The 57,255-nt window shown below is 70.8% G+C and carries 49 protein-coding genes (1 of these 49 only partly in view); 27 read left to right on the top strand and 22 right to left on the bottom strand.

Translation table 11 applies throughout. The features are described 5' to 3' along the window. The 3 genes in view from ACIQ7M_RS39125 to ACIQ7M_RS39115 are tightly spaced (at most 55 nt apart) and all read right to left on the bottom strand, a layout consistent with a single transcriptional unit that may run on beyond the window. Positions 1 to 416: the start of an ABC transporter transmembrane domain-containing protein gene (locus tag ACIQ7M_RS39125; RefSeq protein WP_403653379.1), read on the bottom strand. 1,357 nt of this gene lie to the left of the window's left edge; only the first 416 of its 1,773 coding nucleotides appear in the window; it begins with the start codon at positions 414 to 416; the stop codon falls past the left edge of the window. 55 nt (positions 417 to 471) lie between these two features. Further along, on the bottom strand, positions 472 to 2,337 hold the full coding sequence (locus tag ACIQ7M_RS39120) for an ABC transporter ATP-binding protein (protein WP_403653376.1): 1,866 nt from the start codon (positions 2,335 to 2,337) through the stop codon (positions 472 to 474). After that, on the bottom strand, positions 2,334 to 4,178 hold the full coding sequence (locus ACIQ7M_RS39115; RefSeq protein WP_403653373.1) for an ABC transporter ATP-binding protein: 1,845 nt from the start codon (positions 4,176 to 4,178) through the stop codon (positions 2,334 to 2,336). Before ACIQ7M_RS39115 ends, ACIQ7M_RS39120 begins: the two co-directional genes overlap by 4 nt. A 244-nt stretch (positions 4,179 to 4,422) precedes the next feature. Between ACIQ7M_RS39115 and ACIQ7M_RS39110 the strand changes: the two genes are divergently transcribed. The 4 genes from ACIQ7M_RS39110 to ACIQ7M_RS39095 are packed head-to-tail and all read left to right on the top strand — an operon-like array spanning position 4,423 to position 7,994. Continuing rightward, entirely contained in the window at positions 4,423 to 5,325 is a 903-nt protein-coding gene (locus tag ACIQ7M_RS39110) for an ABC transporter ATP-binding protein (RefSeq protein ID WP_403653370.1), read from the top strand. A 5-nt stretch (positions 5,326 to 5,330) separates the two neighbouring features. Beyond that, complete coding sequence (locus ACIQ7M_RS39105; RefSeq protein ID WP_403653399.1) at positions 5,331 to 6,065, top strand: ABC transporter permease; 735 nt, start codon at positions 5,331 to 5,333, stop codon at positions 6,063 to 6,065. A gap of 35 nt (positions 6,066 to 6,100) precedes the next feature. Beyond that, complete coding sequence (locus ACIQ7M_RS39100) at positions 6,101 to 7,366, top strand: ATP-binding protein (protein ID WP_403653367.1); 1,266 nt, start codon at positions 6,101 to 6,103, stop codon at positions 7,364 to 7,366. Continuing rightward, positions 7,356 to 7,994, top strand: coding sequence for a response regulator transcription factor (locus ACIQ7M_RS39095; protein ID WP_355762241.1), 639 nt, complete (start codon positions 7,356 to 7,358; stop codon positions 7,992 to 7,994). The genes ACIQ7M_RS39100 and ACIQ7M_RS39095 overlap by 11 nt, the downstream gene beginning before the upstream one ends. A 79-nt stretch (positions 7,995 to 8,073) precedes the next feature. Here the strand turns inward: ACIQ7M_RS39095 and glgX are convergent, their stop codons facing one another. Further along, entirely contained in the window at positions 8,074 to 10,407 is a 2,334-nt protein-coding gene (glgX, locus tag ACIQ7M_RS39090; RefSeq protein ID WP_403653363.1) for a glycogen debranching protein GlgX, read from the bottom strand. A 151-nt stretch (positions 10,408 to 10,558) separates the two neighbouring features. Here glgX and ACIQ7M_RS39085 point away from each other — a divergent pair, with 151 nt between their 5' ends. From ACIQ7M_RS39085 to ACIQ7M_RS39060, 6 genes are all read left to right on the top strand, one after another. Next, complete coding sequence (locus ACIQ7M_RS39085; protein ID WP_403653360.1) at positions 10,559 to 11,788, top strand: Ig-like domain-containing protein; 1,230 nt, start codon at positions 10,559 to 10,561, stop codon at positions 11,786 to 11,788. 168 nt (positions 11,789 to 11,956) lie between these two features. Then, entirely contained in the window at positions 11,957 to 13,204 is a 1,248-nt protein-coding gene (locus ACIQ7M_RS39080; protein WP_403653357.1) for an Ig-like domain-containing protein, read from the top strand. A gap of 168 nt (positions 13,205 to 13,372) precedes the next feature. Continuing rightward, positions 13,373 to 14,140: an enoyl-CoA hydratase-related protein gene (locus ACIQ7M_RS39075; RefSeq protein ID WP_355762236.1), complete on the top strand. Its 768-nt coding sequence runs from the start codon at positions 13,373 to 13,375 to the stop codon at positions 14,138 to 14,140. A 344-nt stretch (positions 14,141 to 14,484) separates the two neighbouring features. Next, positions 14,485 to 14,988, top strand: a complete 504-nt coding sequence (locus tag ACIQ7M_RS39070; RefSeq protein WP_355762233.1) for an ATP-binding protein — start codon at positions 14,485 to 14,487, stop codon at positions 14,986 to 14,988. Between the two features lie 372 nt (positions 14,989 to 15,360). Next, on the top strand, positions 15,361 to 16,200 hold the full coding sequence (locus tag ACIQ7M_RS39065) for a polysaccharide deacetylase family protein (protein WP_403653353.1): 840 nt from the start codon (positions 15,361 to 15,363) through the stop codon (positions 16,198 to 16,200). After that, a complete protein-coding gene (locus ACIQ7M_RS39060) occupies positions 16,200 to 17,399 on the top strand; it encodes a YncE family protein (RefSeq protein WP_386985402.1) in 1,200 nt (399 codons plus the stop codon). Before ACIQ7M_RS39065 ends, ACIQ7M_RS39060 begins: the two co-directional genes overlap by 1 nt. Before the next feature lie 22 nt (positions 17,400 to 17,421). Here ACIQ7M_RS39060 and ACIQ7M_RS39055 read toward each other — a convergent pair whose 3' ends face one another. Further along, positions 17,422 to 18,057: a GNAT family N-acetyltransferase gene (locus ACIQ7M_RS39055; protein WP_386985404.1), complete on the bottom strand. Its 636-nt coding sequence runs from the start codon at positions 18,055 to 18,057 to the stop codon at positions 17,422 to 17,424. 54 nt (positions 18,058 to 18,111) lie between these two features. Here ACIQ7M_RS39055 and ACIQ7M_RS39050 point away from each other — a divergent pair, with 54 nt between their 5' ends. The 3 genes from ACIQ7M_RS39050 (at position 18,112) to ACIQ7M_RS39040 (ending at position 20,160) form a co-directional block, all read left to right on the top strand. Further along, complete coding sequence (locus ACIQ7M_RS39050) at positions 18,112 to 19,026, top strand: MerR family transcriptional regulator (protein WP_403653349.1); 915 nt, start codon at positions 18,112 to 18,114, stop codon at positions 19,024 to 19,026. A gap of 59 nt (positions 19,027 to 19,085) precedes the next feature. Continuing rightward, complete coding sequence (locus ACIQ7M_RS39045) at positions 19,086 to 19,298, top strand: EF-hand domain-containing protein (RefSeq protein ID WP_351130755.1); 213 nt, start codon at positions 19,086 to 19,088, stop codon at positions 19,296 to 19,298. A 199-nt stretch (positions 19,299 to 19,497) separates the two neighbouring features. Further along, positions 19,498 to 20,160 carry an NAD(P)-binding domain-containing protein gene (locus ACIQ7M_RS39040; RefSeq protein WP_355762222.1) on the top strand — a complete coding sequence of 221 codons (663 nt, stop codon included), beginning with the start codon at positions 19,498 to 19,500 and terminating at the stop codon, positions 20,158 to 20,160. Positions 20,161 to 20,203: 43 nt separating this feature from the next. On the opposite strand, the gene ACIQ7M_RS39035 is transcribed toward ACIQ7M_RS39040, so the two are convergent. Together ACIQ7M_RS39035 and ACIQ7M_RS39030 are read right to left on the bottom strand one after the other, a co-directional pair. After that, positions 20,204 to 21,379: a N(5)-(carboxyethyl)ornithine synthase gene (locus tag ACIQ7M_RS39035; RefSeq protein ID WP_403653344.1), complete on the bottom strand. Its 1,176-nt coding sequence runs from the start codon at positions 21,377 to 21,379 to the stop codon at positions 20,204 to 20,206. A gap of 144 nt (positions 21,380 to 21,523) precedes the next feature. Continuing rightward, a complete protein-coding gene (locus ACIQ7M_RS39030; protein ID WP_355762216.1) occupies positions 21,524 to 22,081 on the bottom strand; it encodes a glycoside hydrolase family 25 protein in 558 nt (185 codons plus the stop codon). Between the two features lie 405 nt (positions 22,082 to 22,486). On the opposite strand from ACIQ7M_RS39030, the gene ACIQ7M_RS39025 reads away from it, so the two are divergent. From ACIQ7M_RS39025 to ACIQ7M_RS39005, 5 genes are all read left to right on the top strand, one after another. Further along, complete coding sequence (locus tag ACIQ7M_RS39025) at positions 22,487 to 23,572, top strand: hypothetical protein (protein WP_403653341.1); 1,086 nt, start codon at positions 22,487 to 22,489, stop codon at positions 23,570 to 23,572. A 215-nt stretch (positions 23,573 to 23,787) separates the two neighbouring features. Continuing rightward, complete coding sequence (locus ACIQ7M_RS39020; protein ID WP_403653339.1) at positions 23,788 to 24,876, top strand: hypothetical protein; 1,089 nt, start codon at positions 23,788 to 23,790, stop codon at positions 24,874 to 24,876. A 21-nt stretch (positions 24,877 to 24,897) separates the two neighbouring features. Next, positions 24,898 to 25,626 (top strand): hypothetical protein, encoded by a 729-nt coding sequence (locus ACIQ7M_RS39015; protein WP_355775742.1) that lies wholly within the window; start codon positions 24,898 to 24,900, stop codon positions 25,624 to 25,626. An 11-nt stretch (positions 25,627 to 25,637) separates the two neighbouring features. Beyond that, complete coding sequence (locus ACIQ7M_RS39010; protein ID WP_355775740.1) at positions 25,638 to 26,405, top strand: hypothetical protein; 768 nt, start codon at positions 25,638 to 25,640, stop codon at positions 26,403 to 26,405. Positions 26,406 to 26,455: 50 nt separating this feature from the next. Then, on the top strand, positions 26,456 to 27,574 hold the full coding sequence (locus tag ACIQ7M_RS39005; RefSeq protein WP_403653335.1) for a M14 family metallopeptidase: 1,119 nt from the start codon (positions 26,456 to 26,458) through the stop codon (positions 27,572 to 27,574). 247 nt (positions 27,575 to 27,821) lie between these two features. Here the strand turns inward: ACIQ7M_RS39005 and ACIQ7M_RS39000 are convergent, their stop codons facing one another. From ACIQ7M_RS39000 to ACIQ7M_RS38980, 5 genes are all read right to left on the bottom strand, one after another. Next, complete coding sequence (locus ACIQ7M_RS39000) at positions 27,822 to 28,844, bottom strand: methyltransferase domain-containing protein (protein ID WP_386980899.1); 1,023 nt, start codon at positions 28,842 to 28,844, stop codon at positions 27,822 to 27,824. Beyond that, positions 28,841 to 30,199 (bottom strand): dipeptidase, encoded by a 1,359-nt coding sequence (locus tag ACIQ7M_RS38995; RefSeq protein WP_403653331.1) that lies wholly within the window; start codon positions 30,197 to 30,199, stop codon positions 28,841 to 28,843. Before ACIQ7M_RS38995 ends, ACIQ7M_RS39000 begins: the two co-directional genes overlap by 4 nt. A gap of 145 nt (positions 30,200 to 30,344) precedes the next feature. Then, the gene (locus tag ACIQ7M_RS38990; RefSeq protein WP_403653328.1) at positions 30,345 to 31,667 is read right to left on the bottom strand and encodes an MFS transporter; all 1,323 of its coding nucleotides are present in this window, start codon (positions 31,665 to 31,667) and stop codon (positions 30,345 to 30,347) included. Continuing rightward, entirely contained in the window at positions 31,664 to 32,926 is a 1,263-nt protein-coding gene (locus tag ACIQ7M_RS38985) for an ATP-grasp domain-containing protein (protein WP_403653325.1), read from the bottom strand. The genes ACIQ7M_RS38990 and ACIQ7M_RS38985 overlap by 4 nt, the downstream gene beginning before the upstream one ends. 1 nt (position 32,927) lies before the next feature. Beyond that, positions 32,928 to 34,223 (bottom strand): ATP-grasp domain-containing protein, encoded by a 1,296-nt coding sequence (locus ACIQ7M_RS38980; RefSeq protein ID WP_386980906.1) that lies wholly within the window; start codon positions 34,221 to 34,223, stop codon positions 32,928 to 32,930. A gap of 392 nt (positions 34,224 to 34,615) precedes the next feature. Between ACIQ7M_RS38980 and ACIQ7M_RS38975 the strand changes: the two genes are divergently transcribed. The 7 genes from ACIQ7M_RS38975 (at position 34,616) to ACIQ7M_RS38945 (ending at position 43,110) form a co-directional block, all read left to right on the top strand. Next, positions 34,616 to 35,896, top strand: a complete 1,281-nt coding sequence (locus ACIQ7M_RS38975) for a hydroxyacid-oxoacid transhydrogenase (protein ID WP_386980908.1) — start codon at positions 34,616 to 34,618, stop codon at positions 35,894 to 35,896. 46 nt (positions 35,897 to 35,942) lie between these two features. Beyond that, positions 35,943 to 37,400: an aldehyde dehydrogenase family protein gene (locus ACIQ7M_RS38970; protein WP_403653321.1), complete on the top strand. Its 1,458-nt coding sequence runs from the start codon at positions 35,943 to 35,945 to the stop codon at positions 37,398 to 37,400. Between the two features lie 87 nt (positions 37,401 to 37,487). After that, on the top strand, positions 37,488 to 37,967 hold the full coding sequence (locus ACIQ7M_RS38965; protein WP_389846557.1) for a response regulator transcription factor: 480 nt from the start codon (positions 37,488 to 37,490) through the stop codon (positions 37,965 to 37,967). A 120-nt stretch (positions 37,968 to 38,087) separates the two neighbouring features. Then, the gene (locus tag ACIQ7M_RS38960) at positions 38,088 to 39,062 is read left to right on the top strand and encodes a helix-turn-helix domain-containing protein (RefSeq protein ID WP_355766159.1); all 975 of its coding nucleotides are present in this window, start codon (positions 38,088 to 38,090) and stop codon (positions 39,060 to 39,062) included. A 29-nt stretch (positions 39,063 to 39,091) separates the two neighbouring features. Then, complete coding sequence (locus tag ACIQ7M_RS38955) at positions 39,092 to 40,141, top strand: aspartate-semialdehyde dehydrogenase (protein WP_403653315.1); 1,050 nt, start codon at positions 39,092 to 39,094, stop codon at positions 40,139 to 40,141. Beyond that, positions 40,138 to 41,373, top strand: coding sequence for a hypothetical protein (locus ACIQ7M_RS38950; RefSeq protein WP_403653312.1), 1,236 nt, complete (start codon positions 40,138 to 40,140; stop codon positions 41,371 to 41,373). The genes ACIQ7M_RS38955 and ACIQ7M_RS38950 overlap by 4 nt, the downstream gene beginning before the upstream one ends. Before the next feature lie 714 nt (positions 41,374 to 42,087). After that, positions 42,088 to 43,110 carry an Lrp/AsnC family transcriptional regulator gene (locus ACIQ7M_RS38945; RefSeq protein ID WP_389846563.1) on the top strand — a complete coding sequence of 341 codons (1,023 nt, stop codon included), beginning with the start codon at positions 42,088 to 42,090 and terminating at the stop codon, positions 43,108 to 43,110. Positions 43,111 to 43,316: 206 nt separating this feature from the next. Here the strand turns inward: ACIQ7M_RS38945 and ACIQ7M_RS38940 are convergent, their stop codons facing one another. The 10 genes from ACIQ7M_RS38940 to ACIQ7M_RS38895 form a co-directional block, all read right to left on the bottom strand. Next, positions 43,317 to 44,831: a GMC family oxidoreductase gene (locus ACIQ7M_RS38940; RefSeq protein ID WP_403653307.1), complete on the bottom strand. Its 1,515-nt coding sequence runs from the start codon at positions 44,829 to 44,831 to the stop codon at positions 43,317 to 43,319. A gap of 53 nt (positions 44,832 to 44,884) precedes the next feature. After that, entirely contained in the window at positions 44,885 to 46,249 is a 1,365-nt protein-coding gene (locus ACIQ7M_RS38935) for an aldehyde dehydrogenase family protein (RefSeq protein ID WP_403653304.1), read from the bottom strand. Continuing rightward, positions 46,249 to 47,349 (bottom strand): phenazine antibiotic biosynthesis protein, encoded by a 1,101-nt coding sequence (locus ACIQ7M_RS38930; protein ID WP_403653301.1) that lies wholly within the window; start codon positions 47,347 to 47,349, stop codon positions 46,249 to 46,251. The genes ACIQ7M_RS38935 and ACIQ7M_RS38930 overlap by 1 nt, the downstream gene beginning before the upstream one ends. Positions 47,350 to 47,455: 106 nt before the next feature. Continuing rightward, positions 47,456 to 48,103 (bottom strand): phenazine biosynthesis FMN-dependent oxidase PhzG, encoded by a 648-nt coding sequence (gene phzG / locus ACIQ7M_RS38925; protein WP_403653298.1) that lies wholly within the window; start codon positions 48,101 to 48,103, stop codon positions 47,456 to 47,458. Positions 48,104 to 48,116: 13 nt separating this feature from the next. Next, positions 48,117 to 48,950, bottom strand: coding sequence for a PhzF family phenazine biosynthesis protein (locus ACIQ7M_RS38920; protein WP_403653295.1), 834 nt, complete (start codon positions 48,948 to 48,950; stop codon positions 48,117 to 48,119). Then, a complete protein-coding gene (locus ACIQ7M_RS38915) occupies positions 48,950 to 49,303 on the bottom strand; it encodes a hypothetical protein (RefSeq protein WP_403653292.1) in 354 nt (117 codons plus the stop codon). The genes ACIQ7M_RS38920 and ACIQ7M_RS38915 overlap by 1 nt, the downstream gene beginning before the upstream one ends. Next, positions 49,300 to 51,165 carry an anthranilate synthase family protein gene (locus ACIQ7M_RS38910; protein WP_403653289.1) on the bottom strand — a complete coding sequence of 622 codons (1,866 nt, stop codon included), beginning with the start codon at positions 51,163 to 51,165 and terminating at the stop codon, positions 49,300 to 49,302. Before ACIQ7M_RS38910 ends, ACIQ7M_RS38915 begins: the two co-directional genes overlap by 4 nt. Then, the gene (locus tag ACIQ7M_RS38905) at positions 51,162 to 51,785 is read right to left on the bottom strand and encodes an isochorismatase family protein (RefSeq protein ID WP_355766131.1); all 624 of its coding nucleotides are present in this window, start codon (positions 51,783 to 51,785) and stop codon (positions 51,162 to 51,164) included. Before ACIQ7M_RS38905 ends, ACIQ7M_RS38910 begins: the two co-directional genes overlap by 4 nt. A 24-nt stretch (positions 51,786 to 51,809) precedes the next feature. Further along, a complete protein-coding gene (locus ACIQ7M_RS38900) occupies positions 51,810 to 52,979 on the bottom strand; it encodes a 3-deoxy-7-phosphoheptulonate synthase (RefSeq protein WP_355766128.1) in 1,170 nt (389 codons plus the stop codon). Positions 52,980 to 53,026: 47 nt separating this feature from the next. Next, positions 53,027 to 53,536, bottom strand: coding sequence for a PhzA/PhzB family protein (locus ACIQ7M_RS38895; protein ID WP_389846583.1), 510 nt, complete (start codon positions 53,534 to 53,536; stop codon positions 53,027 to 53,029). 914 nt (positions 53,537 to 54,450) lie between these two features. On the opposite strand from ACIQ7M_RS38895, the gene ACIQ7M_RS38890 reads away from it, so the two are divergent. Next, on the top strand, positions 54,451 to 55,905 hold the full coding sequence (locus ACIQ7M_RS38890) for an FAD-dependent monooxygenase (RefSeq protein WP_355766122.1): 1,455 nt from the start codon (positions 54,451 to 54,453) through the stop codon (positions 55,903 to 55,905). Between the two features lie 13 nt (positions 55,906 to 55,918). Beyond that, positions 55,919 to 57,019, top strand: a complete 1,101-nt coding sequence (locus ACIQ7M_RS38885; protein ID WP_355766119.1) for a hypothetical protein — start codon at positions 55,919 to 55,921, stop codon at positions 57,017 to 57,019. The last annotated feature ends 236 nt before the right edge of the window (positions 57,020 to 57,255 follow it).

Raw genomic sequence — 57,255 nt, 5'->3', positions numbered from 1 at the left:
ATCGTGCTCACGTCGCGGACGCCGACCGTGACGATCTCCCCCGTGCCGGTCTGCCGCGAGAGCGCCGCGCCGAGCCGGGCCGCGTGTTCGACCACGAGCTTGACCGTGCGGAAGTTGGCGTCCATCCGGACCTTGGTCATCGTGCGGTGCCGCACGACACCCAGACCGGCGTTGAACGCCCCGGTGACGAGCACGGCGGCCGTCCAGCCCGCCAGCGCGGCCCCGTCACCCGGCTCCAGCCCGTCGTCGATCGCCCGGGACAGCAGATACGGCGTCAGTGCCGTGAGCCCCATCCACACGGTGGAGACCACCGCGCCGGTGACCGACCGGTGCGCCTGCCGGGTGACCAGCCACCACAGGAACCGCCAGCCGCCCCGGAGGTCCGGTGTCCCCGGATCCCCGTACGTGTCGATCATCAGCCTTCTTCCGCTCCCTCTTCCGCCCGTCGCCGACGATTCCGCCCGTCCGCCGCTAGACGAGGCTGTCCCGCCAGGCCTTGTGCAGGTCCGCGAAGCGGCCCGTGCCCGCGATGAGTTCGGCGGGCGGCCCGTCCTCGACGATCCGGCCGTGTTCCATCACCAGGACCCGGTCGGCGATCGCCACCGTCGACAGCCGGTGGGCGATGACCACCGCCGTACGACCCCGCAGGACCGTCGACATGGCGCGCTGCACGGCCCGTTCGCCCGGGATGTCCAGGGAGCTGGTCGCCTCGTCGAGGATCAGGACCGCCGGGTCGGCGAGCAGCGCCCGTGCGAAGGCGACGAGTTGACGCTGACCTGCGGAGATCCGGCCGCCGCGCTTGCGTACGTCCGTGTCGTAGCCGTCGGGCAGCGCGCTGATGAAGTCGTGCGCGCCGATCGCCTTCGCCGCCCGTTCGATCTCCTCGCGGGACGCCTCGGGGCGGCCGATCGCGATGTTCTCGGCGACCGTGCCCGAGAACAGGAACGCCTCCTGGGTGACCATCACGACCCCGCGCCGCAGTTCGGGCACCGCGAGCTCGCGCAGATCGACGCCGTCGAGCAGGACCCGGCCGTCGGAGGGGTCGTAGAACCGGGCCAGGAGCTTGGCCAGCGTCGACTTGCCGGCGCCGGTCGAGCCGACCACGGCCACCGTCTGCCCGGCGGGCAGGGTGAGCGAGAAGGAGGGCAGGACCTCCCCGCCGGTGCGGTACGCGAAGCGGACCCCGTCGAACACGACCTCGCGGCCGGGATGTTCGGAGGCGAGGGCCGGCAGCTCCCGCGGCGTGGCCGGCTCCGGCACGGACGGCGTCTGGGCCAGCAGGCCGGCGATCTTCTCCATGGAGGCCGCGGCGGACTGGTAGGAGTTCAGGAACATGCCGAGACGGTCGATGGGGTCGTAGAGCCGGCGCAGATAGAGGACCGCCGCGGCGAGCACACCGAGCGCCAGCGAATCCGACGCCACCCGGTAGGCGCCCCACAGCACGATGCCCGCGACCGCCGTGTTGGCGACCAGCCGGGAGCCGACGACGTAGCGCGCCATCTCCAGCAGGGCGTCCCCGTTCGTCCGCTCGTGCCGCCGGTTGAGCACCTTGAACTCGGCCTCGTTGGCGGCCTCCCGGCGGAACGCGCGCACCGGCCGGATGCCGTTCATCGTCTCCGCGAACTTCACGATCACCGCGGCGATCGTCGTCGAACGGACGGCGAAGATCCGCCCCGCGCGGCGCTGGTAGCGGCGGATGAGCAGATACAGCGGCACGAAGGAGGCCACCGCGACCGCGCCCAGACAGACGTCCAGCCAGAGCAGCATCGCCGAGATGTAGACGAAGGACAGGATGACGGTGACGAGTTCCTGGAGCCCCTCGCTGAGGAGTTCGCGCAGCGACTCGACGTCCGTCGTGGAGCGGGAGATCAGCCGGCCCGAGGTGTAGCGCTCGTGGAAGTCGACGCTGAGCGCCTGGGCGTGCCGGAAGATCCGGCCGCGCAGATCGAGCAACACGTCCTGGTTGACCTGGGCCGAGGCGATGATGAAGGCGTACTGGAGCCCACCGGAGGCCGCCGAGCACAGCAGGTAGACGGCGCCGACGGCGATCAGCGGCCCGTGGTCGTCCTGCCGGAACGCCGGTACGGCACGGTCGATGGCGTACGCCACGAGCAGCGGGCCCGCCTGCACGGCCGCCTGCTGGAGCAGCAGCAGAACGGTGGTCAGGGCCACCCGGGCACGGAGCGGGGCGAGCAGCGAGCGCAGCAGGGCCGCGGTCGCGCCCGGGGGAGCGGGCAGGGCGTCGTGGTCGAAGGGGTCCTGGTGCGGCTCGGGTGCCGAGGGCGCCCCGTCCTTGGGTTCCTTGTCCGGTGCGGTGGTCGTGGGCGCCGCCGTCATCGGCCGTCCTCCTCTGTCCCCGACATCAGGTGGGCGTATTCGGCATGGGTGCGCAGCAGTTCGTGGTGGGTGCCGACCGCCGCGATCCGGCCGTCGGAGATCAGGGCCACCCGGTCGGCCAACAGGACCGTGGAGGGACGGTGCGCCACGATCAGCGCGGTCGTCTCCGCCAGCACCCGGCGCAGGGCGGCCTCGACCGCCGCCTCGGTGTGCACGTCGAGCGCCGACAGCGGGTCGTCGAGCACCAGGAAGCGCGGGCGGCCGACCACCGCGCGGGCCAGCGCGAGCCGCTGCCGCTGCCCGCCGGACAGGCTGAGGCCCTGTTCGCCGACCTGTGTTCCCGTGCCCTGGGGCAGCGTGTGCGCGAAGTCGGCCTGCGCGACGGCGAGAGCGCGGTCCAGCTCCGCGCGACCGGCGGTCTCGGGGGCGCCCATCAGGACGTTCTCGCCGACGGTGGCCGAGAAGAGGGTGGGTTCCTCGAAGGCGACGGCGACGAGTTCGCGCAGCTCCTCCCGGGGCATCCGCGTGATGTCCCGGCCGTCCAGGGTGATCCGGCCGGACGTCACCTCGTGCAGGCGGGGGACGAGCGCGGTGAGGGTGGTCTTGCCGGTGCCGGTGGCGCCGACGAGCGCCATGCTCTCGCCGGAGCGGACGTGCAGGTCGATGCGGGCCAGCACCGGGGGCGTGTCCGGGGGAGCGTCGGGATAGCGGAACTCGACACCGTGGAAACACAGTCCGCTGTCGCTGTCGCTGTCGCTGTCGCTGTCGCTGTCGCCGACTCCGACTCCGGCCTCGGGCAGGGAGGGCAGGGTGGTGGCCGGGGCGGCCGTGCCGTCCGACTCCGGCGTCGCCCGCATGACCTCGAAGTACCGCTCGGTGGCCGTCGCGGCCTCCTGGCTCATCGCGAGGAGGAAGCCGATCGAGTCGACGGGCCAGCGCAGCGCGAGCGCGGTCGACAGGAACGCCACCAGCGTGCCGGCGGACAGCCGGCCGTCGGCGACCTGCACCGTACCGAGGACGAGGGCCGCGCCGATGGCGAACTCGGGCAGGGTGACGATGACACCCCAGATGGAGGCGAGCAGCCGGGCCTTGGCCAGTTCCGTGCCGCGCAGCGTCCGGGACAGCTCGCGGAACGCCCGGGCCTGGCTGCGGTGGCGGCCGAACCCCTTGATGATCCGGATGCCGAGCACACTCTCCTCGACCACCGTCGTCAGATCGCCGACCTGGTCCTGGGCCCGCCGGGCCACCTCCGCGTAACGCCGCTCGAAGAACCAGCAGACGATCATGACCGGGACGGCGGGGGCGAGGAGCACCAGCCCGAGGGTCCATTCCTGGGCCAGCATGATGGCGATGCCCGCGAGGATCGTCACGCTGTTGACCAGGAGGAAGGTCAGCGGGAAGGCCAGGAACATGCGGACCAGCATCAGGTCGGTGGTCGCCCGGGACAGGAGCTGCCCGGACGCCCAGCGGTCGTGGAAGGCGACCGGCAGACGCTGCAGATGGCGGTACAGATCGGCCCGCATCCCGGCCTCGACCCCGGCCAGCGGGCGGGCCACCAGCCAGCGGCGCAGCCCGAACAGACCGGCCTCGGCGATGCCGAGCAGCAGCAGGTACAGCGCCCCGAGCCAGACGCCCGCCGGATCGTGCCCCGTGACCGGACCGTCCACCATCCACTTCAGGATCAGCGGGAACACGAGCGAGAGACAGGAGGCGACGACGGCGACCAACGCCGCGGCGAACCATCTCGCCCGCACCGGGCGCACATAGGGCCACAGGCGCAAGAGGCTGCGTACGGTCGAACGGTCGGGGTGGCCGTGGGCGGCGGCGTCGGAGGAGGTCATCATGGGCGAGCCTACGTTTCACCACTGACAGTGCCCACCGAGTTTTCGGCGCGTCTGGACCGTCCGGGGTGCTTCGGAGCGGTCGTCCCGGGGGCCGCCGAGGAGGCGTCACGGCGCTCCTCCCGAGGGGGCGTCGCGGCGTTGCTCCCCAGGGGGTCGTACCGCCGCATCAACCGATCGGACGATGCCGGTCCGAGCGCGACGGCCGATGCGACGGCGGGCCCGCCGCTGCGACTCTCGGGGCATGTCAGTCATCGAAGTGAGCGGACTGCGCAAGTCCTACGACGGCCGGACCGTCGTCGACGACGTCTCCTTCCGCGTCGAGGAGGGCGAGATCTTCGGCATCCTCGGCCCGAACGGCGCCGGCAAGACCACCACCGTCGAATGCGTCGAGGGACTGCGGGTCCCCGACGCGGGCCGCGTCCGGGTCGCCGGTCTCGACCCCCTCGCGGACCACGAGGCCACCAGCCGGGTCCTCGGCGTCCAGCTCCAGGAGAGCGGACTCCAGCCGAAACTCACCGTGCGCGAGGCACTCGAGCTGTACTCCGCGTTCTACCCGAAGCCCGCCGACTGGCGCCCGCTGGCCGAACGCCTGGGTCTGACCGGCCGGCTCGGCACCGGCTTCGGCAAGCTCTCCGGCGGCCAGAAGCAGCGCCTGTTCATCGCGCTCGCGCTCATCGGCGACCCACGTGTGGTGGTGCTCGACGAGCTGACCACCGGGCTCGACCCGCGGGCCCGCCGCGACACCTGGGAGCTCATCGAGGACGTCCGCGACCGGGGCGTCACCGTCCTGCTGGTCACGCACTTCATGGAGGAGGCGCAGCGGCTGTGCGACCGGATCGCGGTCATCGACAAGGGGCGTGTGGCAGCCCTGGACACCCCCGCGGGTCTGATCCGGCGCTCCGCCGGGTCCACGGTCATCAGCTTCACCCCGTCCGCACCCCTGGACGACCGTGACGTCCAGGCGCTCCCGGCGCTCGCCTCCGTCGGGAACAAGGACGGCCGCGTCACGCTGTCCGGCACCGACGAGACCGTGAACGCGGTCATCACCCTGCTCGCCCGGCACCGCGTCACCGCCCACCAGCTCCGCGTCACCGACGCCACCTTGGACGACGCCTTCCTGGACCTGACGGAGGTCACCGCATGAACAGCGTGAACACCGCCGTGCTGCGCGCCGAGTCGCGGCTCTTCCGCCGTGAACCGGGCGCCCTCTTCTGGATCCTGCTCTTCCCCACCCTGCTGCTCGTGATCCTGGGGTCGATCCCGGCGCTCCGGCACCACCGTCCCGAACTGGGCGGCCTGCGCACGATCGACGTCTACGTCCCGGTCGCCGTACTCCTCGGCCTGATCGTCGGCGGCCTCCAGTCGATGCCGCAGAACCTCACCGGCTACCGCGAACAAGGCATCCTGCGCCGGATGTCCACGACGCCGGTCCGGCCGTCCGCGCTGCTGTCCGCGCAGATGGTGGTCTACGGCGGGGCGGCCCTGCTCTCCGCCCTGTGCGCCCTCGTCGTGGGCCGGCTCGCCTTCGCCGTACGGCTTCCCCGGCAGCCGTTCGGCTATCTCCTCGCCCTGCTCCTGGCCGTCCTGGCCGCGCTCGCCCTGGGTGCGCTGGTCTCCGCGCTGTCCCGGACCACGAAGATCGCGGGCGCGATCGGATCGGCCGTGTTCTTCCCGGCCATGTTCTGCGCGGGCGTGTGGCTGCCGGTGCAGTCCATGCCCGGCACCCTCGCCCGGATCGTCGGCTGCACGCCGTTCGGCGCCGCCGCGCAGGCCCTGAACCGGGCCGCGGCGGGGAACTGGCCGGGCTGGACGCACCTGGGGGTGCTGGTCGCCTGGACCGTGCTGCTGACCGCGGGGGCCTCCCGCTGGTTCCGGTGGGAGTAGGCCCCGCCCGGAGCGGGCCGATGCAGACTGGGGGCATGGACGCGGGGGACGGGCAGATCGAGCGACGTCTGGAGCAACTGCACACCTGGGGGCCGTACGGTCTCCTCGGCATCAGCGTCGTCCTCGCGCTGGTCGGCACCGGCCAGGTGGCGGGCCGCGCCGAGTGGGAGCTGGACGCGGGCCTGGTCGCCGCCGCGATCGTGCTCCAGCTCTGGTGGCACGGCACCCGTGCCCGGCGCCCCGCCCGCGGCAGAGTCCCGTCCCGGGCCGGGACGGCGTACTACGTGCTGCGCTGGGCCATCGCCTTCACGCTCACCCTGAGCAGCGGATTCTTCGCGTTCTACGCCTCCGCCGGATACATGGACGCCGACGAGCTGATCCCGGGCATGTGGCGGCGGCTCGGGCTGTTCGCCAGTGCGATCACCGTGGCGGGCGCGCAGTGCGGCGGGCTGCCGCCGCGCGGCGCGGCGCAGTGGGCCGCGTTCGGCGCGCTCCTGGCCGCCAACTCCGGTCTCCAGACGATGGTGGCCCACCTCACCGAGCAGGAGGAACGGCGCTCCCGCGAACGGGCCGAGACCATCGCGGAGCTCGAACACACCAACGCGGCGCTCCAGCGGGCCCTCGACGAGAACGTCGCCCTGCACGCCCAACTCCTCGTCCAGGCACGGGAGGCCGGGGTCGCCGAGGAACGCCGACGGCTGGCCGCCGAGATCCACGACACCATCGCCCAGGGCCTCACCGGGATCATCGCCCAGCTCCAGGTCGCCGCGAACGCCCCCGGCCCGGCGGCCGCCCGCGTCCACCTCGAACGGGCCTCGGCACTCGCCCGCCACAGCCTCGGCGAGGCCCGCCGCTCCGTGCACAACCTGGCCCCGGTGGCACTGGCGGACGACGGTCTGCCCGAGGCGCTGAAGAAGACGGTCGCCGAATGGGCCGAACGCACCGGCGTGCGCGCCGAGTTCACCGTCACGGGAACCAGCGAGCAGCTCCACGACGAGGTCGCGGCCACCCTGCTGCGCATCACCCAGGAAGCCCTCTCCAACGCCGGGCGCCACGCCGCGGCCGGCCGGGTCGGCGTGACGCTGAGCTTCATGGACGACGAGGTCACCCTCGACGTGCGCGACGACGGCCGCGGCTTCGACCCGGTCGCCGTCCCCGCCCGCACCGCCGCCGGCGGATTCGGCCTCGACGGCATGCGCGCCCGCGCCGAACGCATCGCCGGCCACCTCGCCGTGGAGTCCGAACCGGGCCACGGCACCGCGCTGTCCGCTCGCGTACCGTTGGTACGCCATGACCGATGACACCCGCATCTCGCTGCTGATCGTCGACGACCATCCCGTCGTACGGGACGGCCTGCGCGGCATGTTCGAGTCCGCGCCCGGCTTCACGGTCCTCGGCGACGCGGCCGACGGGCCCGGGGCGGTCGAACGGGCCGCCGTCCTCGACCCGGACGTGATCCTGATGGACCTGCGGATGCCGGGCGGCGGGGGAGTGGACGCCATCGCCGAACTGACCCGGCGCCGCTCCCGCGCCCGCGTCCTCGTCCTGACCACCTACGACACCGACTCCGACACCCTGCCCGCGATCGAGGCGGGCGCCACCGGCTATCTGCTCAAGGACGCGCCCCGCGAGGACCTGTTCACAGCCGTCCGGGCCGCGGCGGAGGGCCGCACCGTCCTGTCCCCGGCCGTCGCCTCCCGCCTGGTCTCGGCCGTGCGCGCGCCCGCCTCCGCCGAGACCCTCTCGGCCCGCGAACGCGAGGTGCTCGCCCTGGTGGCCAGGGGCACCTCGAATCGCGAGATCGCCCGCGAACTGTTCATCAGCGAGGCGACCGTGAAGACCCATCTCACCCACGTGTACGCCAAGTTGGGGGCGAAGGACCGCGCGGCGGCGGTGGCGACGGCGTACGAGCGGGGCATCCTCGGCTGACCGGGCCGCGCCGACCGGCCTTCGCGGGCGCGCCCCGCGACGCCCCCGGCGGACCTTTGCCAGACTCCCGGACAGGCCCTCAGCGGACCTTCAGCAGCAGCACGGACCGCGCCGGCACCGTGATCGCCGTGCCCGCCCGGTGCGTGAGCGCGGGTGCCGCGGCCTGGTCCTCGCGCGAGGTGTCCACGACCACCTCGTACGCGGTGGCCCAGGGCGGCCCCGGCAGCTCGAAGGAGGCCGCCCGGTCCCCGGCGTGCAGGACGGCGAGGAAGCTGTCGTCGACGACCGCGGCGCCCCGCGCGTCCCGTCCGGGGATGTCCCGGCCGGACAGATACATGCCGAGGGTCGCGGCCGGCGCGTACCAGTCCCGTTCCGTCATCTCGGTGCCCCGCGCGGTGAACCAGGCCAGATCCCGCAGTCCGTCGGCCGAGTGGGCCCGCCCGGAGAAGAACGCCCGGCGGCGCAGCACGGGATGTGCGTGCCGGAGTGCGATCAGACGGGACGTCAGCTCGAACAGGGCCCGCCAGCCGGGGTCGTCGAGCTGCGACCAGTCGACCCAGCTGATCTCGTTGTCCTGGCAGTAGGCGTTGTTGTTGCCCCGCTGGGTGCGCCCGAACTCGTCGCCTGCGACCAGCATCGGCACCCCCGTCGACAGGAGCAGCGTCGTCAGCAGGTTCCTCAACTGGCGCCGCCGCAGCGCCCGCAGGTCCTCGTCCTCGCTCTCGCCCTCCGTGCCTCCGTTCCAGGCCCGGTTGTCGTCGGTGCCGTCCCGGTTGCCCTCGCCGTTCGCCTCGTTGTGCTTGCGCTCGTACGACACGAGGTCGCGCAGGGTGAAACCGTCGTGCGCGGTCACGAAGTTGACGGAGGCGTACGGGCGCCGGCCGCCCCAGGCGTACAGGTCGCTCGACCCCGACAGGCGGTAGCCCAGATCCCGTACGTCGGGCAGCGCCCCGCGCCAGAAGTCCCGTACGGCGTTGCGGTAGCGGTCGTTCCACTCCGTCCACAGGGGCGGGAAGGCGCCGACCTGGTAGCCGCCGGAGCCCACGTCCCACGGTTCGGCGATCAGCTTGACCCGGCGCAGCACCGGATCCTGGGCGATGACGGCGAGGAACGGCGAGAGCATGTCGACGTCGTGCATGGACCGGGCCAGGGCGGCCGCCAGGTCGAAGCGGAACCCGTCGACGCCCATCTCGGTGACCCAGTACCGCAGCGAGTCCGTGATCAGCCGCAGGACCTGGGGCTGCACGACGTGCAGGGTGTTGCCGCAGCCCGTGTAGTCGGCGTAGCGGCGGGCGTCCGACTGGAGCCGGTAGTACCCCCGGTTGTCGATGCCGCGCAGCGACAGCATCGGGCCCAGTTCGCCCGCCTCCGCGGTGTGGTTGTAGACGACGTCGAGGATGACCTCGATGCCCGCCGCGTGCAGCGCCTGCACCATCCGTTTGAACTCGCCGACCTGCTGCCCCCTCGTGCCGGAAGCGGCGTAGCCCGCGTGCGGGGCGAAGTAGCCGATCGAGTTGTAGCCCCAGTAGTTCCTCAGGCCCCGGCGCAGCAGGTGGTCCTCGTGCGCGAACTGGTGCACCGGCAGCAGCTCCACCGCCGTCACCCCGAGGTTCACCAGGTGCTCGACGGCCGCCGGGTGCGCCAGTCCGGCGTACGTGCCGCGCAGTTCCTCGGGGATCGAGGGGTGCAGACGGGTGAATCCCCGCACGTGCAGTTCGTAGATGACCGAGTCCGCCCACGGGGTCTTGGGGCGGTGGTCGTCCGACCAGTCGTCGTCGTCCTGGACGACCACGCCCTTGGGGACGAGGGGCGCCGAGTCGCGGTCGTCGCGCACGGTGTCGGCGACCTGCTGCTGCGGCCAGTCGCGGACATGGCCGTACACCTCCGGCGGCAGGGTGAAGTCGCCGTCCACGGCACGGGCGTACGGGTCGAGGAGCAGCTTCGCCGGGTTCCAGCGGGCGCCGGTCCACGGGTCCCAGCGGCCGTGCACCCGAAAGCCGTAGCGGCGGCCGGGGAGCACTCCGGGCACGAAACCGTGCCAGATCTCGTGGGTGAGTTCGGTGAGCGGGACGCGGGTCTCGGCGCCCTCCTCGTCGAAGAGGCACAGGTCGACGGCCTCCGCGCCGCCCGCCCACAGCGCGAAGTTGGTGCCCGTGGTGCCGTCGGGGCCGACCCGGAAGCGTGCTCCGAGCGGAGTGGGGGCACCGGGCCAGGCGGCGACGGGAGGCGCCGCGGGGTGCCGTGAGCCGTTCAGCGCGGGAGCGGCCGGCTCCGCCGCCGGGTCCGCGGGCGCCGGCACGGCGGTGGGCGGTGCGGCGGGCGGCCCCGCCGGGTCCGTGACGGTCTGCGCGGGCAGCCCGCCGCCCGCGGCGCGTCCCTCGTGGACCGCCTCCTGCTCGGGTGCGCTCGACACCGGTCAGCCTCCCACGGCTCGTGGAACGGCGCGGAAAAGGGTGCGCGGCGTCCCGGCCGCGGCTCCTTGGCGCGTCGTCCTCCCCACTGTTCTGCCCAGAGCGTGGCTCGCACTCACGTTTCCCCGGAGGGGCGGCGTCGTTGGGTCCCTTGTGAAGCACGTACAGACACGCGCGCGGCGCGCAGGGGCCGCGCTGGCCGCCGTACTGACCTGGGCCGGTCTGCTGGCCGGAGCCTCCGGCTGCACCTCCGGCGGGATCTCGGGCGGGATCGGGGAGGCGTTCGGCAAACCGCGGTCGCCCGAGGACGTCATCCATGTCTCGCCCGACGACCGCACGAAGGGCGTACGACCTCAGGAGGCACTGCTCGTACGAGTGCCCGGCGGACGGCTGGAGTCCGTGAAGGTCGTCAAGTCCCAGGACGCCCGGGAGTCCCCCGTACCGGGGCACATCAGCGACGACGGCCTGTCCTGGAGACCGGACGACGCGCGGCTCGCCCTGGCCGCCAAGTACACCGTGGACGCGGTGGCCCTGGACGGCGGCGGGCACCGTTCGGCACGGCACACCACGTTCACGACGGCCGTCCCCGACGAGCGGTTCATCGGGTACGTCACCCCGGAGGACCGCTCCGTCGTGGGCACCGGGATGATCGTCTCCCTGGAGTTCAACCGGGAGATCGAGAACCGGGCCGCCGTCGAACGCGCGATCCGGGTCGAGGCGCGGCCCGCGGTCGAGATCCGCGCGCACTGGTTCGGCGGCGGACGCGTCGACTTCCGTCCCGAGCACTACTGGAAACCGGGCACGAAGGTCACCGTGGCGCTCGGGCTGCGCGACGTCGAGGGATCACCCGGCGTGTACGGACTCCAGTCCCGGACCTTCTCGTTCACCGTCGGCCGCGACCAGCGGTCCCTCGTCGACGCCGGCGCCCACACCATGGAGGTACGCCGTGACGGCAACCTCCTCGCCACGGTGCCGATCACGGCCGGGGCGCCGAAGACGACGACGTACAACGGGAAGATGGTCGTCACCGAGATGCTCGAGGTGACCCGGATGAACAGCCGGACCGTCGGGTTCGGCGGCGAGTACGACATCCCCGACGTCCCGCACGCGATGCGCCTGACCGACTCCGGGACCTTCCTGCACGGCAACTACTGGGCGCCGGACGCCTTCGGCAACACCAACGTGAGCCATGGCTGCGTGGGTCTGCGGGACGTGAAGGGCGGCAGCTCCGACACCCCGGCGGGCTGGTTCTTCGACCGCAGTCTCGTCGGGGACGTCATCGAAGTCGTGCACAGCAAGGACAAGCAGGTGGCCCCCGACAACGGACTCGGCGGCTGGAACATGGGCTGGAAGGCGTGGAAGGCCGGCGGTGCGGTCGACTGATCTTCGCTCCCCGGTGCAACCATCTTCGCGGTCGATGGTCCAAGTTGCGACGGAACGGTGACATTGACCTGACACGGAGCTCAAAACCGTGGGGTTAATATGCGCCAGTGATCGCGTGGGACGCGCTGGGGTGGGGGCCTGATCAGGCCTTGCGAGGGGAGAAAGACTGTGAACGTGCGACCGATATCGGGGGCGTCGGCAGGTGGACGCTCACGCGGCCGCAACAAGCGGTGGGCGGTGATCGTCGGCGGTGCGCTGCTGGCCGTCACGGCCTGCGGCGGGGGCGGGGGAACGGACGCGAGGTCCGGAGGGAAGGACAAGGACGGCAAGGGCAGCACCACCACGGAGAGCAAGCAGTCGGTGGCCGTCGTCACGATCGCGCCGAAGGCCGGCGCCAAGGACGTCGACACCAGCGGCACGCTCAAGGTCACGGCCAGTAAGGGCAAACTGACCGAGGTCACCGTCAAGGACAACGAGGGCACGAAGATCGACGGCGAGATATCGGCCGACGGCAGCGGCTGGACGCCCGCCACACACCTCGCGGCGTCCACCAAGTACCAGGTGCACGCGGTCGCGAAGGACTCCGAGGGCCGCACGGCGGCCGAGGACTCGTCCTTCACGACGCTGAGCCCGCAGAACACCTTCACCGGCAACTTCACGCCCGAGGACGGCTCCAAGGTCGGCGTCGGCATGCCGTTCTCGGTCCGCTTCACCCGGGGCATCACCAAGCCGGACGACGTCGAGAAGGCCATCAAGATCACGACCGAGCCGGCCGTGGACGTCCAGGGCCACTGGTTCGGCAACGACCGCCTCGACTTCCGGCCCGAGAAGTACTGGAAGGCCGGCACCAAGGTCACCGTGAAGCTGAACCTCGACGGCGTCGAGGGCCGCAAGGGCGTCTACGGCAAGCAGGCCAAGACGGTCTCCTTCACCATCGGCCGCGACCAGGTGTCCGTCGTGGACGCCAAGAAGCACACGATGAAGGTCACGCAGGAGGGCAAGGTCGTCAAGACCATCCCGGTGACCACCGGCAAGCCCGGCTACGCCACCTGGAACGGCCAGATGGTCATCAGCGAGAAGTTCACCGTGACCCGGATGAACGGCGACACGGTCGGCTACGACGGCGAGTACGACATCAAGGACGTCCCGCACGCCATGCGCCTGACCAGCTCCGGCACCTTCGTGCACGGCAACTACTGGGGTGGCGGCGCCTTCGGCAACTACAACGCCAGCCACGGCTGCATAGGCCTGCGGGACGTGCGCGGCGGCTACGACAGCGGCGTGCCGGCCGCCTGGTTCTTCAACCACTCGATGGTCGGTGACGTGGTGGTCGTGAAGAACTCCACCGACCCGACGGTCGACCCGGCCAACGGTCTCAACGGCTGGAACATACCCTGGGCGGACTGGATCAAGTGACGCGCCGGAACGGATCGTGTGACGGTCCGACAGGGGATCGGCCGACCGCCTCCGAGCGGATCGTGTGACTCCGACCGACCCGATCGCGTGACCGTTCTCCACCGGGCCGGGTGTGCTGTGACTCAGCACACCCGGCCCGGTGCCGTTAACGGCCACTAACCTGCTTCCATGACTGTGCATCTCGAAGTGGCCGAAGGCGTGGGAACCATCCGCCTGGACCGCCCTCCCATGAACGCCCTGGACGTGGCGACGCAGGACCGCCTCAAGGAGCTGGCCGAGGAGGCCACCCGGCGGCCGGACGTCCGTGCCGTGGTGCTGTACGGCGGGGAGAAGGTGTTCGCGGCGGGCGCGGACATCAAGGAGATGCAGGCCATGGACCACGCCGCGATGGTCGTGCGGTCCCGGGCCCTGCAGGACTCCTTCACCGCCGTCGCCCGCATCCCCAAGCCCGTCGTCGCCGCCGTCACCGGATACGCGCTCGGCGGCGGCTGCGAACTGGCCCTGTGCGCCGACTACCGCATCGCCGGGGACAACGCCAAGCTGGGCCAGCCCGAGATCCTGCTCGGCCTGATCCCCGGTGCCGGCGGCACCCAGCGGCTCTCCCGGCTGGTCGGCCCCTCCAAGGCCAAGGACCTCATCTTCACCGGCCGTATGGTCAAGGCCGACGAGGCCCTCGCGCTCGGTCTGGTCGACCGGGTCGTCCCCGCCGACGAGGTGTACACCGCCGCCCACGCCTGGGCCGCCAGGCTCGCGCAGGGCCCGGCCATCGCGCTGCGCGCCGCGAAGGAGTCCATCGACGCGGGTCTGGAGACGGACATCGAGACCGGGCTGGCCATCGAGCGGAACTGGTTCGCGGGTCTGTTCGCGACGGAGGACCGCGAGCGGGGCATGCGGAGCTTCGTGGAAGAGGGCCCCGGCAAGGCGAAGTTCCTCTGATCGTCCGCCGTGCCGGCCCGGGACACGGCGTCCCCCTCCCGGGCCGGCACGGCCGGTCTCACCCCCGTCGTTCCCCCTCGGTCCACCCGCGGTTGACGCGGTGTCCGGCGGACGTCCCTCGATGGGGCGCTTTATCGCAGGCTTAAGGCAGCCTTAAGCGCGCCTTGTCGAGAACGGGTGGCGATTGCCCTCGACGGGCCCGTTCCGGCAGGTCGGGCGGGCTGTCACCCGCTCCGAACTGCCTCTGGTATATGCCGATCGGATGGTGCGGAATGTCCCGTTCCGGGGGGCCCAATCCTCCGGAACGGCCCCGGAGGGGGCGCCGGACGGCCATGATGGGGGGCATGGCGGGGCTGGAGGGTATGGAACAGCCGCGGCGGCACGGAAGTGCGACCGCGGCGCGCTGGACACCTGCGGTCGAGGACGAACGGGCGCTCAAGGCACTGGAGTTGTTCGGCAATCCCACCGAGGGCGAGGTGCTGCTGCCGTCCCGCCCGGAGTCCGCGGCCACCGCGCGGCGGCTCGCCCAGGTCGTGGTCCTGCGGCACTGGGGCCAGTCCCCGAAGATGACCGAGGACGCGGTCTTACTCGTCTCCGAACTCGTGGGCAACGCCGTACGGCACACCGGTGCCCGCGTGTTCGGACTCCGTATGCGCCGCCGCCGCGGCTGGATCCGTATCGAGGTCCGTGACCCCTCCCGCGGCCTTCCCTGTCTCATGCCCGTCCAGGAACTGGACCTGAGCGGCAGGGGTCTCTTCCTCGTCGACAAGCTCTCCGACCGCTGGGGTGTCGACCTGCTGCCCCGTGGCAAGACCACCTGGTTCGAGATCCGCGTCGCCGACCGCTGACCCACCTCGGCCACCGGCCCGCTCCGACCGCCGATTCGCTCAGGCCGGGCACGCGGAAGCCCCGGCCGCGTGGCAGCCGGGGCTTGCGGGATGTCGCGGAACGAATTGGGGTGTGAACCGCGCCACCGGCGACAACCGTGGCCCGGGTCAATGGGTGGAGGTCGCATCGCCGACTATCGCAGACCCTGACCATTGATCCAAAAGAGGGTCCGCGCTCCGCCCGGGGTCCTCCGTCCGGCCCGGTGTCCCCGCTCCGTTCCCGGGTCCCGCCGTCCCCGTACGGCCCGAACGCGGAAGCGGGGAAGCGACCCGCACCACCACCCGGCCGGACCAATCGCCGGTTTTTCGGCCGAATCGCCCTTAAATGGTCCGGTGACCACGCCCGCCGAAGACCACGCAGCACCCGCCCCGCCCCGGCGCGCTGCCCTGCTCACGGGACTCGCGCTCACCGCAGGGACCCTCGCCGCCGGAGCGAGCGCGGGCTGTTCCGCCCCGCGCGCAACCCACCCGCACCGGCCCACGACGCCTCCGGCCGCACCCAGCGCCCCGGCCGCCACGGCGACCCGGCAGGCCGCGGCGCTCGCTCCCGCCCCCCGCCGCTATCCCGCCCAGCCCCCCGAGATCACCCACGGCCCCCGCACCCACCCTTCCCGAGTGGCCCTCACCTTCCACGGCCAGGGCGACCCCGCCGTCGCGAAGGCGCTTCTCGGCGAGGCGGAGCGGGCCGGCGCCCGGGTCACCGTCCTCGCCGTCGGCACCTGGCTGGACGAGCATCCGGACCTCGCCCGCCGCATCCTCGACGGCGGCCACGACCTCGGCAACCACACGCTGAGCCACGTCGACATCAACGCCATGACGGCGGCGGAGGCGGCCGCGGAGATCCGGGGCTGCGCGGACCGTCTCAAGCGGCTCACCGGGTCGATCGGCACCTGGTTCCGGCCCTCCCGCAGCCCTCGGGCCTCCCCGCTCGTCCAACGACTCGCCCGCGACGCGGGCTACCCGCACACGCTCTCCTACGACGTCGACTCCCTCGACTACACCTCGCCGGGAGCCGCCGCCGTCACCCGCAAGGTACTGGCCGAGGTCGGTCCCGGCTCCGTCGTGAGCCTGCACTTCGGATACGCCGGCACGGTCGCCGCCCTCCCCGCCCTCCTGCACGAACTCGACCGCCGCGGCCTCGGCGCGGTCACCACCACGGAGCTGCTGAGCTGATGCCGACACCACCCGACTCCCCGCGCCGCGTGCTGACCGCCGGCGCCGCCCTCGCCACGCTCGCCCTCCTCGCGGGGTGCGGCGGTTCCTCCCCGGACCACGCCGGCCAGGCCCGCGGGACCACCAAGGCCGCGGTCCGGCCCGCCCCGGTGAAGAAGCCGGTCGTCCAGGGCCTGCCCGGCATGCCCCCGTTGCTGGACCCGGCGGACGTCTACGCCGCCGACCGTCCGGGCCGGCTCTCCCCGGTGGTCAAGGACTTCCCGTCCCGCGTCTACGTGCCCAACACCAACTCCAACACGGTCTCGGTCATCGACCCGAAGACGTACAAGGTCATCGAGACGATCCCGGTCGGCAACCAGCCCCAGCACGTCGTCCCCTCCTGGGACCTGAAGACCCTGTGGGTCAACAACGACCGGGGCAACACCCTCACCCCCATCGACCCGAAGACCGGCAAGGCCGGCAAGCCGGTCGACGTGCACGACCCGTACAACCTCTACTTCACGCCCAACGGCAAGTACGCGATCGTGATGGCCTCCCTCGACCGCGAACTCGTCTTCCGCGACGCGCACACCATGAAGACCGTCAAGACGGAACCGGTGAGCTGCTACGGCGTCAACCACGCCGACTTCTCCCCGGACGGCCGCTACTTCATCGTGTCCTGCGAGTTCAGCGGCGAGCTCCTGAAGGTCGACACCGAGCGGATGGAGGTCGTCGGCCAGCAGAGGCTGCCGTTCCACGGGGCCATGCCGCAGGACGTGAAGATCTCCCCGGACGGCAAGAAGTTCTACATCGCCGACATGATGGCCGACGGCGTGTGGATCCTCGACGGCGACAAGTTCACCCGGCCGACCCTGCTGAGCACGGGCAAGGGCGCCCACGGCCTCTACGTCAGCCGGGACTCGCGCGAGATGTACATCTCCAACCGCGGCGAAGGCACCATCTCCATCTTCGACTTCACACAGAACCGGCTCACCAGGAAGTGGCGGCTGCCCGGCGGCGGCAGCCCCGACATGGGCGGTGTCTCGGCGGACGGCAAGGTGCTGTGGCTCTCCGGCCGGTACAACTCCGAGGTGTACGCGATCGACACCCACACGGGTGAACAGATCGCCCGCATCAAGGTCGGCAGCGGTCCGCACGGCCTCGCCGTCTACCCCCAGCCCGGCCGGTACTCGCTCGGCCACACCGGCATCTTCCGCTGATCCGCGCCGGCGCTCGGCCCGCTCAGCGGGGCAGCAGCAGCGCCTCAGCGCCCACCGGCCGGTAGCCCGCCGCCTGGAACGCCCGCAGACTGCGGGCGTTCCCCGCGGCCACCTGGGCCCAGACCGGCTCGCCGGCCAGGTGCCGCGCCGCCGTCGCGAGCGCCCGGCCCAGTCCCCGGTGCCGTACTCCCTCGTCCACCTCCAGCGCGATCTCCAGCCGGCCCCCGACCCCGCGTCCGAGGACCAGGACCCCGCCGTCGGCGGCCCACGCCCTTACGTCGTCGCGCCGCCTGCGCGACCCCGCGATCCGGGGGTGGGCCAGGTCGTCGATCTCCGTCAGCGCGAGGGCCGCGGGGCCCGGGAGCGGGGCGGCGACGGACAGCAGGTCGACCGTGTCGGTCGCCCGCCCCGTCCGCTCCAGGAACGCGGCGAGGAAGCGCGGGTTCATGGTCGCCGCGAGCGCGTCGCAGTCCAGGGCCCCCAGCGCGGCGCGCACCCAGCCCTCGTCCTCGTCGGTGAAGACGACGGAGTGCGCGGTGAACGCGAGGACGCCGGCGTCGCGGGGACAGTGCTGGCGTACGACGGTGGTGGCGCCGTCGGGCGGCGGGAGGACTCCGCGGGCCGCTCGGTCCAGAATGTCGCGCAGAGTTCCGGGCATGACTGTCCCCCGCCGCTTGAGTCTCCACCCACTGGAAGGGCCAGACTCGCAGACATGATCGACGACGGCACCGGACTTCTCACCATCGGCGAGCTGTCCCGGAGCACCGGCCTGGGCGTCCGCACCATCCGCTACTGGTCGGACGAGGGCGCGCTGCCCCCGGTGGCCAGGTCGGCGGCCGGCTACCGGCTGTTCGACGCCGGCTCCGTGGCCCGCCTGGAGCTGATCCGGACCCTGCGCGAACTCGGGCTGGGGCTCGGCGACGTCCGCGCGGTCCTGGCGGGCGAGCGGACGGTGGCGGAGGTCGCGGCAGCGCACGTGGCCGCGCTGGACGCGCAGATCAGGTCGCTGAAGGTGACCCGGGCGGTGCTGTCGACCGTGGCACGACGTGGTTCGAGCGCACAGGAGACGACACTCATGAACAAGCTGGCGCGGCTCTCGGCCGCCGAGCGCGGACGCATCGTCGACGACTTCATGGAGGAGACCTTCGGCGGTCTGGACACCGCCGACCCCGACATCCGTACCCGGCTGCGGTTCGACGTCGGTGATCTGCCGGACGACCCGACACCCGAGCAGGTGGACGCCTGGGTGGAGCTGGCCGAGCTGATCCAGGACCGTGGCTTCCGCGCCCGGATGCGCGAGATGATCGAGTTCAACGCGGCGGACCGGGGGCCGGACGTGCCGCCGGGCACCTCCCTGTGGTTCATGAGCCGGCTGGTGCACCTCGCGGGCGAGGCGCTGGAGCGGGGCGTCGACCCCGGGAGCCCGGAGGCGGACACGGTGCTGCGCGGCCTGCTCGGCGACGCGGACCGGGCCTCCGTACTGGCCCGCCTGGAGTCCGCGGCCCATGCCGAGGTGGCCCGTTTCCGGGAGCTGAGCGCCGTGGTGCGCGGCCTGGACCCGCTGTCGGCGCACCGTGAGGAGTTCGCCTGGGTACTCGCCGCACTGCGCGCTCACCCGGACCGTTAATCTGACCTCCGTAACCAAGGCAGCAACGCATGCAGTGATGCACGACGAAGGGGCGGACAGTGGCCGACATCGAGGAAGCACGCAAGCAGTTCGAGCGGATCGATACGGACGGTGACGGGTTCATCACCGCGGCCGAGTTCAAGTCCGCTCTCGCCCAGGGCGGCGACTGGAACGTCACCGAGTCGGTGGCCGAGGCCGTCATCGCCAGCCGCGACCTCAACGGCGACAAGGTCCTCTCGTTCGACGAGTTCTGGACCCACCTGAACAAGTGACCCGGGAAGGGGGGACCCGACGCGGGTCCCCCCTTCGCGCGTCCCGGCCGTTCCGTGACGGCCGTTCCCGGAGCCCGGTCACCCGGTCGCGTCTTCGCCCATTCGCCCGTTCGCCGCGTCCGCGGAATAGGCCGCGCCGGACCGCAGTTGACGTCCCCCGACAGACGTATGCACGTGCATCGACTTCGGAGGGCATGTCATGAAGATCGGCATCATCGGCGCGGGCAACATCGGCGGCAACCTCACCCGGCGGCTCACCGCTGTCGGGCACGACGTCTCCGTCGCCAACTCTCGTGGTCCCCAGACGCTCGGAGCGCTCGCCGAGGAGACCGGGGCGACCCCCGTCACGGTCGAGCAGGCGGCCCAGGGCGCCGACGTCGTGATCGTCACGATCCCGCTCAAGGCCGTGCCGAACCTGCCGGACGGCATCCTGGACGGCGCCGCCGAGGACGTCGCCGTCATCGACACCGGCAACTACTACCCCCAGCAGCGCGACGGCAGGATCGCCGGGATCGAGGACGACGGCCTCACCGAGAGCCGCTGGACCGCCCGGCAGATCGGCCACACGGTCGTGAAGGCCTTCAACGGCACCTACGCCCAGGACATCCTCGACCGCGCGCGCCCGGCCGGCGCCCCCGACCGCCTGGCCCTCCCGGTGGCCGGCGACGACGAGGCGGCGAAGCGGCGCGTACGCGACCTCATCGACGAGATCGGCTTCGACACGGTCGACGCCGGCGGCCTCGACGACTCCTGGCGCCAGCAGCCCGGCACCCCCGTCTACGGCCTCCAGGAAGGCCGCGACGCGGTGACGAAGGCGCTCGCGGAGGCGTCCCCGGAGCGCGCGCCGGACTTCCGCGGCTGAGAGGCCGGTCCGCCACGCACCATCACCGGGGCGTCACGCACGCTCACCCGACCGCTTGGCTCAGCACGCCGGACGGGATCTTCGGAGCGTGCGGATAGCCGGCGGACCGGTGCTGGAAAGAGAGGATCTTCGGGTTCTGGACGACCCCGTCACGGATCTCGATGGCCTTGCGGACCGTGCTGTCGGCGTCCCACGCGGCGGGGCCGCTCATGACCTTGCGCAGGTAGGGGAGGAGCGCCTCGCTGATCTCCCAGGTGGCGGAGTTCCACAGATGGGAGGGGCTGTGATCCACCGCGTAGTAGTGACAGCCCGCTCCGACGGTGGGCATGGGCTCGTCGAAGGTGGTCGGGCGGGCCCATGCGAAGCCCATTCCCTCGTCGCAGGCGACGTCGATGAAGAACGTGCCCGGCCGGAACAGGGCGAGTTCCTCGTCGGTGACGAACATGAGCGGCGCGTCGGTGTCCTGCAGGACGCAGTTGACGATGATGTCGAACCCGGCCAGGTACTCCGCCAGCGGTACGGGCCCGGCCGGGGTGGCGGCCTGCAGGCGCGCGGGAGCGCCCGGCTGCTCCGCGAAGTGGCCCATCACGACCGAGGGCATCGGTGAGGCGACCGCCGCGGCGGCGCGCTGGGTGAGCACCGTGACGTCGGAGACCCCCATGGCGCCCAGGCCCGTGACCGCTCCGCGCGCCGTGGCGCCGAAACTGATGACCGCCGCGCGCAGGCGGCGCCCGTAGCTGCCGGTCAGCCCGCCGAGCTGCAGGGCGTGCAGCACCGAGCAGTAGCCCGCGAGCTCGTTGTTCTTGTGGAACACATGGACGCTGAAGGCGCCCGTGGAGGTCCAGTGGTTCATGGCTTCCCAGGCGATCAGCGTCAGCCGCCGGTCGATGCCGATCTGGGTCGTCCTCTCGTCCTGCACGCAGTGCGGCCATCCCCACAGCACCTGGCCCTCGCGCAGCTCGGCGAGATCGTCGTGCAGGGGCTTGGGCAGCAGCAGGATGTCGCACTCGGCGACGAGTTCCTCGCGGGAGCGCAGCCCGGCCACGAGGGGCCGCAGCGCGTCGTCGGCGACGCCGAAACGCCGGCCGTAGCCCCGTTCGAGGAAGATCCTCTCGCGTACGTCCGGGGCGATCCGTTCGAGGTGGCCGGGGTGCAGCGGCAGCCGGAACTCGTTCTCCTTGCGGGAGGAGGCGACTACTCCGAGACTCATCAGACTCATGTGGGGCGGCTCATTTCCTGCCGGACGCGAAGCGCTCCGGCCTTGCCGTTCCCCGAGGGCGACGCCGCGATGGATGGCGGCGTGCGAGGTGCGCTCGGTAAGCCAACCGTACTCCGGTCCCGGACGGCGACGGACCGATGACCTCTAGGCACCGCCCGCCCACGCGCGCAGGGCGGCCTCGGTCGCGAAGTCCGCGACGTCCCGGTCCACCGGCTCGGAGGTGTACTGGTGGAAGCGCCACTTCGCCTGGATGCGGGGTTCGCCGGCGGTGACGTAGTCGGCGATCCACAGGCCGTCGCCCGCGTACGAGGTGGTGTCGATGTTCAGCCAGAAGTTCCGGTTCGTGTAGAGCACCACGCGGTTGTCCGGACGGAGTTCCTTCACCCTGCGGATGAAGCGGTCCTTCTCGGCGTTGCTCGCGTGCGTGCCGTCGCCGGTGGTCTCCCAGTCGACGGCCAGCAGGTCACCCGCCCTCTCGGGGGCCTTGCTCACGAAGTAGGCGGCCTGGGCGCTGATGTTGCCGGGCCACAGGAAGTGGTAGAGACCCACGACGCAGTCCGCGTCGCGAGCGGTCCTGACCTGCGCGGTGAGTTTCGGATTGACGTACGAGCGGCCTTCCGTCGCCTTGACGAAGACGAAGGAGAGGCCGGCGGTGCCGTACTCGGACGACTGGTAGGCGCTGACGTCGATGCCTCGCAGCATGGGGGGAGCCTCCGTGCGTGGGGGGAGGGGGCGGGTCGCACGGGGCGCTGCCCGGTGACCGATGCCCGGCGGCCGCGGGGAACGGCCGCCGTTGTCCACGGGGTGGTCCGTCGAGGACAACTGTCTTTGTGGTTCCCGCACTTCGCCCCCTCCACGCTCGCACGTGTGACCGGCACCCCGTGCCGGTCCGCGCGCGGACCGGCGCCGGGCCGTCGGCCGTCGGCCCGGTCCGGTCCGGCCCCTCGGGCGTGAGAAGACGGCCGAAGAAAGTACAGCACCGTGGGCGGGCTCCGACACAGGCGGAAGTACCAGTCGCGAAAAAAGGTGCGGGGACCATCGTCCTATAGGCACCGGACCCCACGAACCGTCACATTGGAGACCACGGCGAGAAAACGCGCAAAGGTCATGACGGGAGTGATCGTGTCCGCCCAGATAGCAATTGATCCCGGCCGCTTCAGCCAGTTCGGGGAAGCCACCGGAAGCACCTTCTGTCTGATCACGAATTCCGAGCTGGTGGATCGGATCGAAGTCGTCCAGACGGCACCGTACCGGGAATTCCTCACCATCACGCTGGACGCCGGCGACCGGTTCGAGGAAATCCTGGAGAAGAGGATCCCGGAACCCGCGCACGTACTCGTGGTCTCGCCCCACAGGTTCTTCGAATCACCGGACCCCGATCTCGTCGGGCAGCGGAAGATCATGGGAATGGCGTGCAATTCGACGCCGACCGGTCTGGACGAGATCCGGCATTTCCTCGGTGTGATGGAACGGACCTCGGCGGCCGAACAGGCGGCGTTCTGCGACACCTTCTTCGAACTCGCCGAGGACTCCGAGCAGCTCGTGTACGTCGACCCCGTGCACGGCACCCGCGCCACCCTCGACCATCTGCGCGAGGGCCTGGTGTGGAACCAGCAGGCGGGACCACTGGACTGGGGCGACCAGCAGATCGTCCCCTCCGGCGAGATCAGCGTGCTGCCCGTCGAGATCAGGGAGTTCGACGAGGCGCTGAAGCTGCCCCTGGAGGGCGAGATCACGCTGCGCGGCTACCCGATCCTGCACAACGGCACCCCCTCGTTCTCCCGGACCGACCAGGCCCGCATCCACGCACAGCTCTGGGCGATGCACGACAACGCGATCAGGGCCACCGTCGAGGACGGCAGGATCACGCGCCTTCGGGCACTGGACGCGGGAGCGGCGCCGGCCGTCGCGATGCTGGAGCAGATGTTCGCCGTGGACTCCCGGTACCGGATCGTCTGGGAGATCGGCCACGCGCTCAACACCTCGCACGACATCCTGCCCGGCAACCACGCCATGAACGAGGTGTACGGCGGTACCGAGGGGTGTCTGCACTTCGGCCTCGGACTCACTCCGTACACCCAGTACCACCTGGACATCATCTCTCCCGACACCCGCGTGCTGACCAGTAATGGAGTCGCGGTGATCGGCCACCCGGACCACCCCACCGTGGAAAGGGTCGTGCCCCTCGCATAGCGGGTCACGACCGCCCGGCCGGGGTGAACGCAAGGAAATCAACCCAACAGGAGGTGACTCCCCATGAAGAAGATCAAGGTGCAGAAGAACCGCAACTACCTGGGCACGCTCCTGGGCTGAGTACCGACCCGCGGCGGGGCAGTAGTCATGCCCCGTCGCGGGGTTCCCCATTTCCTCTCGTGAGGTTCCCGTATTTCTCTTCCAGGGAGTTCTCCGTGCCACCGCCTGACATCACGACGAGCGACTTCGACCAGTTCGGCCGGCCGACCGGGACATTCTGTCTGATCACGAGCGAACGGCACGGCGACCTCGTTTCCCCGCGTCCCGGCGACGGATATTCCCGCGTGCTTCCGCTGACGCTCCCTCCCGGCACCCGCCTGGGCGAGCTGATCGAGCGGAGCGTCCCCGAGGACGCGCACGTGCTGGCGGTCTGCCCCGGGCGGTTCCTCGACTCGCCGACCGAGCGGGAGCTGGGCGGCCGCAAGCTGGCCGTGCTGCCGGCCGGATCCACGCCGCTGACCGACGAACACGTCCGCTACTTCCTGCGCACCGCCGCCCGCACCGACGTCGCCCGGCACGCCCAGGTGGCCGAGGAGTTCTTCGACCTGGTGGGCGACAGCGACCGGCTGACGATCATCGACGACGTCTCCGGCACCGAGGCCGAGTTCGACCACACGGCCGGCGACTGCGTCTGGAACCAGCAGGCCGGCGTCCTGGAGGAGGGCGACCAGCAGATCTTCCCCTCGGGCAAACTGAGCGTCACCGCCGCCGAGATCACCACCTTCGAACCGGAGGCCCGGCTGCTCGGACTCCAGGGGGAACTGACCCTGCGCGGCTGGCCGATCGTCCACCGCCACCAGGACCCGGCCGACGGCGCCGACCAGCGGCGGCTGTTCGAAGCGCTCACACCGCTCGTCTCCAACGCCGTGACGCTGCGCGTCACCGCCGGAAGCATCGAGAGCGTCACCCCGCAGACGCCGGGGGCGACGTCGGCCGCCGTGGAGCTGGAGAAGCTGCTCACCGACGATCCGCGCTACCGCGTCATCTGGGAACTCGGCTTCGGGATCAACACCACCACGGAGATCATCCCGGCGAACTGCGGCCCGAACGAGGTGTACGGCGCCACCGGCGGTGTCGTGAACCTCGGACTGGGGATCACGCCGGCCACGCGCTTCGCCCTGGCCTTCCTGTGCCCCCGCAGCTCACTGGTGACATCGGACGGCACCGCCGTCCTCGGCGCCCGCAAGGCGGTACGCCGCGGCCGGATGCAGCGCGTCTCCAGCGCGAGCTGCGGCTGCCACTGACCCCAAGGAGGGAAGCACGCCATGACGATCAACTCCGAACTGCGCAAGAAGGTCGACGCGGTCCTCGACACCTTCATCAAGGACTTCTACGAGACCGTCCCCTACGCCCAGCACCAGAAGAACGCCTCCGAGCTGAACCTCGACTACTACAAGCGGCACAACATCGAGACGATCCTGCGGCTGCGCCGCAAGCGGACCGTCGACGCGCTGGCCATCAAGTACTTCACCAAGGTGGACCCCGTCCAGGCCAAGGCGTGGGCGCACTACACCGACGACGAGATGCTGCACGACCGGCTGTTCGCCGCCGACCTCGCCAAGGTCGGGGTCACCAAGGACCAGATCTACTCCACGGAACCCCTGCTCTCCACCAAACTCCTCACCGGATACCTCCAGTTCGGCATGGAGTTCGAGGACAGCCCGATGGCGCTGATCACCAGCGTGTACTTCGTCGAGTACGTCACCACGCGCACCCAGCCCGACTGGCTGGACAACCTCGGCGACGTCCTCGGCGAGGAGAACGTCAAGGGCGCCCGCGCGCACGTCAACACCGACCTCGACGACGACCACGACGACTTCGTGTGGCGTGTGCTGTCCACGCTGATCCACTCCGAGGACGACGAGCGGAAGGTCGTCGAGCACCTCCACAACGTCTACTGGCTGTGGAAGCTCTACTTCGTGGAACTGCACCAGCTCACCGTGCTGGGCAAGAGCGACGCCCAGATCCCGCTGCCCACCGCCTCCGAGGTCTGAGCGGGCCGGCGGTGACCGACGACGACCGAGCCACACGGCCCGGCGGGCGGTCCGGGGTCGAGGTACTGGCCCTGCCGCCCGGCCGGGAGCTGCCGGGCCGGACCGAGAAATGGATCGTGGACGGTCTGGTCCTCGCCATGCCGGGGCTCCACACCCGGCAGCTCTTCACCCTCCGCCGCGAGATGCTGACCGACGCCGAGTACGTCGTCGTCGGGGTCGACCGCGAACGCGACCGGGTCATCTCGCTGCTCACCTCCCGCTGGGCCGAGATCCCGTCGGGGCGGCCCTGCCTCCACATCATGATCCAGTTCGTGGGGGACGCGTACCGGGGCGCCACGGTCTTCAAGGAGAGCTGGGCACTGCACTTCGCCCGGCTGCTCGCCGACGGCCGCCCGTTCCCCGAGGTGATCGCCCTCAAGACGTACAACCCCGTGGCGCACTGCGCGATGGCGGCGTTCAGCGGTCATCCGGACATCGCCATGTACCCGGACCTCGCGGGCAAGGACGACAGCCAGGAGGCCCTCGCGGCGGAGGTGGCTGCGGCGCTCGCTCCCCGGGCCGCGTTCGACCCGGCGCGCGGGGTCATCCCCGGCATCGGCCGTCCGCTCGACCTCTACCGGGAACGGCCGCTGAGTCATGTGCCCGAGGCCAACCGGTACTTCGCCGAGCACACGGAGCCGGGGGACCGGGTGCTGTGCCTGCTGAACGTGCCCACGCGGGCGGGGGCGCACGCGATCCTCACGGCCCTCGGAGTGCCGTTGCCCTCCGGGCGGAGCTGAGACCAGGCAGGCAGTCAGGCAGTCAGGCCCCCCAGGAACTCGAGGCAGCGATGGCGGACACATCGGACACCTTTCCCCCCGACTACTCCCGGGCCCGCGCCGCCTTCCTGGGCGCCGCCGAGGAGGCCGGCGCGCGCCTGAGGACGTTCACCCTGCCGGGGCACCTCGGGCCCGACGGCGGCGAACTCTGCGTGGACACCGCCTGGCTGGGGCCGCCCGACCCGGCGAAGCTCCTGGTCACGGTCTCCGGGACCCATGGCATCGAGGGCTTCTGCGGTTCGGCCTGCCAGACCGGCATCCTGCTGCGGGAAGGCGTCGCGAAGGCCGCCGCCGAGTCCGGCACCGGTGTCCTGCTCGTCCACTCCCTCAACCCCTACGGCTTCGCGTACCTGCGGCGCGTCAACGAGGACAACGTCGACCTCAACCGGAACTTCGTCGACCACGCCGCCCCGCCGCACAACGACGCCTACGACGCCGTGCACCCCACCCTGGTGCCGGCGGACGCCGCCGCGTTCGTGCCCGGCGACCTGGTCGCGGAGCTCACCGCGCTCCGCGGCCGGCTCGGCGCGCAGCACCTCCAGGAGGCCGTGACCCGGGGCCAGTACCGCCATCCCGACGGGCTGTTCCACGGCGGACGTGCCCCGGTGTGGTCCCGGCGGGTGTTCGAGACGGTGGTCGCCGAGCAGATCGCGGGCGCCGGCCACGTCGGCTACATCGACCTGCACACCGGGCTCGGCGAACGCGGGGCCGGCGAGCCCATCTTCCGCGGCGGCCGGGACGCGGACGCCCACCAGCGGGCCCGCCGCTGGTACGGCGACGCGCTCACCGCCTCCGAGGAGGGCACGTCCTCCTCCACGCCGATCGTCGGCAACACGGCGACCGCGGTGGCGGACGGCCTCGGCCCGGGCGGCCGGCTGACCGCGATCACCCTGGAGTTCGGTACCCAGCCGGGCCCCGAGGTGCTGGTGGCGCTGTGCGCCGACGCCTGGCTCCACCGGAACCGCCCGCCGGCCGACGCGGTCCGCTCCGGCCTCAAGCGGCTGATCCGCGACGCCTTCTGCCCGGCGGACGACGCCCGTTGGCGCGAGCAGGTCCTCCAGCGGGCGCGCGAGGTCTTCGACCAGGCCCTCACCGGTCTCGCCGACGCCAAGCCGGGGGAGCCCGGCTGACCGGCCCGCGACCCCGCCCGTACCACCACCGGCGGCGGCCACCCGTCCGGGTGGCCGCCGCCATGTCACCCCGCCCCCACCGGCCAACTCGCCCGCCGCACACCGATCGCCGAACAGGCCGGACGGGGCAGCACCGGTCGCGGCCGCGTCGGGCATCGGCCCATACCGCACCGGGCCCGCGCCGCACCGGGCCCGCACTGGGCCGGACCGGCGGCGGGCGCCGGTCCGGTTCCGGCACGGTGCCGCCTCAGGGGGACTTCCGGCCGATCGCGAGGACGGCCGTTCTCGGCAGGGTGCAGGTCCAGGAGCGGGCGGACGGGTCGTACGCGGCCGAGAACGTCTCCAGGGACCCGTCGGCGCGCCGCTCGCGGAAGACCGACTTGGCCAGCTCGACGGTGTGACGGGCCGCGTCCGCCGCGTGCCGCCGCTCGATCGCGGAGAGGCCGTACATGTCCAGCAGGTAGCGCCCCAGCTCCAGTTCGGCCTCCCGGGCCGTGGCCGCCGTCGCCACGTACGGGTCGGCCATGTCGGTCACCTCACCGGACTCGAAGCCCGCCTTCGTCAGGTACCCCCACATCTCCTCCCGGGTGAAGTGACCGAAGGCGTGGCCCGTCCGCGAGTACGGGTCGACCACGTCCTGGAACCAGGTCTCCATCGGGGACCCCACGAGGAAGTCGTGGAGGAGCAGGACCCCGCCGGGCCGCAGCACCCGGTACGCCTCGTGGGCGAGTTCGGCGCGGTCCTCGGCGGCGATGTGGTGCGAGCCGTAGGCGACGAGGACCGCGTCGACACTGCCGCCGCGCATGAGCAGCCGGTCGGCGCGCTGCACCAGCGCCGGACAGTGGGCCGCCCAGGCGGCGCGCACCATGTACGGGGAGGCGTCGCACGTCAGCACGGACAGGCCGGTCACGTCCCGGGCGTCCGCGACCCTGCGGACCAGGCCGTCGCCGCCGAGCACGTCCACGACGACGGCGGGCCGCCGGTCGGTCCGGGCCGGCACCAGGGAGAGCAGATGGTGGATGCCCTGCGCGCGTGCGGTGAGGTTGCGGGCCTGCGCGCGGATGTACGAGGAGCCCCGGCCACCGGCCCCGTCCGCGCCGAAGTCGTCCTTGAAGTCGTCGGCCCCGGCTTCGGCCAGGCGCGCCCAGGCCCGGGCCCGTGCCGGGTCGACGCACGCGTGCAGGTCGGGAGCCGCCCGGCCGAGCCGGTCCAGGTGATCCGCCATGTCCGCCTCGCCGAACGTGACATGACGTCCCGCCAGTCCGGTCACGACCGCTCTCCCACGGACTCCAGGAACAGCGCGAGGGCGAGCGCCATGCGTTCGATCTCCTCGGGATCCACGCTCTCGTCGGGCGCGTGGATGAGGCACTGCGGCTCCTCGACCCCGATCAGCGCGATCTCCGCGTCCGGGAAGGTCTCCTGCAACGCGTCGCAGGTGGGGATCGAGCCGCCCTGCCCCGCCGTCGTCAGCTCCCGCCCGAACGCCTCCCGCATCGCCTCGGCCAGACGCGCGTAGGCCGGGCCGTCGGTGCGGGCCCGGAAGGGGCGGCTGGAGGAGAGCCGGACGGTCTCCACCTCGACCTCCCAGGGGGCCGCCCGCTCCAGATGCGCCTTCAGCGCCTCCCAGGCGGCGTCCGGTTCGGTGCCGTAGGGAATGCGCAGATTGAGCTTGGCCGTGACCTCCCCGAGCACGGCGGGGGCGGATCCGACCACCGGCGGGCAGTCGATGCCGACGACCGTGAGGGCGGGCCTGGCCCACAGCATGTCCGCCACACTGCCGTCGCCCACCAGCCGGACGCCCTCGCGCGCCCCGATGTCGTGACGGTAGCGCTCGGCGGGATACTCGGCGCCCTGCCAGCGCCCGTTGTTGTCGAGGCCGTCCACGGTCGTGTTGCCGGCGGCGTCGTGCAGGGTGGCGAGCATCGCGATCAGCGCGTTGAGCGGGTCGGGGGCGGGGCCGCCGAAGGAGCCCGAGTGCACCGGCCCGGCCAGCGAGCGGACGGTGACGGTGGCGTGCACGACGCCCCGCAGGTCGGTGGTGGCGGTCGGCAGCCCGGCCTCGGAGTTGCCGGTGTCGCACACGAGCACGGTGTCGGCGTACAGGAGCTTCGGGTTCTCCCGGATCAGGGTGGCGAGGCCACCGGTGCTCTGCTCCTCGGCGCCCTCGGATATGACCTTGACGCCCACCCCGAGCCGGGTCAGGTCACCGAGCGCCCGCAGCGCGGTGAGCTGCATGACGATGTTGCCCTTGCAGTCGGCGGCCCCGCGCCCGTACCAGCGGCCGTCGGCGCGCTCGGTCAGGGTCCACACCGGGGTGGTCCAGGCGGGTTCGTCGAGCGGCGGCTGGACGTCGTAGTGGCTGTAGAGGAGGACGGTGGGGTAGCCGGGGGCGGCCGGCAGATGCCCGTACACGGCCTTGCTGCCGTCCGGGGTGTCCAGGAGTCGCGTCCCGGGGACGCCGGCTCCGGCGAACAGCCGGGCGACCAGGGCCGCGGCGCTCTCGCACTCCTCCACCGGATACTGCCGTGGGTCGGCGACGGACCGGTGCGCGACCAGGTCCCGCAGGTCCTCCTGAGCTCGGCCCATCAGTTCGCGCACCTGTGCGCGCAACGCCTTGGGCGGCATGCGGCCTCCTTCTCGGTCGGTGTTCGGGGGTGTGTTCCGGGTCGTCGCGCACGAGCGTCGGAGGCGCCCGGACCGGGTGGTCCGGGGCGGTTCGCGGTCCGGGCCGGTTCGAGGCGTCCTGATCCGGGAGGGCGGTCCGGGGCGGTCAGCCGGACGGGGACGGTGGGCCGGCCGGCGCGGCCCCGGCGGTACGGCGCCGGTCCACCGCCTCGGCGAGCGAGCGGCGCACCACGCGGGTGCCCGCCCCGTAGCCGACTCCCACGAGGGCCAGCACCAGCCAGAACAGCGGCAGCGCGGCATGGCCGGCGGCCAGGTCGAAGCCGCCGCCGACGAAGCCGCCCAGCATGCCGCCGACGCCCCAGGCCATCGTGGAGTAGCCCAGATAGAGGCCGGTACGGCCCTCGGTCGCCAGGCCCGCGACAACCGCGTCGACCACGCCGCAGAACAGCGACTCGCCGATCGAGGTGACGATCACGGCGGCGACGACGGGGCTGATTCCGTCGACCGAGCACAGCAGCCAGCCGCCGCCGAGCAGGACCCCGGACGCCGCGAACAGGTCCAGGCGGCCGATCGTGGAGCGCTTCTCGACGCGTGAGCCGATCAGCCACACGGTCAGCATCACCACGACGGCGTTGCCCGCGGTGAGCAGGCCGACCAGGTCGGAGTCGAGCTTCTGGTGGACGACGGTCAGGGGCAGCGCGACCCGGTACTGGGTGATGAGGAACCAGCCGCCGACCGCGAGCGAGCAGAAGATCATCAGCGGCCGGTCGTGCAGCGCCTCGGCCATGGCGGCGGGTCTGATGGGTGCCGCGTTCGTGGCGTGCAGCCCGCGCAGCAGCACCGCGGAGGTCACGGCGAACCCCAGGTGCAGCGTGGCCGCGATGAGGAACCCGGCCTTCATCGCGTCGGCCGCCATCAGCGCGGTGCCGATCAACGGGCCGATCAGGGCGGCCCCGTTGATCGACACGTAGTAACGGCTGAGGTTGGCCGCGACCCCGCCGGACTTGCTGGAGGCGAGGACGCTGCGCGCGCCGTTGTTGTTGAGGGACCCGCCGACGCCGAGCAGCGCGACGGCCGCGGCCCAGACGGCGAAGCTGCCGCCCGCCACGGTGAACACGACGTACGCGCCCGCCTCGACGGCGAGCCCGAGGGTCAGGATCCGGGCGGCGCCGAAGCGGTCGCTGACCCAGCCGGACGGGATGCCGAGCCCGCGCCGGGTGAACTCCATGACGGCGAAGAGCAGACCGGTCTGGAAGCTGCTCAGCCCCTCGTCTTTGGTCAGGTGCACCGCGAGGAACGGCACGACCATGAAGAAGCCGATGTTGGTGGTGAAGCGGCCGAGGATGACGACGTACGCCGGACCCCGGCCCGTGAGGAACCGGCCGGGCCGCGTCCCCGGGGCACGCTCGGCCCGCCGCGGCCCCTGGTTCCCGGCGAGCGTCACCCCGTCTCCCTTCTCGGAGGTCACCGCGCCCCCTCCTCGTCGGTGCGGACGACGATCCGGGCGGCCGCGGCGTCGGCCGCCGCGGCGGCGGCCTTGGGGTCGGGGCCCGCGGCGACGACGTGCCCGGCCCGGTTCCAGGAATCGCCGAGCGGCACCAACTCGTCCCCTGCCTTGGGGAGTTCACCGATACGAATCACGCCTTCCATGGCCAGGGCCTCGGTCACCCCCGTCACCTCGGTGACCCGGCCCGGCCGGGGGGTGAGGTAGCGGATCGAGGCGCCGCCCGCGTGGCCGGCGTCCGGCCCCGGCAGGACGCCGTGGGCGAGCGCGAGGACGGCGCCCTGGAGCATGTCGACACCGGTGACGTGGTGGACCAGCTCCCAGATCTGGTCGCCGCCCTGCCGGGCGTTGATCTCGACGACGGTGGCGCGCTCGCCGTCCTCGGCGAGCATCACCTCCGTGTGGCAGGGGCCCCAGGCGTAGCCGACGGCGTCCAGGGCCTTCACCGCCGCGTCGACGACCGTCCCGTGCCGGTCGGGTGGCAGCGGCGCGGGCAGGTCGTGGCCGGTCTCCACGAAGTGCGGGGCACCCGAGGTGTGCTTCCGGGTGACGGCGAGGACCCGGTGGCGCCCGGCGGCCGACAGCGACTCGACGCTGAACTCCTGGCCGGTGAGGAACTCCTCGGCCAGAACGGTGGACGCGGACGCGCCCTGCGGCCAGGCGAAACCGGTCCGGGCGCCGCTGGTCCAGGCCCACGCCCGGGCCAACTCCTCTTCCGTGCGCACGAGATGGACGCCCGTTCCGCCGTTGCCCTCGACCGGTTTGAGGATCACCCCGGCCGGAGTGCCGCGGAGCAGGGTCCGGACCTCCTCGACGGTGGAGCACACCCGGTGGGCCACCGTGCCGAGGCCGCGGTCCCGCAGGTGCGCGCGCATGGCGGCCTTGTCCTGGGTCAGCGCGAGCGTGGCGGGCGTGTTGCCGCGCGCCCCCAGCGCCTCGGCCACCACGCTCGCCGGGCGCAGCGAGAGTTCGGTGAGCCCGAGCACCGCGTCCACGGGCCGCCGGGCGTGCACCTCGCGGGCGACGGCGAGCAGCGCCTTCGGGTCGGTGAAGTCGGCGTCGACCACCTGGAGGGCGAGGGACTCCTCCAACTCCCGGTCACCGCCGGGGCGGTGGACCACGGTGAGGGCGACCGGAAGGCCGACGAACTTGCCCAGGACGTCGTGACGGGGACAGATGAGCAGGAGGTGGGGTACGTGGGCCCCGAACGACTGGCCCGGCATGTCAGGCGGTCCCCCCTTCGCCGGCCGCGTCCTCGGCGCGCGCCGCGTTCCACGTCCGCTCCAGCTCGCGGATGCGGGCCGAGTCCTTCTCGATGGCGCCCCAGTCGTCGGCTCCCTGGATGACCCAGCCCAGGCTGGTGGTCACGTCGTTGGTGAGCGGCATGTCCCGGCCCTCGGGCGGGATCGACATGGAGTACGTGGTGGGCAGGTCGGCGATCGCCCGGAGGATCTCCATGTTGTGCACCGGTCCCGCCAGGTCCGAGCAGAGCCAGAGCGTGCGGACCTCCTTGACGAGCTCGAACGACGGCGTGAACTCCCCGTCGAGGACGTGTCGTACGGTGCGCTCGATCTGGTTGTCGCCGGTGGCCAGGGACCCGGAGATCATCATGCAGCTCCCCGAGTAGCGGGCGGCCAGCTCCACCAGGCGGGGGCCGTCCTGCGTCATGATCGCTTCGGCGTGCGTGGAGCCGTTGCGGATGCCGACGGCGTCGGCGGCGCGCATCACGTAGGGGGCGAGGACCGCCACGTCGGGGTGGTCGGGGGCCAGGAAGTCGGCGACGTCGTAGATGCCGTAGCGGGGGCCCCGGTCGTGCTTGGCGTAGACGCAGGTGTCGACCAGGCCGTGCCGCCCGTCCACCGAGTACAGGTCGACGATGTACTCGGGTCCCTCCAGGAACTCCTGCACGATCACGGTGTCGTTGCGCAGCTCGAACCCGTTGACCTGGCCGAGGATGTGGGTGAAGTGGCCGAGCCACTCGCCGCCGGCGGGCACGAAGTGCACGTTGTCGGTCCCGGCGCTGTGCGGCGGCTTCAGGATCAGTGGCCGGCCGGTGAGGCCACTCGACTCGATCCACGCGGCGGCCTCGGCGGGGTCCGCGGTCGACAGGGTGCGCGGACCCGGCACTCCGGCGCGCTCCAGGGCGAGTGCCATCTCGCCTTTGTGGCGCTGGTATTTGGCGCTGCCGGGTACGTTCTGGAACTGTGGCATCAGACGTTCCACGAGCCGCGCGGCGAATTCGACACCGCTCTCGTTGCCGGTGACGATCCCCACCGGGTCATAGGATTCCACAAGCTTCGCCATTGCTTCGAAGTCGCCGTCGTAATAATGCACGGCTTCGAAGTCGTCGGGGTACCAGATGTTCTTCTTGACGAATTTCGCCAGCGGCTGTGGGGTGCTCATGACGGTGACCGGCAGCACGCCCCGGGCCCGGAAGGCGCTGGCGAAGCCCCGGTCGTCGCCGTCCCTGATGTGGTAGCCGTCTACGACGATCACGTACCGCCGCCCAGTGGACTTCATGGCTCAACTCTGCTGGCCGGGACGGCTCCCGCGACAGTGGCGGAACGGACACGCAACCACGATTTACTGCCAGCGGAGCCCCCGGGGCCGGCGCCCGGCCGGGCCGGTGCCGGGGCGCGGACCGGGGTGTTGATCCGCTGACTTCCGATATGTGCCGGTGGTTGTGATTGAGCCGTTTCTGTCATAGGGCAAGGGACCTATGGCGAGACGCAGACCGACTGGCTACTGTGGCCCTCGCCTGGTCGAAATTCTGAGTGAAGGTGACGTCGATTCACCGAGTCGGCCGAGACGTCTGGGTGCGCGTCGCCGTTCGTCATGCAATTTCTCGGAATTCCGAGTCAAGTCGATGAAGGCGGGGACGGACTGTGGAATCGCTCGGGTGGGGTGGCGGGATGCCGGAGCATGAACGATTAATCGCCTGGCAGGCCCCACCACTGAAATTCGGTGTCGGCGCCACCGGGGACCTCGGACACGAACTGCGCAGAGCGGGTGTCGCCTCGGTGCTGCTGGTGACCGATCCCGTCCTCGCCGGGCTCGGCCTGCCGGCCCGTGTCGCCAAGCAGATCGAGCAGGAGGGGATCTCGGTCACGCTCTTCGACCGGGCCCGGGTCGAACCCACCGACACGAGCGTCGCCGAGGCGGCCCGTGAACTGGAAGCCCTCCAGGTGGACGGCTACGTCGGGCTCGGCGGCGGCAGTTCGATCGACACCGCCAAGATGCTGAACCTGCTGCTCAGCCACCCCGGCCGCCCGGTACGCGACTACCTGAACGCCCCGATCGGCGCCGGAGCCCCGGTCCCGGGCCCGCTCAAGCCCCTGGTGGCCGTGCCCACCACCGCCGGCAGCGGCAGCGAGTGCACCGCCATGGTCGCCCTCGGGGTGACGGACCTGAACGTGAAGACGGGCATCAGCGACCTGCGGCTGATGCCGTCCCTGGCGCTCGTCGACCCGGTCAACACCCTGACGCTGCCCCCGGCCGTCACCGCCTCCTCGGGCTACGACGTCCTGACCCACGCATGCGAGTCGTACACGGCCCGCGCCTACGACCGGCGCCCCCCGTATCCCACGCCCGCCGACCGTCCGCTGTACATCGGAGCCAACCCGATCAGCGACGTATGGGCGGAACAGGCGCTGGAGCTGGTCGGCCGCCATCTGCGGCGCGCCGTGCTCAACCCCGACGACCTGGAGGCCCGTACGGGAATGAGCCGGGCCGCGAGCTTCGCGGGGATGGGATTCGGCAACGCGGGTACCCACATCCCGCACGCCTGCGCCTACCCCGTGGCGGGGATGGTGCGCGACTACCGGCCCGACGGGTACGAGGTCGACCACGCCATGGTGCCGCACGGGGCGGCCGTCGTCTCCACCGCGGCCGCGGCCTTCGAGTTCACCTACCCGACCTCTCCCGAACGCCATCTGCGCGCGGCCGAGCTGCTCGGCGCGAACCTCGACGGGGTGACGGAGGCGAACGGTTCGGACGTGCTGCCGGCCACCCTGCTGAGCATCGTCGCGGACACCGGGGGACCCACCGGGCTGCGGGACTTCGGCTACTCCGCCAAAGACCTCCCCGGCCTCGTCGAGGGCGCCCTCAAACAGCGGCGGCTGCTGGTGTGCTGCCCGCGTGACGTGGCCCCACGTGATCTCGAGCGGGTCATCGCCGGTTCGATGACCCACTGAACCACCGAAGAAGTGCGCCCCCCACGCCAAGGAGCTGGATGCACCCGTGAGTGATGCATCGATACCGGAACACCCGGCCGTCATCGCGGGGAAGCAGGTTCCCACGGACCGGTGGATCGACGTCCTCGATCCGTCGGACGCCCGCACCGTCGCCCGCGTCGCCCGCTGCGGCCCGGCCGAGATCGGGGCGGCGGTGGAAGCGGCCCGGCACACCCACGAGACGGTCTGGCGGTTCGCGACGCCGGTCGAGCGCTCCCGGATCTGCCACCGCATCGCCGAGGTCCTGCGCTCCCGGCGCGGCGAACTCGCCGCACTGGAGACGCTCGACACCGGCAAGCCGCTGCGCCAGTCGTTCACCGACGCCGACATCGCCGCCCGCTACTTCGACTTCTACGCCAACGCCGTGGAGAGCCTCGGCGGCGAGACCATCCAGCACCGGCCGGACCGGCCGGCCTTCACCCTGCGCGAGCCCTACGGCGTGTGCGGGCACATCATCCCCTGGAACTACCCGCTCCAGATAGCGGCCAGGACCCTGGCACCCGCCCTCGCGGCCGGAAACTGCTGTGTCCTCAAGCCCGCCGAGGACGCGCCGCTGACCTCGCTCCTGCTGGTGGAGATCGCCGAGGAGGCGGGGCTCCCGGCGGGCGCCCTGAACGTCGTACCGGGCCACGGAACGGAGGCCGGCGCCGCACTCGCCGCGCATCCCGGCCTGGACCGGCTCGCGTTCACCGGCTCGCGGGAGGTCGGCGAGGCCGTGATGACCGCGGCGGCGCGCACCATCGTGCCGGTCACCCTGGAGCTCGGCGGGAAGTCCCCGCACCTCGTGTTCCCCGACTTCGACGCCGAACGCGCGGTGCCGCAGATCGTGGAGTCGATCACCGAGCACGCGGGGCAGAACTGCTCGGCCGGCAGCCGGCTGCTCGTCCACCGGTCCGTCCACCGCGAACTGGTGGACGCGCTCGTCGAACGGTTCCGCGCCCTGACCATCGGGCCGGGAGCGGCCGATCCCGACATGGGGCCGCTCATCTCCGCGAGACAGCGCGAGCGGGTGCTCGGCCACCTGGCCGGGGGCCGGCGCGACGCCGTTCTCCGCACGGGCGGTGGTGTCCCCCGAGGGAAGGCCTGTGCCGAGGGGTTCTTCGTGGAGCCCACCATCCTCGATCAGGTCACCCCGGAACACCGGGTGTTCAACGAGGAGATATTCGGTCCCGTCCTGTGTGTCTCCGTCTTCGACTCGCTGGAGGAAGCGGTCGCCCTCGCGGAACACACCACGTACGGACTGGCCGCCGGAGTGTGGACGTCCGACGTGACGCGTGCCCACTGGCTCGCCGGGCGGCTCCGGGTGGGGCAGGTGTTCGTGAACAACTACAGCGCGGCCGGGGGAGTCGAGCTGCCGTTCGGCGGCTACCGGCGCTCGGGAATCGGAGTGGAGAAGGGGCTGGAGGCGCTGCGTGAATACACGCGGTGCAAGACGGTGGCGATCCACGCTCAGCTTCCTTCCTGACGCGGTACCCCGGTTTCCTTCGCACGATCTCGGCCCTACGGAGAAGAGCGGTCCGGTCAATTCACCTCGGTGGAGGGAGTCCATCTGATGTCGCCTGTTGTGCGCGGGTCGGTCGAGGAACCGGGGACCCGGCAATGCTGTGTGGTCTGCGGGGCACCGGCGCAGCCCGTGACGGCCTTGGCCGAAGGTGTCGCCAAGGTGCACAAGGCCCTGGGCGAGGCGCAGGACGCCCTCGAGGCCCAGGAACAGTTGATCGAGGACCTACGGGCCGACGGCCGGCGCGGCGCCGTCCCCGCCCCGCCGCCCTCCGCGGAGGCGGCCGGGGCACGCCAGGCCCTCGCCGTGCTGACGGCCCGCGAACGTCAAATTCTCGTCCTCATCTCCCAGGGGAATTCGAATCGGCGTGTGGCGAAGGCACTCGGCATATCCGAGAAGACGGTGAAGAACCATTTGTCCGCGGTCTTCATGAAGGTCGGCGCGTCCGATCGGACGCAAGCCGTCGTCATGGGTATCCGCAGCGGGATCGTGTCCATCGGCCAGCCCGTCGACGATGTGTCCCACCCATGAGCGCCGGCGGGTGAATCCCGACGCGCTTCCGGGTCCATGCCGTGAGTATGAGGGCTGATCCGGCCAAGCGACAGCGGAGGGACTGTCAGAACACCATGTATTACTGCCACATTGGAAAACATGCTGAAGAACGTAGCCGCGGTCCTGCTCGACAACGTCCATCCCTTCGAGCTGGGTGTCGTGTGTGAGGTATTCGGGATCGACCGTCGTGAAGAGGGGCTGCCCGCCTACGACTTCGCGCTCGTCGCCGCGGAATCCCCGTCGGTGCGGGCGGTTCCCGGATTCACCATCAGCACGCCCTACGGCCTCGACCGGCTGGAGGAGGCCGACCTCATCGCCATACCGGTGGGGGACGACTTCCACACCCGGGAGTTTCCGCCCGCCCTGCTGGAGGCCCTGCGCCAGGCGGTGGCCCGCGGCGCCCGCGTGGTCAGCGTCTGTGTCGGCGCCTTCGTCCTGGGCGCCGCGGGACTGCTCGACGGACGCCGCTGCACCACGCACTGGCGGTACGCCGACGCACTCACCGAGCGCTATCCGAAGGCCCATGTCGAACCGGGCGTGCTGTACGTCGACGAGGACCCGATCCTCACCTCGGCCGGCACCTCCGCCGGGATCGACGCCTGCCTCCACCTCGTGCGCAAGCTCCAGGGCAGCGACGTCGCCAACGCCATCGCCCGGCGCATGGTCGTACCCCCGCACCGCGAGGGCGGCCAGGCCCAGTACATCGAACGGCCGGTCGCGCAGTACGGGGAGGACGGGGTGCGCGAGGTGCTGACCTGGGCCGAACAGCACCTGGACCAGGAGATCAGCGTCGAGCAGCTCTCCGCCCGCGCCTGCATGTCGCCGCGCACGTTCGCCCGCCGCTTCAGGGCGGAGACCGGGACCACGCCCTACCGGTGGCTGCTGGCCCAGCGGGTGCTGAGCGCCCAGCGGCTGCTGGAGAACACCGACGAGACGATGGAGGCCGTGGCCGCCCGTACGGGATTCGCCAACGCGGCCGCCCTGCGCTACCAGTTCGTGCACTTCCTCGGCACCACCCCCCACGCGTACCGGCGGGCCTTCCGGGGCCGGTTACCGGACGTGACGACGTACTGAGCCCCGGACGGGGCGACAGGAGGACGGGAATGCTGCGCATCGCGGTAGTCGGCGCCACCGGAGCGGTGGGCCGGGAATGCCTGGCCCTGCTCGACGGCGGGATCGTGCCCGTGGAACAGGTGGTGCCCGTGGGATCGGCGCGCAGCGTCGGCCGGGACCTGGGCCGTGAACTGGGCCTGTCCCTGCCCCTGGCGGACCTGGTCACCCTCGACGAACTCGACCCCCGCGGCCTGGACGTCGCCGTCTTCTCCGCGGGCGCGGAGATCAGCGGCCGGGAGGCCGAACGGCTGGCCTCGGCCGGAGTGCTGGTCGTCGACAACAGCTCGGCGTTCCGGATGCGGCCGGACGTCCCGCTCGTGGTGCCCCAGGTCAACCCCGCCGCGCTCGACGACCGGCCGGCGTCCGGCCTCGTGGCCAACCCCAACTGCTCGACCATCCAACTCGTGCGAGCCCTGCACCCGGTGCACGAACTGGCCGGTCTGGAGAGCGTCGTGGTGGCGACCTACCAGGCGGCCTCCGGCGGCGGGGTGCGCGGGCTGCGGGAACTGGCGGAGGAGTCCAGGGCCGTCCTGGACGACCCCCGTACGCAGGGCGCCCCCGGCGGGCGCTTCGGCCAGCCGCTGGCCTTCAACCTCGTGCCCGAGATCGGGCTCCCGGACGGACACGGCCTCACCCACGAGGAACGCAAACTGGTCCGCGAACCCCGCAAGATCCTCGGACTGCCGGACCTGCGGGTGAGCGCCACCGCGGTACGGGTGCCGGTCTTCGACTGCCACTCCGAAGCCGTGCACATCGCCCTGCGCGAGCCCGTCACCGCCGCGGCGGTCGAGGAGGCCCTGGCCGCGACACCCGGCCTGCGCGTCCACCGCCGCTCCCACAGCCCCTCGTACCCCATGCCCCGCACCGTCTTCGCCCGGCGCGAGGACCGGGCGCTGGTCCACGTCGGCCGCGTCCGCGTCGAGCCCGAGGACGACCGCGCCCTCGCGCTCTGGGTCGTCGCCGACAACCTGTGGGTGGGCGCCGCCCTGAACGCCCTCCAGATCGTGGAGCTCGCCGCGAAGAACGGATGGCTGGGATGACGGGCCGTCGCGCCCCGGCCCCCCGGCCGCTGGTGCTGAAGTTCGGCGGCTCCGCCTTCGCCGACCTCGACGGCTACCGCCGCGTGGCCCGGTACGCGGTGCGTCGCGGGACCGAGGAGGAGCGCCCGGTGGTCGTCGTGGTGAGCGCGATGTCCGGTACGACGGGCAGACTCCAGCAGACCCTGGACGCGCTGGCCGCCGACCCGCCCGCCCCGGCCGCGGCGATGCTCCTGACCGCCGGCGAGACGGTGAGCGTCGCCCTGCTCGCCGCCGCGCTCGACGCCGCGGGCGTGCCCGGCTGCCCGCTGCCCGCGGCGGCCACCGGGCTCCTCGCCGAGGGGCCCGGCGACCGGGCGGAGCTGGTCTCGGCCAGTCCCGAGGCGCTCACCAGGGCCCTGGCCGACTGCCCGATCGCGGTGGTCCCCGGCGGACAGGCCGTCGACGCGGCCGGGCGGACCGTCATGCTGGGCCGCAACAGCTCGGACCTCTCGGCGGTGGCGACCGCCGCGACGCTGGGCGCGGACGCGTGCGAGCTCTTCTCCGACGTGCCCGGGGTGTGCACCGCCGACCCCCACCTCGTGCCGGAGGCGCGCACCTTGACCCGGATCAGCTACGAGGGAGTGCGCCGCATGTCCCGCCACGGCGCGAAGGTCGTCCACGAGCGCGCCGTGGACTGGGCGGAGCGCGAAGGGGTGCGACTGCTGTGCCGCCCCTTCCCGTGGAGCCGGGTTCCGGAGGCCGGGACGGCCGTCGGCGCGGGTCCGGCGGCGGCAGCGGTCGTCGTGCTCAAGGACAGCGACGTGTGGTCCTTCCGGTCGGGACGGGAACGCCGGTCGGTGGGCGGACGGCTGCGGGCCGAGGGCCTGACGGTCACCGAGTTCGAGACCTCGGACGAGGTGTGTCTGGCGGTGCCGGCCGGGGCGCGGGGCGTGGCCCGGCACGTGCGGACCGCGCGCCTCCTCGACGGCCTGTGCCTGGTCACCACCCTGCGGGCGGACGGCCGGGCCGAACACACCGTGGTGCCGCGACCGGAGGCCGCGGCCGAGGCCCGCAGGCGCCACCTCCTGCTCTACCCGGACACTCCGGGCGCCCCGGGGCCGGCCGGTCCCTCGCCGGCCAAGGCCCGTTCCGCCCACAGCGACGTCCTGATCGGCCCGGTGCCCGCCCCGGCCCAGGTGCCCGTCCCGACGCCGGTCCCGGCCTCCGTCCCGGAGGACGAGTGCCCCGACTGACCCGGAGGCCGGGCGGACGGAGCGGACCGGCCGGCGAGGGACGCCGACGCGGAACCGCAGGTCAGGGCCGCCGACGTCCGCCGGAACACACCGCTCAACTCCGGCACGGCAACGGCCTCTTGGCGCGATCGCCGCCATGGATCCTCGGCTCGGTCCCCGGGTTCCCGTGGCGGACCGCCGTACCCACGAAGGGCTAGAACATGTATGCTCGTCCGAAGTGTGAACCTAGTGGAATTCCGCCGACCGAACCTGACGACGAGTCAGGATCCCGGCGAGTTCCTCTTGACCTATTGATATCCACTTCGTGGTGACGGTCATGGTCCGTAGTGGTTCAGGAGCTGGTCGGGGGGCTGGTGTAGTGGCGGCGACTGCATGCGAAATTGCTGAATCGTTCGGCCTTGACCAGGTCGTACAGGGTGGCGAGGTTCCCCGGCAGGCGTACAACGCGGACGCCGGTGATACCCAACGTGAATTCCTTAAAGCGCGAGTATGGACTTCATGTCCGCGCGCCAAGTTCCGGCAAAGCATGACCGATCACGAGAACTGACTGACCATCATCGTGGAACGGAACTCGCCGGGGTCCTGGTGATGAAAAGCGCCGTCGCCGATAGTCACGCCCATTGACGAGGTCCTGTCCCAGGCCAACCGGGGGAAACTGGTGCCGCGAACCTTGCTGAGCAAGCCTTGCTGAGCGTCCATGGTCCTAGACGGCCAGTGGGCGAATTTTCCGAGCCGACGATCCCCACAGTCGATGAATTAGACCACTGTATCATTCACGCCCTGCGAATCGACGGTCGGGCGCCGTTCAGCCGGATCGCCGAGGTTCTGGGCGTCTCCACGCAAACAGTCGCCCGTCGTTACGGGCGGCTGAGCAGCGAGTTGTCGCTTCGCGTCGTCGGAGTGGTGAACCCGCGGCAACCGTCGGGTGGGAAATGGATTCTGAGGCTGACGGCCAGCCCGAACACCGCTCAGAGCGTCGCGTACAGCCTGGCCCGGCGCGACGACACCACCTGGGTGCGGCTCGTGTCCGGGGGAACCGAAATATGCTTCGTCATGAACTCCGCGGCGCACCATACGCTGTTGTTCCGCGAGATCCCTCGTGTGGCCAACATCGCCGAGGTGTCGGCGCACCGCCTGCTGCACACCTATTTGGGCGGTCCCACCGCATGGCAGGGGCACACGACCGCCCTCACCATCGAGCAGCAGGAACAACTGCGCCGAGCGCGCGACTCGTCGGATGACGCCGACGAGCCCAAGCTCCGTGCGTCCCTGACCCAGGCGGACTGGCACCTGCTGGCGGCGTTGCAGAACAACGGCCGCATCAGCTACACGGACCTCGCCGCCGAGACCGGTCAGTCCTCCTCGACCATCACGCGCCGGCTCGCCGCTCTGCAGGCCGGCGGCATGCTCACCTTCGACGTCGAGATCAGTGCGGAGGTGTACGGCATCACCACGCAGTCCCTGCTGTGGATGTCCGTCGCCCCCGCGCACCTGAACCAGGTGGCGAGCACCCTGATCCAACACAGGGAACTGGCCTTCCTGGCCTCCACCACCGGCCCGACCAACCTGGTGGCCCTCGTCCTGTGCAAGAGTCCCAGCGAACTGCACGACTATCTGGCCGACAGTCTCAGCGCGCTGGACTCCATCCGCATGATCGAGACGAGTCCTGTCCAGAGGACCCTGAAATCCTGTAGTCCGTTCCTGCACAGCAGCCCCAGGCGCAGCGATTCGGCCTGACGCGGGTTCGGGCCTCCATCGGTCGATCTGTCGTCTTTCGGCCTGGCCCGCGTGAAGCGCGCCGAACCACCCCAAGCCGGGCTTCCCGGCTGAACTCCCGTCGAGTTCAGCCGGGGAAGCGGCGGTGACGTGCCGGAACGCGGGGCCCGTGGCCCGGCCCCGGAGTCGTCAGGGTGAGTGGCCGGCCAATCGGCGGCCCGGGGGCGTCAGTTGCTGTAGACGAGGTGGGCGATGCGTTCGGCGATCATGATCGTGGTGAGGTTGGTGACGCTGGAGGGCACGTACGGAATGATCGAGGCGTCCACGACTCGCAGGGCGGCGATTCCGTGCACGGCTCCGCGGGAGTCGACGACGGCCTGGGGCGAGTCGGCGGCCCCCATGGGGGCGGTGGAGGTGGGGTGACCGTAGATGGCGAGGCTGGATTCGATCACCCGCGTCAACTCCTCGGCGTCGTCGGGCAGTTCGCGCGGCATCAGAAGCCCGGCGAGCGACGGTGCGAGTGCCGGGTCACGGGCCAGATCACGGGCGATCCGTACGCCTTCGAGCATGCGTCGGCGGTCGCGTTCGGTGCCGAGGTAGTTGTGGTCGATCAGGGGCTGGGCCAGCGGATCGCGACTGGTGAGGCGCACCGTGCCCTGTGCCTCGGGGAGCACGAGAGCCGTCGACAGGGCGATGACGCCGCCGGCGGGCATGAACGGAGCCCCGCCCGGATGCACGGCGACGACGTTCAGGTCGAGTTCACCGTCCGCGGCCTCGCTGGAGGCGGTCCACAGCAGCGCGCCGAGGGCCGGAGCCATCTCCCCTCGCCCCGGGGCGAGGGCATGGACCGCGGGGCAGAACGGGTGGTCCTGCAGGTGTTGTCCGACGGGTAGGTCGGCGAGCGGCTCGATGCCGAGCGAGGCCAGTTCGCCGGCGGGGCCGATGCCGGAGCGCAGCAGGATCGCCGCGCTTCCGTAGGTCCCGGCGGAGAGGATCACCTCGTCGGCAGGGTGCACGGTCCCGTCGGCGGTGACCACTCCGGTCGCACTGCCACCGCTGAACAGGACCCGGTCGACGCTGACGGCACCGCGCACCGTGAGATTCGGGCGAGCGCGCACGTCAGCGGTGAGGTAGACCAGCGCGGTGTTCTGCCGGATCCCGTCGAGGACGTTGACCGCGAAGGCCCCGACGCCGTCCTGCTCGGCACCGTTGAAGTCGGTGATCCGCTTGTGGCCGAGGGCGACCGCGGCGTCGATGAAGCCACGATGCGCCGGGGTCAGCTCGGAGTCGGTCAGCTGGCGCACGGGCATCGGCCCGCTTCGCCCGTGGAACTCGTCCTCGCCGGTGGGGGTGTTCTCCAGTTCACGGAAGTACGGCAGGACGTCGGCGAAGCTCCAGTCGTCGAGCCCGTTCTCCGCCCAGCGGGCGAAGTCGCGGGCCCGGGCGCGGAGGGCGGCGCCGGCGTTGACGGCGGAACTCCCGCCCATCACCTTGCCGCGCAGGGCGACCATCGAGGGGCTCAGCCGCCCGCCCCGCGAGGTGTATCCCCAGTCGTGATCGAGATCGGCGATGCGGTTGGCGTCGAGCAGTGCGTCGGGGAACCGGGTGGGGCCGTAGTCCGGCCCGGCCTCGAGCAGCACGACGCGCCGGGCGGGGTCCTCGCTCAGGCGCGCGGCGAGCACCGCACCGGCCGACCCGCCGCCGACGATCAGGACGTCGGCCGGTTCGACGGAGTGGGACAAGGTAGGAGCCTTTCGGTCTCGTGGGAGTCGGAGGGAGCGTTCCGGAACCACGTTCAGTTCCGGATGACGCCCTTGTTCCGCATGAGGAAGTCGGCGAGGTAGCCGTCGTGCGGTACCGAGGGATCCATCCAGTGCGTGTACTGGCTTCCCAGGTACAGGTTGCTGATGGTCGGCTCGTCGAGCAGGCGGTCGATGAGCCGGCTGTCGTGGGTCATCGCGTTGAGCACGAGCGTGTTCCTCAACGGCTCGGTGCCGGCCTCGGGTGTCCACGGCGCGATCCACACGCAAGGGAACGGCAGTTCCACACCTGCCTGCGGAGCGGCCGGATCGTCGAGTTGGTGGACGGCCGGCATCAGCGCCGCGCTCCCGTCCCCGAGTTCGCCCACGACGCCGTCGCCGCCGAGCCAGGCCCGGGTGCCCGCCGCCTTCTTGAGCAGGTGCGTTTCGATCGCCTTGGCGACCGCGACCGGCTGTACGGGGAGTACGGCCTTGTCGTCCTCGGGCGGCAAGGGGGTCGCGGCGGACAACCGCGCCGCGACGGCCTCGGCGAGCGGAGCCGGGTCGCCCTCCACGAAGACGGCTGTCGTGTTCACGCATCCGGTCCCGCCGTGGCCGCTCACCGATGAGACGATCACGTCCAGGTGGTCGCGCCAGTCCACGTCGGCCGTGATGAGGATCTTCGACCGACCCGGCCCCTGCGGCAGCACCGTCGAGGCCCCGCCGTACTTGCGGGTCACCTCCTCGCCGCCGTACACCATCCCCAGGTCGGCGCCGCGCAGAACGGCGTCGGCACCGGCGTGGTCGGTGGGCAGGAGCGCCACCTGGTCGTCGGCGAATCCGGCGCTCCGCAGCGCCGCCACGAGCCGGTGCGGGGTGAAGGGATCGCGGCTCGACGGGCGGACCGCGACGCGGTAGCCCATCGCCAGTGCCTCGGGCCAGATGCTGTGGGTGCCGGGGTGGTTGCCCGCGGCGTGCACGGCGAACACGTCTCCGCGCCGTGTCCACACCGAACGCCCGGTCCGCGTCAGCGGATCGCGCCAGTCGTCGACCGCCCCCCGGGGACGCGCGTACTGGACGCTCGCATGAGCCTTCGCCACCCGCTCGGCGACCGTCGTGGTCGCCGTGACGACGGAGGAGATCGGGACTCCACCGACTCTGCTGACGGCGTGCTGATACTCCTCGACGGTCAGGCCGTCGATCGTCGAGGTCGCGAAGAGTTCCGCCGCACGGATCAGCGCGTCGGCCCGTTCGTCGGCCGGCAGGACACCGCCCCGGCGCAGCGCGGCCATGGTGCGGTTGACGTACAGCGGCGGTACGAGGCTCAGTTCCGCGCGGGCGGTGCCCGCCACATCGGTGACCGTCTGCCTGTTGCTGGCGCGGAAGGCGCCCTTCGCGCCGAGCGCGGGCAGGTCGATCATTAGTAGACCCCCTCGATGACGTCCTCGTCCTCGAACACCGCGACCGTGGAGATGTCGGCGACCGAGTCCCCGACCAGGCCGTTCTCCTGCGGAATGCGCGTGGCGAGGTCACGTTCCAGGTTGCTGGGCAGCAGGAAGGACTTGCTGACGTGGTTGACCAGCACCCGGCCCCGCTCTCCGTAGGGCACCGGATCGAGGCTCTTCGGATCGACGACCGTGAAGGTCACGTAGGGGGAGAACGAGTCGAAGACACACGGATCGTCGAGGGAGATCCCGGCACGCTCGCCGGCGACCCCGATGATCATCGTGCTGCCGTACTCGCCGCACAGCGCGACGTCGGGGAACACCTCGGTCTTGAAGATGCGCCGGGAGTCGGCGTCCATCTGCGTGCCGCCCCACCTGATGCACTTCACGCGCTCGTTCACCAGGGCGACCAGCTTCTCGTCCCTGGACAGCCGTTCCAGCAGCGGGGGCGTGATCGTGAGCAGGCCGACGTCCTGCGTCCGCAGGACCTCGGCGGCCTGGTCGATGAGGTGCTGGCCGTAGGCGTCGACCTGCCCGAACTGACCTTCGGCGATGAGCCGCTTCACCCAGCGCGGATCGAGGTCGATCGTGAAGCCGTGGCGGCCGTGCGTGACGGCGTGCTGCCGGAACAGGGTGCCCACGACGTGCGGCCCGGTCGGGATGATTCCCAGCCAGTTCGCTCCGCGCGGCACACCGTGACGGTCGAGGTTCGCGTTGCTCCAGCTCACCATGCGGACCAGCCAGTCCCGCATCAGGACGACCCGCTTCGGGGCGCCGGTGGTGCCGCCGCTTTCGAAGAACCCGATCACGTCGGGCTGATTTCCGTATCCCCTGGGTATCAGGTCCTCGCCCCGGACGTCACGAAGCTCCGCGGCCACGTTCGGGAAGAGCCGGAGGTCCTCGTGGGTCTTGACGTCGGCTCGCGGATCGAAGCCGAGCGTGGCGGCTCGGTCCAGCCAGAACGTGCAGCCGGTCTCGGGATTGAAGTGCCACTCCATGGCGGCGCGGATGAACTCGTCCGGATCGGGCTGGACGTCGAACGGGAGATCCAGGATCTGGTCTGGGGTGAGAGGCATGGTCACTTCCTCAGGGAAAGGGTCGGGTGTGTCCGGGCACGACGACGAAGCCGCCGAAGCGGTGAAAGGCGGTGGGCGTCAGGAGGGTTGGCCGAAGGAGCGGGGACTACGGCTGCAGCCGGCTCGTACGCCACTGGAGCGAGTCGCGGTCGTAGCGCAGCCTGCGGTGCAGCCGGTCCGAGCTGGCGGACCAGAACTCGACGACGTCGGGCTGAAGCCGGTAGCCGACGAAGAACTCCGGCCGGGGCTGGGCCTCCCCGGTCAGTTCCAGGCCGCGTGCCCTGGAGCGCAGGGCCTCGACGTCCTCCAGGCCCTCCAGGGGCTCACTCTGCCGGGTGACCGTCGACATGGCGTGCAACGGAATCGGCCGGGCGGACCACAGGGCGTCCGACTCGGCTTCGGGCAGGAGCACGACCGGACCGGAGAGAATGATCTGCTGACCGGTCTCCCTCCAGTACAGCAGACCCGACGCCCACCCCGTATCGGCGAGTTCGCGTCCCTTCTGGCTGCAACTGTGGCTGGTGAACACCAGACCGAGGTCGGTGACCTCGGTGATGGCGACCACCCGGTTGGAGGCGCGGCCGCGGGAGTCGGCAGTGGCCAGCGCCAGCGCGCTGGGCTCGCGGACTCCGATGTCCTTCGCCTCGGAAAGCCAGCTGCGCACCAGTCGGAGAGGTTCCGACGGCGGCCGGTCGTACTCGGGGAAGGGGAGGTCCACCTTCCCGCTGAGGGACTCGAATCCACTTGCGTCCATGAAAGGGCCCCCGTCAGACATTGATTGTTCCCTCGGCGACCATGACGGCGTGCCCGCCGACGGTGACCGAGCTGATCGACTCGCCGACCCCCTCGGCGGTCGCCCTCATGACCGAGGGGCGTCCCATTTCCACACCCTGGGTGATCCTGATCTCCTGCCCGTACTCGGCGAACCCGTGTCTGGCCAGGTGAATCGCGAGAGGCCCGGCGGCGGAACCGGTCGCCGCGTCCTCGACCACGCCGTAGGCGGGGGAGAACATCCGCGTCCGCCACCCCCCGTCCGCCGGGGCGAAGCAGTTGGCGGCCATGTCGGGGAAGCGCGAGAGGGCGCGATGATCCGGGTGGAGGGCGGAGAGCGCCTCGACGTCGCCCAGCCCCACGAACACGTGACGCGGCCCGTTGTGGTAGATCTCGACGGGGGCCGTCGACGACTCGACCCCGAGTGCGGCCAGGAGTTCCGTGGCGAGGTCGTAGGGCTTCGAACGGGGAACCGGCTGCTCCATCCGGACCCATGCGGCGCCGTCGCGGGTGCCCAGCTCGAACGGGATGACCCCCATCGCGGTCTCCAGCAGCAGCCTGTCGCGTCCCCAGGTCCGACCGAGCGCGAAGGCTGTGCCGAGCAGCGGGTGCCCGGCGAACGGCAGTTCGTTCACCGGGGTGAAGATCCTGATCCGTGCGTCGCCGTCCTGCTCTGCCGGCAGCACGAAGGTGACCTCGGAGAGGTTCATCTCCTTCGCGATGCGCTGCATCGTCCCACCGGTCAGATCCTCGCTGTCGAGGAAGACGGCGACCGGGTTGCCCAGCAGGGGCTCGCTGGCAAAGGCGTCCACGACCATGTATCGGTGCATTACTTGCGCTCCAGGTCTTGTGCCGGTACCGAGGGCCCGGCGGAGAAGGCGAGGCCGAGCGAGTCGATCCCCTCGGCCACCGCCGCGACGTCGAAGCCGGTGCGGTGGTCGGGTGCGTACCCGATGAGCTCGGCCGCCCGGTTGGGGGGCAGATGCTGATCCGCCGGAACGTCCGAGTCCCACCACATGACCGCGCCCCAGCGGCCGCGTTCACGGTCGGCGATCCACAGCTTCAGGCGCAGTCCCCTGACCTCGTGCCACGGCTCGACGGAGCCGTCACGAAGGTCCTCCTCCAGGGACTCGACGGTCTGGTGGGACCTGGCCAGGTCCCACCAGACGACATCCACTCTCATCGGCCGAGTACCCCCTGTATCGCCTTCTCGATGATGCGCGGGCCGTCGACGGTGAGCACCGACTCGGCGTGGAACTGCATCGAGGCGAAGCCCGGCCCGCGCAGCGCGTTCACCTCGCCGGTCTCCTGGTCCCGGCTCACCTCGACCACGCCGATCCCTTCGACGGTTCGCTCGCTCACCGCGCTGTGCGCGGCGAACGTGTTGTAGAAACCGACGCGTTCGGGCACGCCGAACAGTTCGATCGCACGCTGTACGCCCTGGTTGGGCACCTCGCGGCGGTGCAGCTCGAAGCCGAGCTTCGTGCTGAGCACCTGATGGCTCAGGCACACGGCCAGCATCGGCCGGCGACTCGCCAGCGCGGTGTCGATCGACTGCCGCAGCTTGGCGATCTTGGGGTGGGAGGTCGTCCGCGGATCTCCCGGACCGGGGCCGAAGACCGTCAGGTCGTGGGCCGCCACGTCGTACGGCTCGTCGAAGCGGCGGACCTCCACGGACAACCCCAGTGACCGCAGCTGCTGTTCGAGCATCGCGGTGAAGGTGTCCTCCGCGTCCACGACCAGTGCCGTCATGCCGTCCAGCGAGGCCCCGGCCGACGGACTCTCGCCCGTGCCCCGGAGCCAGAAGTCCGCGATCCCCTCGTTGCGGCGCTCCAGGGCGACGCGGACCTCCGGGTCGGCCGCGTAGCCGGAGGGACGGCCGGACTTGAGCGCGTTGAGCAGGGTCGCCAGCTTGCCGTGGGTCTCGGCGGCCTCGGCCATCGGGTCGGAGTGGCGCACCAGTGTGGCCCCCACGGAAATGTTCATCCGGCCGCCGGGATCGATGTCGGCCGTCCGGATCAAGATCGCCGAGTCGAGCGTCTGCTGTCCGGCCGCGTCCCGTCCGATCAGCGCGGCGACCCCGCTGTAGTAGCCGCGGCCCTTCGGCTCGTAGCGCGAGATGACCTTGGCGGCGCTCTCCAGCGGGCTTCCGGTGACGGTCGGGGCGAACATCGTCTCGTGCAGGACCTCGCGCACATCGCGGTTGGTCCTGCCCTCGATCAGGTACTCGGTGTGCGCCAGCCGCGCCATTTCCTTCAGGTACGGGCCGTGGACGCGCCCGCCGTCGTCGCACAGCCGGGCCATCATCTTCAGTTCCTCGTCGAGGACCATGTAGAGCTCGTCGGTCTCCTTGGTGTCGGCGAGGAACTCCATGACCCCCTGCAAGGTGGGGCCGCCGGACGGATACCGGTAGGTGCCGCTGATCGGGTTCATGACGGCCGTGCCGCCGGTGAGCGAGATGTGGCGCTCCGGTGTCGCACCGACGAGAGTGTTGCGGCCGGTGTGGATGATGAAGGTCCAGTAGGCCTTCTCCTCGCGCTCCAACAGCCGCCGGAAGAACGACAGGGCGCTGGTCAGCGAGTAGTCGCCGATGTCCGCGACGAACGAGCGCTTCATCACGAAGTTGGCACCCTCGCCGGTGCCGATCTCCTCGGTGACGATCTGACGCACCATCTGCGCGTAGGCGTCGTCGTCCATGTCGAAGTGACCGTCGGTCAACTCCGTCGGGACCTGCGGGAAGCCGGCGAGCGCTTCGGCGACCGGCACCGTGTCACGAGCGGTGAGGCTCATCGCGAGCAGGGGCGTGGCGTCGTCCAGCGCGGCGAAGCCGCGATCGGCCAGCTGCCGGTAGGGGACGAGGACCAGCGTGTCGAGCGCGGGCCCCGGCCCGGGGTCGTCGGCCAACGGGATGTCGTCCAGCGACTTGTACTCGGTCACCTGGCCGGTCAGGACGTCCAGCGTGCCGGGGGAGCCGCTTTCGGGGCGGTGGATGATCGCGAAGGCGGGTACCTCCAGCGCGAGAACCTGTTCGAGCAGGGCGCTCATGCGAGCACGTCCTCGGTCCGGACCACCATGGCGCAGCACCGTGCCGCGTATTCGAGGGTCATCGTGTGGCGGTCCTCGGAGAAGTCGCCGAGCGCGTCGGCGACCAGGAAGGGCTGGACGTCGTTGGAGAACGCCTCCAGAGCGGTCGACAGCACGCCTATATGCGCATAGACGCCGCAAATGATCAACTGGTCACGCCGCTGCGCGCGCATGCGCTGGAGCAGCTCCGACTTGAAGAACGCGCTGTAGCGCCACTTCGTGCTCACCCAGTCGTCCGCGTCGGGTGCGAGTTCGGGCACGACCGCGCGTTCGGTCTCGTCCGTGCGCATACCGGGGCCCCAGAAGTCCTTCAGGAGCCCACGCTGCTCGTCCGTCATCCCGCCGGGCTGGGCGGTGTAGGCCACCGGCACCCCCAGCGCTCCACAGCGCTTCTTGAGATCGGCGATGTTGCTCACCAATTCACTGCGCATGCCCTCCTCGAAGGGCTCCAGGAAATAGCTCTGCATGTCGTGGATGAGGAGCACCGCCCGATCCGGGTCGACGGTCCAGCGCACGGTGTTCTCCGGCAGCGCATCCCTCAGCGGCAGTCTGTAAGGCGCGATCGGCGGTATTCCCGTCATCACAAGGCTCCCTCTCTAGGAATCTCAGTACTCGGACCACGCCGAGACCACCTTGATGGCCTGGGGGGTGTTGAGCCGCGGATCGCACAGGCTGGTGACGGGGCCCGACCCCAGCTCGGCCGTGTCCAGCACGCACTCGGTCACGTCGTCGGGGGTCGCCTCCAGGTGAAGCCCCCCGGCCGGAACCCCCGCCAGGTCCAGGACCCGCCGGAAGCCACGGACTTCCCGGGCGACGGTTTCCACGAGCCGGTACTTGGTGCCGTCGGCCGCGCAATCGGTGTTCCCGTGCATCGGGTCGCTGAGCCAGACCACCGGGTGCCCGGCCGACTGCACCGCCTCGACGAGCCGGGGCAGCCTGTCGGCGACGAGGTCGGCGCCCATGCGCACGATGAGTGAGAGCCGGCCCGGCTCCCGCTCCGGGTCCAACCGGTCGCACAGTTCGACGATCTCGCCGGCGGTCATCGACGGGCCGACCTTGCAGGCGACCGGGTTGGCCACCTGGGCGAGCAGTGCGACGTGCGGGCCGTCGATCTGCCGGGTCCGCTCACCGATCCACGGCCAGTGGGTGGAGCCGAGCAGGTGCCGACCGCCGCCGTCGAGTTCTCGGAGCATCGACATCTCGTAGTCCAGGAGCAGCGCTTCATGGCTGGTCCAGACGACAGGCCCGTCGAGCCGGGGCGCCGACCCGACCCACCCGAGCCGCGTCGTGATCTCCCGCGCCGCCATGTAGCCCGTGAGCATGCGCAGTGGATCGGGGCGCCTGCTCTCGTGGGTGGGCTCCGGCCCGTTGATCATGTGCCCGAAGAAGGACGGCAGTTCGTCGTCGCCGAGCTTCTCGACCTGGCTGGAGCGGGGCTTGCAGAACTGCCCCGCGATCCGCCCGACCCGCAGCGTCTGCCTGCCGGTGGCGTTCTCCAGGTTCTGGGCGAGCAGATCGATGAGTCCGGTCTTGCCTCGGATGTGCCCGGCGGTGCACTCGGCCGGGTCCTCCGCACAGTCCCCGGCCTGGAGCACCTGCATCTCGCCGGTGGCGACGCGGGCCAGGTGGGAGCGGAGGTTCTCGACCTGCGCCGCGGTCACCAGCGGTGTGACGGATGACAGCATCGCTCGTACGAGCTCGACCTGTGAAGGGTTGTCCCATTCGGGCTGATGGCGCGCCTGGGCTCTGTCGATGTCGGCAAGGATGTTTCCCATAACGACCTTCTCCATTGATGGGTAAGAAGCCGCCCGGCGAACGGCGTTCAGGTCGGTATGTCGGCCCGCTTGACCTGAGGAACGGTGATGCCCAGAGCCCTGAACTGCTGGCAGGGGTTCATGAACTCGCGCTGGCGCTTGATCTTCCCGTTCTCGAACAGGAAGGAGTGCAGGAAGTGATTGCTGTAGTGGCCGTCGGGATAGTCGGGGAAGCGGATCGTTCCCTCGCCGTCGCATTCGACCCAGAACTGGTTGGGGTCCTGCGTGTCGAAGATCTCGACGTTCGTCCAGACCCAGTCGGGGAAGCACTTGAGCGACCATTGGCCGTGGTCACCCAGTCGGTCCCTGCCCGTGATGACGATCGGCTGCCCGGTCTCGGTCGTCCAGAGACCACCGGTGCCGTCCTCGGTGAACAGAAGGTGCCGACGCAGGCGATCCTCCCCGCGGGTATTCATGTACTGCTTCACGATCGCGCGGTTGCTCGCTCGCAGTTCCGCGTCGCCGCGGGAACTCGAGAATGTATCGGTGGCTTCAGTGGTGCCGGTGATGTCGACCATTGGCTCTTCCTGTAGTGCCGAAGTAAAGCGGAAGGCACCGCGCGCACAAGGGCGGACACGACACGACCAGACATGACGACGCCGAAAGGGCACCATCATGCATTGGTTCATGAGATTTCTGTTGAGCCCCCCTCCCGCGCTCGGCGGGTAGGCGAAATCTTGTTCATACCCCGGCTGGTTCGGGAAGCCGATCACCGCCGTCTGACCGAAAAATTCCAGCCGGAATCTCCGTCTGAGGGATCTGCTCCATGGCGGGCGCGATTTCGCCTGAGTGCTCGTGAAACGATCTTGTGACTGTGGGCGGGTGGGCCGTGTCCGGTGTGACGATTCGTCCGACGCCGGCTGTGCCGGTGGACGGAAGCGGGAGTGTTCGACGATCCACCGGACACCGCTCGCGGAGTCGAACGCGTCCCGGCGGATCGACGGGACGCGCGCCTGCTCCGGTCGACGGCGTCCCGACCGGACGACCTGGTCCCACGCGTGCGGCCCGAGTCTCTTCCCGGTGACAAGGGTGACGACAGTGGGCAATCGACAAGCCGGCACCGTGATCGTGTTACGAGGCCTGAGCCCTGAGACCTGAGCCCCGATCCACCGATCAGGGCTCCGGGTGGCGGCCGGTCGAACATCCGGGAGCCGGGCCGCCTGCCGGCCCGCACTCCTGTCCCCTCTATAGGGGCCGCCCGCGACCACTCCTACCGGCAGCCCGGAGCTCCTGGCTGCACCGGTGCCCGGGCACCCGCCGCCGGCCTGACCGCCGACGTGCTGGAACCTCGCGTCCGACGTGAATTTCGGCCACGCGAGCCGCGCTCGATGGAACGAACAGGCCAATACCGCGCCACGTGCGGTGGCCAAACCTATAGGGCACCTATGTTCGCGGTGCGCGCTGCACACTTCGATGATTTCCATATCGAAGGATGCGGGAAAATATCGCCCGAGCATCGGCCGCGATCACCCATATCTCGCATGACACAACCCACACAAGACACTTTGCCCAACCAGAAGGAATTCCAGTGAAGCGTATCGGTGAACATGCGGTGGTGCTGGGAGCGAGTATTTCGGGTCTGCTTGCAGCCCGGGTGCTCTCCGAGGCATTCGACCGGGTAACGGTGGTCGAGCGTGACCAGCTGCCGGAGGGGCAGCGGACTCAGCGGCGAGGTGTCCCGCAGGGTCGCCACGCTCATGGCCTGCTCTCCAAGGGCGCGAAGATCTTCGAGGAGCTGTTCCCGGGGATACTCGACGACTTCGTCGCCGGTGGCGCGCCCGTCATCGACGGACCCGCCGAGCTGCGGATGAGCTTGGGCGGGCACTTGTTGTGCATGGACGGCGAGTACGCCGACCTGTCCCGCACCTACCAGCCGAGCCGGCCGCATCTGGAGAGCCGGCTCCGCGCCCGGATCGGGGAGCTCGCGAAGATCAAGATCATCGACGAGTGCCAGGTCACCGGCCTCGAGACCACCTCGGACCATGACGCCGTCACCGGTGTGCGTGTCAGGTACGTGGGCAGCGGCTCGGAGGACGTGATCCCCGCCGATCTGGTGGTGGACGCGACCGGCCGGTCCGGACGGACCACCAAGTGGTTGGTCGAGATGGGATACGAGCCCCCGCTCGAGGAGCGTATCGACGTCGACATCATGTACACCAGCCGGTATCTGCGGCCGGCCCCTGGTTCGATGGGCCGTGAGAAGGTCGTGATCATCGGGCACGCGCCGGGGAGCCCCAAGGGCGCGGAATTCCTGGAGGAAGAGGACGGCCGCTGGGTCCTGACGCTGATCGGATACCGCGACCACCATCCGCCGACCGACCCGGCCGGGTGGGTGGAGTTCGCCAGGCCGTTGGTTCCCGAACACGTCTTCGCGGCGATCCGCGACGCCGAGCCGCTCAGCGAGATCTCCGCGCACCGGTTCCCGGCGAGCGTGCGCCGTCGCTATGAGAAGCTGACCCGCTTCCCGCGCAGGCTGCTGGTGGTGGGCGATGCGATATCCAGCTTCAACCCCATCTACGCCCAGGGGATGACGGTGGCCTCGCTCCAGGCGATGGCGCTGCGTGACTCGCTGAGCGGTGACCTGGATCAGGTCGGGCAGCGCTTCTTCCGCAAGGCCGCCAAACCCATCGGCGTCGCCTGGAAGATGGCGACCGGCAGTGATCTGGCCCTGCCTCAGATCGAAGGCCCGAGGCCCCTTCCCGTGCGGCTCATCAACTCCTACATGGACAAGGTGCTCGCCGCGGCCGAAACGGACATGGTCGTGGCCGAGAAATTCCTGAAAGTCCAGTACCTGCTTGAACCGCCGACAGGACTGTGCACCCCGGGCATCATGTGGCGCGTTTTGATGGGAAATCGCCGGCGGCGCTTCCCGGCTCACACCAGTTAATGGAGGAAACGAAATGACCCTCTCCATCGCCGACAAGATTCTTCGGCTCTCCCTGACCACGTTCCCGTTCATAGACGCGTCACAGTTCTTTCCGTCGCTCTCCACGTACAAGGTTGACAGGGCCTTCGAACTCGCCGAGTTCGAGGAGGCCATGAAGCACTTCTTCCGGGGGAATCCGCTCTTCTCAAAGTGTCACTTGGTGGAGCTGACCTTCGACACTCCTGAGGATTTCCCCCTCTCGTCGTTCCAGGAGCTCCTCGCGGAAAAGTACGAAAGCTACTACGACAGCTTTCTGCTCGCCTCCGTCACCTATCGCTCCGACCCGCACCTGCAGGGCATCTTCACGTGCATACCGTTTCCGTTGCAGGACGGATACAAGGTTTTCCGATTCCACCAGGCGCTGATGAGCACCCTGAAGACCCGTCAGGACGGCTTCCGGATCGCCGAAGGCCTCGCCGAGCTGGAGATCCGGGCCGATGAGCTGGCGGACTTCTTGCCGCCCGCTCAGACTTCGCCCTCCGGTGCGACCAAGGAACTCCCCGTCACGTTCACCGAGGGCTCCGACGCGCCGGTCAAGATCGGCTCCTTCCTGGAGCGAATGAGGTCGGATTTCCTTGACCGCGACAGCGCGAACATGTTCGTCCTCAAGAACAGCCTCTACTCACCGAAGCTGCCGCTCGGCAACACACTTCGGTTTCTGACGGTGCCGCGAAGCGTCATCGAGCAGAGCACGGGAATCCAGATCCGTGACTACTATCGCGCCGAGGAGCAGCGCGAGATAGACGCGCTGTCCCGCATCGAGCGGCGAGAGGACTTCGTCGAGGCCGGCCAGGCCAGAATCGGGAAGATGATCGCCACGCCCGACGTCTTTGCCGTGAACAACTACGGCAATGTATCGGCGCACGACGGCACGGACGCCCACGCGGACCAGGGCACGCTCGTGAAGTACGAGTGGCACATGCCGCTCATCGTGTTGGGACTTACCGTGGGCGAGAGGTCCGGACTCTCGTGGACCATCACCATTCGCGACAAGGCGTTCAACTTCGCGACGGTCCGCCGGACTTCCCCGCAGGATGACACCGTCCAGGCGGCCACCGGAAACCGAGGGGTCTGAGGCTCGGCCTCGGAGCGAACAGCCTGACGATTCGTGAAAAACTCGAAGACTTCATGAATGGTCACGGCCCGCTCGTCTTCCACCGGGTGGCCAGGGGCTCGCGCCCCTGGCCACCCGACCGCGTCCCCGCCCCCCCCCCCCCCCCCCCGGGGGGACCCGACCCCGGGGGCGCGCCCCCCCGGGCCCCACCCAGGCCCCCACACACCCCCCCGGCCGGACGCGTGACCCCCCCCCCC

It is taken from the genome of Streptomyces sp. NPDC096324, assembly GCF_044763015.1.
In the GTDB taxonomy this organism is placed as follows: Bacteria; Actinomycetota; Actinomycetes; order Streptomycetales; family Streptomycetaceae; genus Streptomyces.
Note: the sequence above shows the minus strand (reverse complement) of the source record. Positions and strands in the feature narration are given on the sequence as shown.

Bases quoted from the DNA above. Each gene is read 5' to 3' on its own strand.
- ACIQ7M_RS39120 (WP_403653376.1), bottom strand. From the start codon at position 2,337: ATGACGGCGGCGCCCACGACCACCGCACCGGACAAGGAACCCAAGGAC.
- ACIQ7M_RS39115 (WP_403653373.1), bottom strand. From the start codon at position 4,178: ATGACCTCCTCCGACGCCGCCGCCCACGGCCACCCCGACCGTTCGACC.
- ACIQ7M_RS39110 (WP_403653370.1), top strand. From the start codon at position 4,423: ATGTCAGTCATCGAAGTGAGCGGACTGCGCAAGTCCTACGACGGCCGG.
- ACIQ7M_RS39100 (WP_403653367.1), top strand. From the start codon at position 6,101: ATGGACGCGGGGGACGGGCAGATCGAGCGACGTCTGGAGCAACTGCAC.
- ACIQ7M_RS39095 (WP_355762241.1), top strand. From the start codon at position 7,356: ATGACCGATGACACCCGCATCTCGCTGCTGATCGTCGACGACCATCCC.
- ACIQ7M_RS39075 (WP_355762236.1), top strand. From the start codon at position 13,373: ATGACTGTGCATCTCGAAGTGGCCGAAGGCGTGGGAACCATCCGCCTG.
- ACIQ7M_RS39070 (WP_355762233.1), top strand. From the start codon at position 14,485: ATGGCGGGGCTGGAGGGTATGGAACAGCCGCGGCGGCACGGAAGTGCG.
- ACIQ7M_RS39060 (WP_386985402.1), top strand. From the start codon at position 16,200: ATGCCGACACCACCCGACTCCCCGCGCCGCGTGCTGACCGCCGGCGCC.
- ACIQ7M_RS39055 (WP_386985404.1), bottom strand. From the start codon at position 18,057: ATGCCCGGAACTCTGCGCGACATTCTGGACCGAGCGGCCCGCGGAGTC.
- ACIQ7M_RS39050 (WP_403653349.1), top strand. From the start codon at position 18,112: ATGATCGACGACGGCACCGGACTTCTCACCATCGGCGAGCTGTCCCGG.
- ACIQ7M_RS39040 (WP_355762222.1), top strand. From the start codon at position 19,498: ATGAAGATCGGCATCATCGGCGCGGGCAACATCGGCGGCAACCTCACC.
- ACIQ7M_RS39035 (WP_403653344.1), bottom strand. From the start codon at position 21,379: ATGAGTCTGATGAGTCTCGGAGTAGTCGCCTCCTCCCGCAAGGAGAAC.
- ACIQ7M_RS39030 (WP_355762216.1), bottom strand. From the start codon at position 22,081: ATGCTGCGAGGCATCGACGTCAGCGCCTACCAGTCGTCCGAGTACGGC.
- ACIQ7M_RS39025 (WP_403653341.1), top strand. From the start codon at position 22,487: ATGACGGGAGTGATCGTGTCCGCCCAGATAGCAATTGATCCCGGCCGC.
- ACIQ7M_RS39015 (WP_355775742.1), top strand. From the start codon at position 24,898: ATGACGATCAACTCCGAACTGCGCAAGAAGGTCGACGCGGTCCTCGAC.
- ACIQ7M_RS39005 (WP_403653335.1), top strand. From the start codon at position 26,456: ATGGCGGACACATCGGACACCTTTCCCCCCGACTACTCCCGGGCCCGC.
- ACIQ7M_RS38995 (WP_403653331.1), bottom strand. From the start codon at position 30,199: ATGCCGCCCAAGGCGTTGCGCGCACAGGTGCGCGAACTGATGGGCCGA.
- ACIQ7M_RS38985 (WP_403653325.1), bottom strand. From the start codon at position 32,926: ATGCCGGGCCAGTCGTTCGGGGCCCACGTACCCCACCTCCTGCTCATC.
- ACIQ7M_RS38980 (WP_386980906.1), bottom strand. From the start codon at position 34,223: ATGAAGTCCACTGGGCGGCGGTACGTGATCGTCGTAGACGGCTACCAC.
- ACIQ7M_RS38975 (WP_386980908.1), top strand. From the start codon at position 34,616: ATGCCGGAGCATGAACGATTAATCGCCTGGCAGGCCCCACCACTGAAA.
- ACIQ7M_RS38965 (WP_389846557.1), top strand. From the start codon at position 37,488: ATGTCGCCTGTTGTGCGCGGGTCGGTCGAGGAACCGGGGACCCGGCAA.
- ACIQ7M_RS38960 (WP_355766159.1), top strand. From the start codon at position 38,088: ATGCTGAAGAACGTAGCCGCGGTCCTGCTCGACAACGTCCATCCCTTC.
- ACIQ7M_RS38955 (WP_403653315.1), top strand. From the start codon at position 39,092: ATGCTGCGCATCGCGGTAGTCGGCGCCACCGGAGCGGTGGGCCGGGAA.
- ACIQ7M_RS38950 (WP_403653312.1), top strand. From the start codon at position 40,138: ATGACGGGCCGTCGCGCCCCGGCCCCCCGGCCGCTGGTGCTGAAGTTC.
- ACIQ7M_RS38935 (WP_403653304.1), bottom strand. From the start codon at position 46,249: ATGATCGACCTGCCCGCGCTCGGCGCGAAGGGCGCCTTCCGCGCCAGC.
- ACIQ7M_RS38930 (WP_403653301.1), bottom strand. From the start codon at position 47,349: ATGCCTCTCACCCCAGACCAGATCCTGGATCTCCCGTTCGACGTCCAG.
- phzG (WP_403653298.1), bottom strand. From the start codon at position 48,103: ATGGACGCAAGTGGATTCGAGTCCCTCAGCGGGAAGGTGGACCTCCCC.
- ACIQ7M_RS38920 (WP_403653295.1), bottom strand. From the start codon at position 48,950: ATGCACCGATACATGGTCGTGGACGCCTTTGCCAGCGAGCCCCTGCTG.
- ACIQ7M_RS38915 (WP_403653292.1), bottom strand. From the start codon at position 49,303: ATGAGAGTGGATGTCGTCTGGTGGGACCTGGCCAGGTCCCACCAGACC.
- ACIQ7M_RS38910 (WP_403653289.1), bottom strand. From the start codon at position 51,165: ATGAGCGCCCTGCTCGAACAGGTTCTCGCGCTGGAGGTACCCGCCTTC.
- ACIQ7M_RS38905 (WP_355766131.1), bottom strand. From the start codon at position 51,785: ATGACGGGAATACCGCCGATCGCGCCTTACAGACTGCCGCTGAGGGAT.
- ACIQ7M_RS38900 (WP_355766128.1), bottom strand. From the start codon at position 52,979: ATGGGAAACATCCTTGCCGACATCGACAGAGCCCAGGCGCGCCATCAG.
- ACIQ7M_RS38895 (WP_389846583.1), bottom strand. From the start codon at position 53,536: ATGGTCGACATCACCGGCACCACTGAAGCCACCGATACATTCTCGAGT.
- ACIQ7M_RS38890 (WP_355766122.1), top strand. From the start codon at position 54,451: ATGCGGGAAAATATCGCCCGAGCATCGGCCGCGATCACCCATATCTCG.
- ACIQ7M_RS38885 (WP_355766119.1), top strand. From the start codon at position 55,919: ATGACCCTCTCCATCGCCGACAAGATTCTTCGGCTCTCCCTGACCACG.